This is a genomic window from Streptomyces sp. ISL-10 (assembly GCF_018614575.1).
GTDB lineage: Bacteria > Actinomycetota > Actinomycetes > Streptomycetales > Streptomycetaceae > Streptomyces.
The window spans coordinates 56844-98954 of the sequence record NZ_JAGGOJ010000048.1; the positions used below are offsets into that span (position 1 = coordinate 56844).

The 42111-nt window shown below is 69.6% G+C and carries 40 protein-coding genes, 4 pseudogenes and 1 riboswitch (1 of these 45 cut by a window edge); of the genes and pseudogenes, 18 read left to right on the forward strand and 26 right to left on the reverse strand.

Going from position 1 to position 42111, the window contains the following annotated elements:
- The 5 genes from J7E88_RS34570 to J7E88_RS34590 form a co-directional block, all read right to left on the reverse strand.
- Positions 1-43, reverse strand: partial view of a magnesium and cobalt transport protein CorA gene (locus J7E88_RS34570; protein ID WP_215187494.1) — the 5' end (the start) only. Its footprint begins 1055 nt before the window's first position; the window shows 43 of its 1098 coding nt (coding positions 1-43); the start codon lies at positions 41-43; its stop codon lies off the left edge, out of view.
- 503 nt (positions 44-546) lie between these two features.
- A complete protein-coding gene (locus J7E88_RS34575) occupies positions 547-1725 on the reverse strand; it encodes a GTP-binding protein (RefSeq protein WP_215187458.1) in 1179 nt (392 codons plus the stop codon).
- A gap of 5 nt (positions 1726-1730) precedes the next feature.
- The gene (gene rpmF, locus J7E88_RS34580; protein WP_215187459.1) at positions 1731-1901 is read right to left on the reverse strand and encodes a 50S ribosomal protein L32; all 171 of its coding nucleotides are present in this window, start codon (positions 1899-1901) and stop codon (positions 1731-1733) included.
- 715 nt (positions 1902-2616) lie between these two features.
- Positions 2617-2982, reverse strand: coding sequence for a helix-turn-helix transcriptional regulator (locus J7E88_RS34585; RefSeq protein WP_215187460.1), 366 nt, complete (start codon positions 2980-2982; stop codon positions 2617-2619).
- Between the two features lie 202 nt (positions 2983-3184).
- A complete protein-coding gene (locus J7E88_RS34590; RefSeq protein ID WP_308307734.1) occupies positions 3185-4282 on the reverse strand; it encodes a serine/threonine-protein kinase in 1098 nt (365 codons plus the stop codon).
- Positions 4283-4726: 444 nt separating this feature from the next.
- Here J7E88_RS34590 and J7E88_RS34595 point away from each other — a divergent pair, with 444 nt between their 5' ends.
- The gene (locus J7E88_RS34595) at positions 4727-6811 is read left to right on the forward strand and encodes a TerD family protein (RefSeq protein WP_215187495.1); all 2085 of its coding nucleotides are present in this window, start codon (positions 4727-4729) and stop codon (positions 6809-6811) included.
- A gap of 66 nt (positions 6812-6877) precedes the next feature.
- Here the strand turns inward: J7E88_RS34595 and J7E88_RS34600 are convergent, their stop codons facing one another.
- Positions 6878-7618, reverse strand: coding sequence for a PP2C family serine/threonine-protein phosphatase (locus J7E88_RS34600; RefSeq protein ID WP_215187496.1), 741 nt, complete (start codon positions 7616-7618; stop codon positions 6878-6880).
- 233 nt (positions 7619-7851) lie between these two features.
- Positions 7852-8808, reverse strand: coding sequence for a carbohydrate kinase (locus J7E88_RS34605; protein WP_215187462.1), 957 nt, complete (start codon positions 8806-8808; stop codon positions 7852-7854).
- 361 nt (positions 8809-9169) lie between these two features.
- Between J7E88_RS34605 and J7E88_RS34610 the strand changes: the two are divergent.
- A pseudogene (locus J7E88_RS34610) lies at positions 9170-9413 on the forward strand (sugar ABC transporter ATP-binding protein); the annotation flags it as partial.
- A 72-nt stretch (positions 9414-9485) separates the two neighbouring features.
- Entirely contained in the window at positions 9486-10520 is a 1035-nt protein-coding gene (locus J7E88_RS34615; protein ID WP_215187463.1) for a LacI family DNA-binding transcriptional regulator, read from the forward strand.
- 242 nt (positions 10521-10762) lie between these two features.
- Here the strand turns inward: J7E88_RS34615 and J7E88_RS34620 are convergent, their stop codons facing one another.
- The 4 genes from J7E88_RS34620 to J7E88_RS34635 form a co-directional block, all read right to left on the reverse strand.
- The gene (locus J7E88_RS34620) at positions 10763-13648 is read right to left on the reverse strand and encodes an AAA family ATPase (RefSeq protein WP_215187464.1); all 2886 of its coding nucleotides are present in this window, start codon (positions 13646-13648) and stop codon (positions 10763-10765) included.
- 201 nt (positions 13649-13849) lie between these two features.
- The gene (locus J7E88_RS34625) at positions 13850-15196 is read right to left on the reverse strand and encodes a cytochrome P450 (protein WP_215187465.1); all 1347 of its coding nucleotides are present in this window, start codon (positions 15194-15196) and stop codon (positions 13850-13852) included.
- Positions 15197-15219: 23 nt separating this feature from the next.
- Complete coding sequence (locus J7E88_RS34630) at positions 15220-16260, reverse strand: terpene synthase family protein (RefSeq protein ID WP_215187466.1); 1041 nt, start codon at positions 16258-16260, stop codon at positions 15220-15222.
- 706 nt (positions 16261-16966) lie between these two features.
- Positions 16967-17575, reverse strand: a complete 609-nt coding sequence (locus tag J7E88_RS34635; RefSeq protein WP_215187467.1) for a hypothetical protein — start codon at positions 17573-17575, stop codon at positions 16967-16969.
- Positions 17576-18126: 551 nt separating this feature from the next.
- Here J7E88_RS34635 and J7E88_RS34640 point away from each other — a divergent pair.
- Entirely contained in the window at positions 18127-18318 is a 192-nt protein-coding gene (locus tag J7E88_RS34640) for a hypothetical protein (protein ID WP_215187468.1), read from the forward strand.
- A gap of 126 nt (positions 18319-18444) precedes the next feature.
- Here the strand turns inward: J7E88_RS34640 and J7E88_RS34645 are convergent, their stop codons facing one another.
- Entirely contained in the window at positions 18445-19014 is a 570-nt protein-coding gene (locus tag J7E88_RS34645; RefSeq protein ID WP_215187469.1) for a histidine phosphatase family protein, read from the reverse strand.
- Between the two features lie 173 nt (positions 19015-19187).
- Positions 19188-19276: riboswitch (cobalamin riboswitch) on the forward strand.
- A gap of 60 nt (positions 19277-19336) precedes the next feature.
- Here J7E88_RS34645 and J7E88_RS34650 point away from each other — a divergent pair.
- Both J7E88_RS34650 and J7E88_RS34655 read left to right on the forward strand, forming a co-directional pair.
- Positions 19337-19564, forward strand: coding sequence for a CbtB-domain containing protein (locus tag J7E88_RS34650; RefSeq protein WP_215187470.1), 228 nt, complete (start codon positions 19337-19339; stop codon positions 19562-19564).
- A gap of 18 nt (positions 19565-19582) precedes the next feature.
- Complete coding sequence (locus J7E88_RS34655; RefSeq protein ID WP_215187471.1) at positions 19583-20350, forward strand: CbtA family protein; 768 nt, start codon at positions 19583-19585, stop codon at positions 20348-20350.
- Positions 20351-20401: 51 nt separating this feature from the next.
- On the opposite strand, the pseudogene J7E88_RS36630 reads toward J7E88_RS34655, so the two are convergent.
- Both J7E88_RS36630 and J7E88_RS34660 read right to left on the reverse strand, forming a co-directional pair.
- A pseudogene (locus tag J7E88_RS36630) lies at positions 20402-20527 on the reverse strand (four-helix bundle copper-binding protein); the annotation flags it as partial.
- 116 nt (positions 20528-20643) lie between these two features.
- On the reverse strand, positions 20644-21222 hold the full coding sequence (locus J7E88_RS34660; protein WP_215187472.1) for a TetR/AcrR family transcriptional regulator: 579 nt from the start codon (positions 21220-21222) through the stop codon (positions 20644-20646).
- A 178-nt stretch (positions 21223-21400) separates the two neighbouring features.
- Between J7E88_RS34660 and J7E88_RS34665 the strand changes: the two genes are divergently transcribed.
- Positions 21401-21607: a hypothetical protein gene (locus J7E88_RS34665; RefSeq protein WP_215187473.1), complete on the forward strand. Its 207-nt coding sequence runs from the start codon at positions 21401-21403 to the stop codon at positions 21605-21607.
- Positions 21604-22140 (forward strand): hypothetical protein, encoded by a 537-nt coding sequence (locus tag J7E88_RS34670; RefSeq protein ID WP_251023639.1) that lies wholly within the window; start codon positions 21604-21606, stop codon positions 22138-22140. Before J7E88_RS34665 ends, J7E88_RS34670 begins: the two co-directional genes overlap by 4 nt.
- A gap of 504 nt (positions 22141-22644) precedes the next feature.
- On the opposite strand, the gene J7E88_RS34675 is transcribed toward J7E88_RS34670, so the two are convergent.
- From J7E88_RS34675 to ribA, 4 genes are all read right to left on the reverse strand, one after another.
- Positions 22645-23187 (reverse strand): DUF4396 domain-containing protein, encoded by a 543-nt coding sequence (locus J7E88_RS34675; RefSeq protein WP_215187474.1) that lies wholly within the window; start codon positions 23185-23187, stop codon positions 22645-22647.
- Between the two features lie 113 nt (positions 23188-23300).
- Positions 23301-23933, reverse strand: coding sequence for a DUF305 domain-containing protein (locus tag J7E88_RS34680; protein ID WP_215187475.1), 633 nt, complete (start codon positions 23931-23933; stop codon positions 23301-23303).
- An 86-nt stretch (positions 23934-24019) separates the two neighbouring features.
- Positions 24020-24457 carry a DUF6153 family protein gene (locus tag J7E88_RS34685; protein WP_215187476.1) on the reverse strand — a complete coding sequence of 146 codons (438 nt, stop codon included), beginning with the start codon at positions 24455-24457 and terminating at the stop codon, positions 24020-24022.
- Positions 24458-24762: 305 nt separating this feature from the next.
- Positions 24763-25419, reverse strand: a complete 657-nt coding sequence (ribA, locus tag J7E88_RS34690; RefSeq protein ID WP_215187477.1) for a GTP cyclohydrolase II — start codon at positions 25417-25419, stop codon at positions 24763-24765.
- A 206-nt stretch (positions 25420-25625) separates the two neighbouring features.
- Between ribA and J7E88_RS34695 the strand changes: the two genes are divergently transcribed.
- Both J7E88_RS34695 and J7E88_RS36635 read left to right on the forward strand, forming a co-directional pair.
- A complete protein-coding gene (locus tag J7E88_RS34695) occupies positions 25626-26456 on the forward strand; it encodes a creatininase family protein (RefSeq protein ID WP_215187478.1) in 831 nt (276 codons plus the stop codon).
- Between the two features lie 29 nt (positions 26457-26485).
- On the forward strand, positions 26486-27469 hold the full coding sequence (locus tag J7E88_RS36635) for a RibD family protein (protein WP_374196357.1): 984 nt from the start codon (positions 26486-26488) through the stop codon (positions 27467-27469).
- Here J7E88_RS36635 and J7E88_RS34700 read toward each other — a convergent pair.
- The 5 genes and pseudogenes from J7E88_RS34700 to J7E88_RS34720 form a co-directional block, all read right to left on the reverse strand.
- Positions 27395-28189: pseudogene (locus J7E88_RS34700) on the reverse strand (lysylphosphatidylglycerol synthase transmembrane domain-containing protein); the annotation flags it as partial. The gene J7E88_RS36635 and the pseudogene J7E88_RS34700 sit on opposite strands and share 75 nt — an antisense overlap.
- A 26-nt stretch (positions 28190-28215) precedes the next feature.
- On the reverse strand, positions 28216-29139 hold the full coding sequence (locus J7E88_RS34705; RefSeq protein WP_215187479.1) for a class I SAM-dependent methyltransferase: 924 nt from the start codon (positions 29137-29139) through the stop codon (positions 28216-28218).
- On the reverse strand, positions 29136-30218 hold the full coding sequence (locus J7E88_RS34710) for a glycosyltransferase family 4 protein (RefSeq protein ID WP_215187498.1): 1083 nt from the start codon (positions 30216-30218) through the stop codon (positions 29136-29138). The genes J7E88_RS34705 and J7E88_RS34710 overlap by 4 nt, the downstream gene beginning before the upstream one ends.
- Positions 30219-30265: 47 nt before the next feature.
- Entirely contained in the window at positions 30266-30664 is a 399-nt protein-coding gene (locus J7E88_RS34715; protein WP_215187480.1) for a 6-carboxytetrahydropterin synthase, read from the reverse strand.
- A 105-nt stretch (positions 30665-30769) separates the two neighbouring features.
- A complete protein-coding gene (locus J7E88_RS34720; RefSeq protein WP_215187481.1) occupies positions 30770-31768 on the reverse strand; it encodes a zinc-binding alcohol dehydrogenase in 999 nt (332 codons plus the stop codon).
- Between the two features lie 111 nt (positions 31769-31879).
- Between J7E88_RS34720 and J7E88_RS34725 the strand changes: the two genes are divergently transcribed.
- A complete protein-coding gene (locus tag J7E88_RS34725) occupies positions 31880-32638 on the forward strand; it encodes a CDP-alcohol phosphatidyltransferase family protein (RefSeq protein ID WP_215187482.1) in 759 nt (252 codons plus the stop codon).
- Between the two features lie 321 nt (positions 32639-32959).
- On the opposite strand, the gene J7E88_RS34730 is transcribed toward J7E88_RS34725, so the two are convergent.
- Positions 32960-34768: a sulfatase gene (locus J7E88_RS34730; protein WP_251023640.1), complete on the reverse strand. Its 1809-nt coding sequence runs from the start codon at positions 34766-34768 to the stop codon at positions 32960-32962.
- Between the two features lie 589 nt (positions 34769-35357).
- Here J7E88_RS34730 and J7E88_RS34735 point away from each other — a divergent pair.
- The 6 genes from J7E88_RS34735 to J7E88_RS34760 all read left to right on the forward strand — a co-directional run bounded on the left by J7E88_RS34735 (position 35358) and on the right by J7E88_RS34760 (position 39798).
- On the forward strand, positions 35358-36947 hold the full coding sequence (locus tag J7E88_RS34735; protein WP_251023641.1) for a sensor histidine kinase KdpD: 1590 nt from the start codon (positions 35358-35360) through the stop codon (positions 36945-36947).
- A 33-nt stretch (positions 36948-36980) separates the two neighbouring features.
- Positions 36981-37376, forward strand: coding sequence for a roadblock/LC7 domain-containing protein (locus J7E88_RS34740; protein ID WP_215187484.1), 396 nt, complete (start codon positions 36981-36983; stop codon positions 37374-37376).
- A gap of 3 nt (positions 37377-37379) precedes the next feature.
- The gene (locus J7E88_RS34745) at positions 37380-37772 is read left to right on the forward strand and encodes a DUF742 domain-containing protein (protein WP_215187485.1); all 393 of its coding nucleotides are present in this window, start codon (positions 37380-37382) and stop codon (positions 37770-37772) included.
- On the forward strand, positions 37750-38343 hold the full coding sequence (locus J7E88_RS34750) for an ATP/GTP-binding protein (RefSeq protein ID WP_215187486.1): 594 nt from the start codon (positions 37750-37752) through the stop codon (positions 38341-38343). Before J7E88_RS34745 ends, J7E88_RS34750 begins: the two co-directional genes overlap by 23 nt.
- Entirely contained in the window at positions 38336-38947 is a 612-nt protein-coding gene (locus J7E88_RS34755) for a GAF domain-containing protein (protein WP_251023642.1), read from the forward strand. The genes J7E88_RS34750 and J7E88_RS34755 overlap by 8 nt, the downstream gene beginning before the upstream one ends.
- 563 nt (positions 38948-39510) lie before the next feature.
- On the forward strand, positions 39511-39798 hold the full coding sequence (locus J7E88_RS34760) for a hypothetical protein (protein ID WP_215187487.1): 288 nt from the start codon (positions 39511-39513) through the stop codon (positions 39796-39798).
- A gap of 789 nt (positions 39799-40587) precedes the next feature.
- Here the strand turns inward: J7E88_RS34760 and J7E88_RS34765 are convergent.
- Positions 40588-41328: pseudogene (locus tag J7E88_RS34765) on the reverse strand (IS3 family transposase); the annotation flags it as partial.
- Complete coding sequence (locus J7E88_RS34770) at positions 41313-41516, reverse strand: transposase (RefSeq protein ID WP_215187489.1); 204 nt, start codon at positions 41514-41516, stop codon at positions 41313-41315. The pseudogene J7E88_RS34765 and the gene J7E88_RS34770, both read right to left, overlap by 16 nt.
- 117 nt (positions 41517-41633) lie before the next feature.
- Between J7E88_RS34770 and J7E88_RS34775 the strand changes: the two genes are divergently transcribed.
- Positions 41634-41960 carry a hypothetical protein gene (locus J7E88_RS34775; protein ID WP_215187490.1) on the forward strand — a complete coding sequence of 109 codons (327 nt, stop codon included), beginning with the start codon at positions 41634-41636 and terminating at the stop codon, positions 41958-41960.
- Positions 41961-42111: the final 151 nt, after the last annotated feature.

Consider the following 42111-nt stretch of genomic DNA (forward strand, 5'->3'; position numbering starts at 1 on the left):
GGCGGTAGGCGCGGTGCACCACGCGGCGCAGGCGGCGGATCATCGGCACGACGGGGCCCTTCTCAGCGGCGACGGGTCAGTCTGCCATTCGCGGCCCGCGCAGCCGTGCCCGGGGCCAGCCCGGGGCCGGGACGCCGTGCGGTCGCCGACCGTCCGTAGTCTCATGGTGGTGATCACCGCTGTCCCGGGTATGCAGGAGCTCTTGTGAACGCTCGTGCAGCCGCTCTCGTCACCGCCCTGACGGCTCTCGCCGCCGTCGCCCCGGTAGCGGCTTCGGCGTCGGGTCACAGTCGGCGTCGACGGCGGATCCGGGGTCGGCGGCGGACCCGCCGTGACGGCCCGCGCCGACACGCCCACGCTCCACGACGACGAGGCGGGCGGCAACGCCGACGCCGACGATCTGGCGATCTGGCGCAACGCGGCCGATCGCGGGCGGAGCCTGTTCGTGGACCTCGGCGAGGCGGCGGGACGCCCTCGACGACTGAGTACAACGAAAGGTCCGGGCCGGGCGGTGCCGTGGCTGCGACCACCGCCCGGCCCGGAGGTTCAGGACCGGCGCAACTGCTCCGGTTCCGGGCGGTGTTCGTGCTCGCAGGCGTCGTCGATCCCGTACGTGTCCCACGCCGGGAACGGGTCCTCGCGCGGCGCCTGCTCGCCGTCCGCCATCAGGCACACGTCCAGCGCGGCCCGCAGCACGCCGATGCGCAGGCCCGTGCCGATGAAGACCAGTTCCTGGTCCTGCGCGCCGCTCGCTTCGCGCACGCCCGACGGCTCGAAACGGGCCACGGAACCGGCTTGCGACCACAGGCCCGTCACGGCGGGCAGGCTCGCCAGCCGGAAGAACCCCTTGGAGCGCAGGATCTGGCCGTATGCCCCGCTGTCCATGCCCTCGGTGACGAAGTCCCACAAGCGGCCCGGGTGGAAGGGGCGTTCGGCACGGAAGACGGTGGAGGAGATGCCGTACTCCTCGGTCTCGGGCACATGGTCGCCGTTGAGCTCGCGCACCCAGCCCGGCGCCTGCTGCGCGCGCTCCAGGTCGAACAGCCCCGTCCCCAGCACATCGCCGACCCCGACGCGGCCGTGGTCGGCGGGGACGATGCGCGCGACGGGATTGAGGCGGCTGAGCGCGGCGTGCAGCCGAGCGGCGTCCTCGGCGCCGACCAGGTCGAGCTTGTTGAGCACGATGACGTCGGCGAACTCGATCTGGTCCATCAGCAGGTCGCTGACGGTGCGTTCGTCGTCCTCGTACTGGTCGAGTCCGCGCTCGGCGAGGCCGTCCCCGCCCGTCAGCTCGGGCAGGAAGTTCGCGGCGTCGACGATCGTGACCATGGTGTCCAGGCGGGCGATGTCCCCGAGGGTCGCGCCGTCGTCGCGGGGGAAGGCGAACGTCGCGGCGACGGGCATGGGCTCGGAGATGCCGCTGGACTCGATCAGCAGATGGTCGAAGCGGTCCTCGCGGGCCAGCCGGTCGACCTCCTCCAGCAGATCGTCCCGCAAGGTGCAGCAGATGCACCCGTTGGTCATCTCGACCAGGCGCTCCTCGGTCCGCGACAGCGCGGCCTCGCCGCCGCGCACGAGCGCGGCGTCGATGTTGATCTCGCTCATGTCGTTGACGATGACCGCGACGCGCAGGCCCTCGCGATTGCCGAGGACATGGTTGAGCAGGGTGGTCTTGCCCGCCCCGAGGAAGCCCGACAGGACGGTCACGGGCAGTCGGCCGGTCATGCGGGTCAGCCCTCGGGGTGGAGGAGACCGCGCTCGTAGGCCTTCACCAGCCGCTGCGGCACCAGATGAGTGGAGCCGTCGACCGTGACCGGCACGAGCTGCGTCGTCGTCGCCTTCCACTGCGCGCGGCGGTGACGGGTGTTGCTGCGGGACATCTTCCGCTTGGGGACGGCCATGAGAATCCTCCTGGTGAGCGATCGCCCCGGACAGTATCTGAAAATGGTTCCCATAATCAAATGCGTGGGCAGAGACGGGCCAGGTCGCCGACGCGGACGGGCACTCCCTCGACCGTCCGGTGTGCGTCGAGCGTGGCGCGCAGGGCGCCGGTGCGGTCCGCCGGCCGGTGTCGTCCAGTCCTCCGAGCATCCGGTCGAGCGGTGCGCGCACCGTCATGCCTCCGGTGTGTCCGCGCCGACGTGCACCGGCTCCGACAGCCCTGGCCGGAGGACGGCCCCGGCCGCGGGCAGCTCGTCTCGCCCCCCGTCCTCGCCTGCGCGACCAGGGCGGCTCGCCTGGTCCTGGTGGCGGCCCCCGGCCCCGGCCGCGGGCAGCGCGTCCGCCCGCCCGGCCCTCGCCCGGGCGGCGGCTCGCCTGGCCCTGGTGGCGGCCCCCGGCCCCGGCCGCGGGCAGCGCGCCCGCCCGTCCGGCCCTCGCCCGGGCGGCGGCTCGCCTGGCCCTGGTGGGAACGGTCCGGAGGACGGCCCGTGCCCGCGGGCCCGGCCCCGCGCTCGCCGGCCCCGGCCGGATGCGGCGACTGGACCCGCCCGACTCCGCTACCTGGACCCGGCTCTTCTCCGCCACGCCGATCGGCGTCGGCCGCACCGCTCGGGACGCGGCACGGCAGATCGCCGACCTTGTGCACCGGCGCGGGGGCCTGTGGCGCGGCCGTGGTCAGGCCGCGGCGGCCGTGGTCAGCAGTTGGCCCATGGCGGCGAGCACCGCCGGTTCGACCCGGTAGTACACCCAGGTGCCGCGCCGCTCGGAGGCCAGCAGTCCGGCCTCCTTGAGCTTCTTCAGGTGGTGGGAGACCGTCGGCTGTGAGACGCCGACGTCGGAGATGTCGCACACGCACGCCTCGCCGCCCTCGTGCGAGGCGACCGCCGAGAACAGGCGCAGGCGAACGGGGTCACCGAGCGCCTTGAACATCTTCGCGGTGCGCTCCGCCTCGTCCGCGTTCAGCGGCCGTTCGGTCAGCGGCGGGCAGCACGGCACCACGGACTCCGGTTCCAGCAGCGGCAGCACCTTGGTATTCGACATGCATTTATGTTGACACATGTCGAACCAGTGGGGCTGGGAGCCGGCATCCCGTACGTGCGGCGGGGTCAGGCGTCCTCGCCGTCGACCTCGTCCCCTGTCCGGTCGGCGTTCGGTGCTGCGGTCGGCAGCCGGGTGCTCGGGGGAGTGACCGGTGACCGAGGCCGCGGGCTCCTCGGTGAGCGGTGTGCGCGCGGGGCTCTCGTCAGGGCGAGAACACCGCCAGCCCGACCAGCAGAGCGGTGGCGAAGGCAAGCGCCCCCGCCACCAGGACGGTCACCCGGGGGCGGCGTCTGGCGAGCGTCCGCAGGGCGGGGCGTGCGCCGGACGCCGGGACGGCTCCGGGCAGCATGTAGGTGGTGGCGGGGCCGGGTGCGGAGCCGATCGGACCGGTGGCGGCAGCCGCGGCGGATCGCGGTGTCGGCGGGGGTGTGGGCACGCGTTGCGGTGTCGGCGTGGGTGTCGGCACGGGTTGCGGTGTCGGCATGGGCCGGGAGCGTCCCTGCCAGGCGTCGGAGGCGAACCATGCGGCGACCTCGTCCGCGGTCGGCCGGTCCTCCGGCTGCTTCGCCAGCATGACGAGCAGATAGTTCTGGAACGCGGGCGAGAGCCCGACGCCGAGCTGAAGCGGCGGGACCGGCGCGGCGTCGATGTGCTGGTAGAGCGTGGCTGTCGGGGTGTCGGCCTGGAACGGTGGTCGCCCGGTGAGGAGTTGGTACAGCACGCAGCCGAGCGAGTACACGTCCGAGGCGGGCCCTGCGGTGCGGCCCAGCGCCCGTTCAGGTGCCAGATAAAGGCTCGTGCCGACGATCTGGCCCGTGCCGGTGAGCGCGGCCGAAGGATCGTCGACGAAGCGTGCGATCCCGAAGTCGCCGATTTTGACGGCTCCTTCGCTGTCCGCGAGCAGATTTCCCGGCTTGATGTCCCGGTGGACGATCCCCTGCCGGTGTGCCGACACGAGCCCGGCGGCCGCCTGGGCCGCCACCGCCGCGACGCGCTCCGGCGACAGGGGTCCGTCGGTGGCGAGTTCCTCGGCCAGGCTCCTGCCCTCGACCAGTTCCATCACCAGGTAGAAGCGGCCGTCCCACGTCCCGAAGTCGAACACCGCGACGACGCCCGGGTGGTTCAGCCGCGCCGCGGTCTGCGCCTCCATGCGGAACCGGGCCGCCGCCTGTGGGTCGGCGTTCTGCCCGAGGAGCAACTTGACGGCCACGGGCCGGCCGAGCACCTCGTCGGAACCCCGCCAGACCTCCCCCATGCCGCCCTGCCCGATGCGGGCATCCAACCGGTATCGATCAGCCACCAGCACCTGCTGCACCCAACCTCGTTCCGGATCCATCGCGAGCCGCCCGCGGCCTCCGCAAGGAGAAAAGGTGAAGGAGTCGGGGCGACCGTAAGCCTAGCCAGCCCGAGGCGATGCCTCGGACGCCTGTCCACCACGACCGCTTGCGATGGCTGGGTCCACGCACACAAGAACGCGTCTCCCCGGCGCAGCCGGGGAGTTGGACGATGAGCATGCGCACCGCCCGTGCGTCGCCTGCCGGTTGGCACTTCTTCGAGCCGCCTGCGCCGTGCGGTACGGCTTCCGTGGCACCAAGTGGAGTGTCACTTACCGCAGTTCTCCACGGATCGTTCACGCTGCCCGCTAGGGTTCTCCGCACATGGTGTGACGCACCGCACAAGTCACGCTACGGCTGCCGGGGTGCGTCCCGGCGCGGCTGTGCATCTGGGGGGCCACGTGCACAAGATGGTCAAAGGCGCCAACATCGGCTTGGCGGCGCTGAGCGAGGATGTCGGCTCCGTCATGGTGAGCCTCGGCTGGAGCAGCGCGACGGGGGAGGGCGACGCGGACGTCTCCGTGCTCCTGCTGGACGGCAGGGGCAAAGTACGCAGCGACGCCGATTTCTGCTTCTACAACAACCCGGTCGCCGGTGACGGGAGTGTGCAGCTCCTGGGCAAGACACCCACCGCCGACGGTGACGAGGACCGGATCAGCTTCGACCTGGACGCGGTACCTCCGGCCGTCGATCGGGTCGTCATAGCGGCGAGCCGGTACGGCGGAGCCCGATTCGGGGATCTGAACGGCCTCGCTCTCACTCTCGCCGACCGTTCCGGCGAGCGCCTCGTCGAGTTCTCCGTCGAAGACGCGGGTGCGGTGAGCGCCTTCATCTTCGGCGAGCTCTACCGGCGCTCCGGGGAATGGAAGTTCCGGGCCGTCGGGCAGGGGTACGCATCCGGACTCGCGGCCCTGGCCACGGATTTCGGCGTGGACATCGACGACGACGCCGCTGAGGAGGAGGTGCCCGGGGAGCCGGAGCCGGATCACCAGACTGCCGATTCCCCGATGCCGGCCGCCGTGTCGCCGACCGCTGTAGTGCCGGCCGCCGTGCTGCCCACCGTCACGGTGCCGGTCCAGTCAGCACCCGCGACCGAGCGGCGGGAAGACGCCACCGAGGCTCCGCAGACCGGAAGGAAGTCGCCGTCACGTCCGCGTACGGCCAAGAAGAAGGTCACCCTCCCCAAGGCCGCGCGGAAGTCCCTCGCCGAGAACGACTCCTGGAGAACGGCCAGGCTGTTCCCCGTTTCTGCGCTCAAGAGCGACCGCGAACGTGAAATGCGCGCCACATCGATCCTGCTCTCCGTCATGGCTCAGGTGCCGGAATTAGGCCGCCGTCTCACTGCCGGGTTCGGGGCGCCGGCCGGGCGGATGGAGACCTTCACCGAGGTCTCGTTGCCGCACGGCGACTCCCCGAGACGTCCCGACGGCGTCGTCCGGGTCGAGCGGGCGGGAAAGCTGTGGACCGCACTGGTCGAGACGAAGACGAACGGCAACCCGCTCAAGCAGGAACAGGTGCAGGCGTACGTCGACATCGCCGCGCGGCGGGGCTACGAGTCCGTGATCACGCTGTCCAATGACGTCGCCCTCGAAGGCAGCCCCTTGGTGGACATCAGAATCGACGGCCGTCGCAAGCACAAGGTCGCCCTGTGGCACCTGTCCTGGGCAGAAGTGGCTCACCAGGCACAGATGTTGATCCGCCACGAAGGCGTCGGCAATGTCTCCCACGCATGGTTGCTCCAGGAGCTTCTGCACTACCTCCAGCACGAGAACTCCGGCTGCCACGGATTCCAGAACATGGGCCCGGCATGGGTTCCGGTACGCAACGGAATCGACGACGAGACCCTGTGCCAGGGGGACCCACGCGCCCTGGACGTCATCGAGAGCTGGGAACGGCTCGTCAGACAGGTCTGCTTGCGGCTGGGCGGCGAACTCGGTCAGAAGGTTCTGCCCGTCCAGCGGACCAGGCGCGGTGCCGAACCCCGCGCCCGGCGCGCAGCGCTGGCCGACCGGCTCTGCTCGGAAGGACGTCTGCAGGCCGAACTGCGCCTGGAGGACACACCAGGGATTCTTGCCATCACCGCCGATCTGCGCACCGGGAAACTGCGCACCTCCATCGAGGTCCCGGCACCCGAACAGGGTTACCCGCTCACCTGGGCGAAGCGACTGATTCGGCAACTGGCCGCCGCGCCCGCGGATCTGCACATCGAAACGCTCGTCGAGAACGAGGGGACCGGTCCGCGGGGCACACTGGAACGGCTGCGTCCCGAACCGGCCGACATCCTTCCGAAGGACGGCGCTCAGATCACGGGGTTCCGCCTGTCTCTCTTCAAGGGCATGGGCAGTGGCCGCGGCAATGCCGAGACCGGGTTCATCCGAAGCGTCGACGAGGCCGTGGACCGATTCCACGCAAACGTGGTGGCTCACCTGGACCGTCCGACCCCACGCCCTGCCCAGGGCCGCGAGCTGACAACCGAGCTGACAACCGCGAGCTGACGACCGCGAGGGGCGGCCGGCCGCTCAGCGACCGTGCGGACGGGTGCCGTGACGGCCCGGACGGCCTCAGGAGCTGACGCGTACCAGCGCCAGCGTGATGTTGTCGGGGCCTCCCGCCTCGATGGCCGCCTTCCACAGCTCGAAGGCGGCCCGGCCGTCGTCGTGCACGCGCAGCAGGTCGTCGATCGTCCCGTCCGGCACCGGGTCGGTGAGCCCGTCGCTGCACACCAGATAGCGATCGCCCTCGGTCAGCGCGGATGCCGTGACATGGGGCGTGACGGCACGGAAGTCGGGAGTGCCGCCCAGTGTCTGTGTCACGACCGACGTGGTGCGCTGCCCGGGCTCCGGCGGCGGGCTGTCGTCCACGCTCACCTGGCGCAGCCCGTCGGCCCCCGCGTCGTACACCTTGCTGTCGCCGACGTTGAACGTCAGCTGCGACGTGGGCAGCAGCACCGTACCGGCGACGGTGGTCCCCATGGTCATCAGCTCCGGTGTCCCCTCCGCGGCCGAGTACACCTCGTGATTGCAGAGCTCCAGTACATCGCGGACGGTCTCCGCGTCGTCCAGCGACGGACCGAGCGCGGAGAGCCGGCGGACGACTAGGGCGCTCGCCACCTCACCGGCAGGGTGCCCGCCGAGCCCGTCGGCGACCGCGACGACGAGCGGCCTGCCGAGGGGGAACAGAAAGGTCTGCGGATTCTCGGTCACGGTCCCGCACAGCGTCCACGGGCCGATGACCAGGCTGTCCTCGTTGTGATCGCGGATCAGCCCGGCATGGCTCAAGGCCGTCACGGCTATGTACGGCACGTCGGTGTCCCGCCTCTCCACGGCAGAAGGCGTGTCCCTCCTCCCATTGTCACGCTGCGGGCGGCCGACGACGACGGACGTGCGTGCGAAAGACGCGTTCTCCCGGGCGCGTCAACGGGGCGGACGGAATTGATCCCGGCGCGCACGTCGACGTGTTCTCGTCCGCCCGCGCGTGCACTTGCGCGTCCGCCGCGCGTGCAGTCGCGTGTCCGCCCGCGCGTTCGGCCGGGCGTTCACTCGGTGGCGGCGGCCGACGTCAGCTGGTGGCCCCACGGAGGGTTGGGACCCGCCACCGCGCAGGTCAGAGCCGCCACCCTCGCGGCGAACGCGCACGCCTCCGCGACGTCCTCGATCCGCAGCCCGGTGAGCCGTCCGCCGAGGAGGCCGCGGGAGCCGAGATGGTGCAGCAGCCCCGCCGTGAACGAGTCGCCGGCGCCCACGGTGTCGACCACCCGCGCGGGTGGCGCGGGCACCGTGATCCGCTCCCCGTCGAGCGACGCCAGTGCTCCCCGGGCGCCGCGGGTCACGACGACCACCCGCGCCCCGGCCGCGTGCCATGCGTCGCACGCGCGCTCGGGAGCCGCGCCCGGCAGCAGCAGCTCCAGATCCTCCTCGCTCAGCCGGAGGATGTCGGTGAAGGCGCACCAGCGGGGAAGCCGCTGCCGGTACACGTCCGGACGGACCAGGAGGGGGCGCACGTTGGGGTCGACGGAGACGGTCGCTGTCGCGGCGGCCCGCGCCAGGAACTCCTCGACCGCGGACGCGCCGGGGTCGCGTACCAGCGCCAGCGAGCCGGAGTGCAGACAGGCGGTGTCGCCCAGGTCGGCCGCCGCCAGCTCGGTGCGCGTCCATTGCCAGTCGGCGGTGCCCTCGGCGTGGAAGGAGTACGCCGCCTGCCCCTGGTCGTCCAGTTCGGCCACCGCCAGGGTGCTGGGCTCCGCCGCCCGTACCGCCCCGGACAGATCCACGCCGGACGCCTCCAGGTGGTCGCGGAAGAGGCGGCCGAAGACGTCCTGCGAGAGCCGGGTGAGGAAGCGGGCCGGTGTGCCCAGGCGCGCGAGGGCGGCCGCGGTGTTCGCGGGACCGCCGCCGGGAAGGACGCGCAGGGCGAGTTCGGCCGGGGTGTGCCGGGGCGAGGTGAAGGCGTCGGCGACGCATTCACCCAGGACAGTGACCTGCTGCGGGTGCATGGCTGCTTCTCTCTTCGGGAGGGGGAAGGGCGGGGGCGGATACGGGACCCGCCGGGTACGACCGTTTTCGTACGCTGCCGATTCGTGACGGTGCCAAGGCATTGACGTTGCCGGGAAGCGGAGTCCATCATCCTCGACAGGTGGTGTCAACGATGACATAAGTCGACGATGGCTCCGCCGCCAAGCACACCCCTCATCTCCTTCCGGAGCCCCCGGGCTCCGTAGCACCGCAGCTCGCCGCGCCACCGTCGCCAGGCGGCCACGCCTGCCCGACCCGAGGCGGCCGCGCTCGCCCGAAGCCACAGGGAGTCGCCTGTCCCGCAGCACTCGCACCTGATCCGCCGGGTCCCCGACAAGATGCCGGGTCCGCGACAAGGGCATGCCGGTGGCCCTGATCAGCCACAACATGCCGCATGTCGTCGAGATCGCCGACCGTATCCGACGTCCACCGGCTCGGCCGGCGTGAGGCCCTCATCGAGCCGTCCGACTATTCGATGGCCGAGGTCGTCGCCATCATGACGGGGGCGCTGAGCGTGCGGGAGGGCGACGGTACTGTCGTGGCGGACACCGACGCCGCCCAGGCCGCCGGAGTCTCCGCCGGCTGATGCAGCATCCCCGCCGGGAGTCCCGGCCGGACCCCGGCCGGGCCCGGGCGGCAGACACAGGAACGGTGACACATGGCCGCTACACGACGCCCGACCCTGGCCGATGTGGCCCGCGAGGTGGGCGTCAGCGCCAAAACGGTCTCACGGGTGCTCAACGAGGACGGGCCCAGCTCGCCGCAGACCAGGGAGCGGGTGCTCGCCGCCGTCGCGAAGCTCGGCTTCCAGCCGAACCTGATGGCCCGCAACATCCGCGTGGGCGGTCCCGACACCACCATCGGTCTGATCGTCCCGGACCTCGGCAACCCGTTCTTCGGCACGGTCGCGGGCGGGATCGAGGACGCGGTACGGGACCGGGGACTGACGCTCCTGATGGGCTCGTCCGCCGAGGACCCCGACCGCGAACGGACCCTGATCCAGACGTTCCTGGCCCGGCGCGTCAGCATGCTGATGGTCGTGCCGGCCTTCGGGGCCGACCACAGCTACCTCAAGGCCCAGCGCGCGGCCGGACTGCCCGTCGTCTTCCTCGACCGCCCGGGGGTCGGCCTGTCCGCCGACTGTGTGGTCAGCTCCAACCGGGCCGGCGCGCAGGAAGGCGTGGCCCACCTCGTCGAGCGCGGCCACCGGCGTATCGGATTCGTCGGTGATCTGCCCGTGAAGCTGTACACCCGGCGCGAGCGGCTCGCCGGATACCGCGCCGCCCTGGAGGAGGCGGGCATCGCCTACGACCGCGCGCTGGTGACCGGTGCACACGACCAGGGCACGGCAGCGGCGGGCACGACGCGCCTGCTGGCGCTGCCGGAGCCGCCCACCGCCCTTTTCGCCGCGAACAACATCGTGGCGCTCGGTGTCGTGGCGGAACTCGCCCGTACCGGCCGCAGGGACATCGCGCTGGTCTCCTTCGACGACCTGCCGCTCGCCGAGGTGCTGGAACCGGCCCTGACGGTGGTGGCCCAGAACCCGGCCGAACTGGGTACGACCGCGGCGGCGACGGCCCTGACCCGCCTGGACGGCGACCGCACCCGCGCCCGCACGGTCACGATCCCGACCCGCCTGGTCGCGCGCGGCTCGGGCGAACTGCCCGTGCCGGAAGGAGCACCGGCGGGCTAGGCGTATGGCCTGGTGACGTCGGGGCGCTCTCGATCGGGCCGACGCACCACTCCGTCCCCGGGGAGGCCCTCCCCAGGGACGGCGATGGCGCCCAGGGCTTCTCGTCCGGATCTTGCCGGTCTCGTCCCCACAGCCTTCGGCGTGAGAGGGATCCCCACCCCCGTAGCCCTTCGGGCACGGGAGGGTGCCCCGGCACCGGACCCTCCCGGTGGCGAGGTGCCGTCCCGGGCCCGGCGGCCCGATCACATGCCGAGCGTGCGGCGCAGGCCCACTCGGTCGGTTCCCAGTTTGGTGAAGACCGCGGACAGCAACTTCGCCACGGCATGCTCGCCGGTGCCGAGCTCGGCGGCGATCGCCGCGTTGTCGAGTCCGAGCGCGGCGTGGCGGGCTGCCACGCTCTCCGCTTCGGAGAGGGTGGCCTGTTCCGTGACACGGCGGCGGCGCGGGCCCAGTCCGGCGGCGGCGAGCTCGGTTCGGGCGCGGGTTGCGAGGGCTTCGGCGCCGCAGCCGGTCGCGGCTTCCATGCCGGAGTAGAGCTGGTGGGCGGCGCGCTCCAGGTTGCCGAGGGCGTGCAGGGCGGTGCCGTGGTCGACGAGCGCGTGGGCGAGTTCGTACGCGGCAGGGGACTTCTCGAGGTGCTCGACGGCTTCCTGGAGGAGGACGACCGCCTCGGCCGGGTCGGTGGTCGCCGCCTGGACGCGCAGTGCGTGACCGATGATGCTGCCGGTGCCGAAGGCGCGGGCGCGCGCAACGGCGTCTTGCGCGGTGGCACGGGCCTTCTCGGGTTGATGCTTGATCTGTGCCAGGGTGAGGTCGAACTGCCAGGGGCTCCACGCGGGGTTGCGTGTGCCTCGGCTGTCGAGGCGTTGGCCGGCTTCAGCGAGCTGCCGCTCGGCCTCGTCACTCATGCCGCGGGCCAGGAGGAGCTTTCCCCAGACGGCTTGGGGGTCGGGGTAGATGACCGAGTTGGGGAAGTCCTTTCCGAAGTCGTACGCCTCGGCGATGCCCTGGGCCCCGGTGGTGTCTCCGTGGGCGAGCTGGGTCTCGATGAGGGTGCCGACCGCCTGCCGCTGAGCGGGGATTCCGTGCCCGACCCGGTCGGCGATCTCGAGTCCCTGGCGTACGAAGTCCTCTGCTTCGGTCAGCCGTCCGCGCCGGAAGCGGACGTAGCCGAGCAGGGTGTAGGCGAAGGACAGGTGCGCCCCGCGCCATCCTCGTGCTTCGAACTCGGTGATGGCATCGCTGAACAGTTCTTCGGCCCTGCCCGGCTGATCGCAGTACATGAGGGTGAGAGCAATGACGGCCGGCACCTCGAACCCGAAGTCCTGGTCGGTCCATCTCAGGCCGCCGTCCAGAGCCCGTTCCGCGTACTGCAGCGCCCTGGCAGAGGGTTCGCCGCGCATCACGCAGTCCCAGCCCCGCAGCCCCAGGATGTGGCGTTCGGCCAGGCTGCGGCCGGTGAGGCGCTTGGCGAACTGGGCCAGCAGCCGGGAGCGGGCCGGCGAGTCCTGCTCGTCGACGCGGACGGCATTCCATTTGAACTGCTCGGCCTGCATACGCAGTTTGGCACGGGCGCTGGAGGTGCGGCGGGCCTCGTCCGCGAGGAGTTCGGTCGCCTGCACCAACTGGCCGGTGTGGGCGAGGGCTTGGGCGAGCCGGTAGGCGACGGCTTCCCGCAGACCCTGTTCGATCTCGGGCTCCTCCAGTGCGGCCCGCAGGTGGTTGACGGTGGTGGTGGGTTCGTGGAGGAGACTGGCTGAGCCGAGTTCGAACAGCACTTGGGCCCGGTCCTCGGGAATCGGCGGTTCACGCAGAGCGCGGGCCAGATAGCGGCGGGCGGCGTCTGGGGCGCCGGCGGAAAAGTTCTCGCGGGCGGCCTGGCGCAGTTGCTGCACGACCCAGGTGTCGCCTTCCGGGTGCATCTCCAGCATGTGGCGGGCGGCGGTCCCGGCGCCGAGGCCGGCGTCGATCACGGCCTTCGCCGCCATGCCGTGCATCGCGACGCGTACGCCCGGAGGGATGGACCGGTACACGGCGGTGGCGATCAGCGGGTGGAAGAACTCCACGACCTCGTCGCGTTTCACCGTGGTCAGGACCGTCAGGATGCGCGCGGCGTGCAGCTGGTCGATGGCCTCGTTGATCTGCGCCTCGCCGAGCGCGGCGACACTCGCCGCAATCCTTGTGGAAATACCGGTGCCCAGCACCGCGGCGGCCCATGCGAGCCGGACGGTGGAGGGACCGAGCTGTTCGAGCCGTTCAATGAGCCCGCTGCCCTTGACGGCCGAGGCGAGATCACGGAGGTGGGGAATGTTGCCCCGTGCCGGCTCCAGGCCACGGTCGCGGGCCTTCGCGGCGAGCTCGACGACCTCGAACGGATTTCCGCCGGTGATCGCCCAGCATTCCCGGCAGAACAGGTCGTCGGCCCCCTCGCCGAGGGCGCTGCGCACTATGCGCGCCACCGCACTCGCTGTGAGGGGCTCCAGCTGGTGCGGGCGCGCCCCGTGGCGCGAGGCCAGGGTGTGCAACACGGTGGCGTCGGGAGGGAGCTCATCCGGCCTGCAGGCCACGACGATCAGCATCCCCAGTTCCTGGGCCCGTGTGGCGAAGGCGGTGAGCCACGCGAGGGATTCCGCGTCGGCCCAGTGCGCGTCGTCGAGGATCAGCACGACGGGCGTGGAGCGGACCGACAGCCGGGTGACGACCCAGTCGAGCCCGTCGCGCACACCCTGGGGATCGGGTGCGGCGCCGTCCTGCGGGGCGGTCAGACCGATCGCCGGTGCGACGATGCCGTACCAGTGCCCCAGCATCTCGCGGTGCTCGCCCTCGCTCATGGCGGCCACCGTGGGCTGGATGAGCTGGCGCACCACATGGAAGGGCACCTGCTTCTCCTGCTCGCCGCCGCGCGCGGACAGCACCGTGCAGCCGCGTTCGGTCGCGTTTCGGCGGGCTTCGGCGAGCAGGGTGGTCTTGCCCAGTCCTGCCGGTGCCGCGAAGACGAGCACGCCGCCCCGCCGCGCACCCGAGCCGTTGACCGAGGCTCCGTACAACTCGTCCAACGCACGCTGGATTGCGTGGACTTCGGATTCACGTTCGAGGAGGGGCTGATGAGCCCACCCTTGCTGCTCCACGGCCTGTGTCACCTTTTGCCCCCTCAAGCGCGTGCGGTTGAGTCTACGGTCAGGGGGAGGGGATGACGCTCCTTGCGACCATTTTCAGGGAAGACGGCCACTCATTCGTGGGTGGACCTGTACCCTCTGCTGACGCGGCCTCAGGCGCGGAGTCGCGAGTCCGGCCGAAGACCGCCTCGAAGGTGTCCAGGTCATTTTCCGTCAGTGTCGCGCGAGGGGAATCATGGCCAGCGCATCCGGCTGCGGGATACCTGCGGGGACTTCGCGCACAGCGGTGCCCGGCGCGTGGACCAACCTCCACCGGGACGCCACGGTCGCCACGGCGATCACTATCTCTGACGCCGCGAAGGAATCGCCGATGCACTTGTGCTGACCGGCCCCGAACGGAATGAACCTGTGAGGGCGTGGCCGATCCGCCGAGTCGGTGTTCCAGCGATCCGGATCAAATTTCCTGGGCTCGTGGAACAGCGCGGGGTCCCGATGGAGCGCGTAGGGGCTGTAGCCCAATTCGGCTCCAGCCGGGATCGAGACGCCACCGAGCGTCACCGGAACCCGAGCACGCCTGGTGAACAGAAGCGGCGAATGCAGGCGAAGCGCCTCGTGGAAAACACTGTTCGCGTACGGGAGACCGGCGACGTCGGAGGGACGCACGGGCCGCGTGCCGATCACTTCGTCGACTTCGGCGTGCAGGCGCTTCTCCACCTCTGGGTGACGGGCGAGTTCATGGAAGATCCAGGACAGCACCGTGGCCGAGGTTTCCGTCGCGGCGAAGAAGATGGAGATCACTTCGTCCCGCACCTGCTCGTCGCTCATGGTCTGGCCCGTCTCGGCGTCCACGGTGGACAACAGCAGAGACAGAAAGTCGTCACGCCCCGACGCTTCGGTGCCGTACTGCACGATCACCTCGTCGATGATCCGGCGCAGCCGTGCGGCGGCGGCGTCGAACCGCCGGTTCGTCGGGATCGGCAACCGGTCCAGCGCCTTCGGCACGATCGCTCGCCTGAGGATGCCCTCCACGAGGATCGGGAACGAGCGGTGCACTTCCTCGACAGCCGACCGCGCGAGGTCGCCACGGAAGATCATCGCCGCGACCGAGGAGAGTGCGAACCGGCGCATTTCCGTCGTCACCGAGATCTCTCGACCGGCGGTCCACGACGTGGACATCTCCTCCGCCTGTCGGCACATCATTTCCGCATAGGCGGTGATGTGATCCCGGTGGAACGCCGGTTGCAGCAGACGGCGCTGCTTGCGGTGGAACTCACCGTCAGTCAACGGAAGACCGTTGCCGAACAGCGGGCGCAGCCGGTCGAAGACCCTGCCGCGCCCGAAGTTCTTCGCGTCACCGACCAGTACGGTCTGGATCAGGTCCGGGCTGGTGAGCACGTGGACGGGCCAAGTGGCCACATCGACCCTCACGACGTCGCCGTGCGTCCGCAGCGACTCCAGGAACGCTATCGGCCTGCGCCACAGCTGTAGTGCGTGGCCGAGGACGGGAAGACTCCCCGGAGCCACCGCCGCGTCCCGTGACGGGTTGACCTGCGCGGCCATGGGCCACCTCTCCGTCGTACCGCTCATATCGCCGAGACCAGATCCAGGCGGGTGTATGTGGACTCCAGGCCCGCCACCCACCGTTCATCGCTGTAACGGGTGCACTCGTACCGCTGCCAGAAATCCGCGCCGATCATCCAGTCCTCGTAGCTCTTCACACAGCGCGCGACTCCGGCCCGCGCCGACGGGTCTGTCACCCCGAGCGTGTCCAGCACGTGGGGCAGCTGATGTGCCGCGGTCAGGAAGTCCTGGACGCGGGAGTGGGTGAGCTCCTGGACGGCGAGCACGGCCTCGGGCAGTGACCACTCGTTCCACCAGGCAAGGAGGGAGACGAGGTTGTTGTTGTCCCCGCAGGAGAACTCCTTGCGCAGGGAGAAGACGTCATTGCCCCATGAGATGACGTCCAGGGCACTGCTCATGAGGTCCTGGAACGCCGGGCTGCTGTACACCTCCGGGGGCACTTCGACGCCCAGTCCGGCCTCCACCATGTCCATCATCGGCAGCAGTTGGGAGCTGTGCCGGCGCATGCGGACGTAGTCGTCGATCGCCGGCTGCTCGGCGGCATTCCGGTTGGCCGCCTCTTGGTCGAGGGAGTGCAGCATGAGGGGGATGTGCCTGCGGTAGCGCTCCTGTATGCCCGGCGGCATCTCGGCCAGGATGCGGTCGCACAAGTCGATGAATCCGGCCACCAGCGGATTGCGGCGCAGCTGCGGCGCGCTGTCGATCTTCCCCGTGGCGAGGTACCCGGTGATCGCATCGGTGAGGGGACGCCACGCCTCCAACCGATCCTCCCTGATCAGGTGGTCGTGCTGGTCATCGAGTACGAACGACCAGGCCATCCACTCGGCAAGCAGCACGACGTGCCGGTAGGGCGCCTCGTGACACACCCGCCCGGACAGGTGCCCGAAACCGATGCCGGCGAACTGCTCCGCCGCGTCGGTGATCAGCCCATGGCGAAGTGCCCAGGAGGTCGCCTCGCCGTTGGCCTGACCTGACTGTGGATGTTTCGAGGATTCGAAGGGGAGATGGAAGTCTGGAATGGTGAAGGAGTCGAGAAGGGCCATAAATCTCTCCACAGGGAATCCGGATTCGACACTTCCCGCCGAAATGCTCCTCGCGTCGACGGGCAGGCGATAACACCTCAACTGCGGCATGGCCCCCGTACGTTCCTACGATCAGGCTGGTGGCAGAATTGGTCGATTTATGCATCTGTGCGAGAACATTCGGCACCTCAGGTGGTCAATTAACGCGTGGAACCGGGCAGAGTGTCAATATAATCCGGCCGCGAAATCCCGGGGCGCATTGGTCAATTGCCAGACGGTTATTCGGAGAGTCATATGCGAATGCCATAGTTATGGCGTCAGAGAGTCGGACAAATCGTCCCCACGCGCGCGGGGCGCACGGCGTCCACCGCAGAACCGCCAGGTCAGAGGCGTGTGATCGCCATTGCTTCAGTATCGGGCGCAGAGGGACGTGTCGACGCGAGGAGACGAGAGGGGCGGGGCCGGCCGGGAGGAAGCTCGCCAGGCGCGCGGGACCCCGTGAAGCGCCCGTGTCCGTCCTCGCGCGCCGACGTTTCGCCCTACGCGCCGCCCGGCCTCAATTCCAGGATGCCGCCCGATCTGTCGTTGCGCGGACAGAGCAAGGGTGTGCCCCTCGGCGATGTCCCTCGCCGAGGGGCACACCGATCCGGTCCGCAAGGAAGGCCGCGCTCACCGCTGACGTTTCCCTCCCGCCGGTGGAGGTGCAGGCGGCTCACCTCCCATGCGCTCAATGGTCATGGCCGTCCTCGTGCCCGGATTCCTCGCCGTGGTGGGTGTCCGCGGGTGCCGTGGGCTCGGGGGCGGAACCGGTGGGCTCGTCCCCGGGAGGTACGTCGCGGTCGGTGGTGCCGCTGTCGCCGTCACGTCCTTCCTCGTCACTCTTGTCCTTCACGGCGTTGCCGTGACTGTGTCCGCCCCCGGCCTCACCCATGGTGGGGGCGATATGGCGCAGGCCCGCGAAGCTGAGAGCCGCGACGACGAGGACTGCCAGCCCCATGAGACCGAAGATGCGTCGCCAGGGTGCCTTGTCCTCCTTCAGGAAGTAGGCGACGAAGGCGAGCACGAGACCCACGGGGATGAGAACGGCGCAGCGGTCGGGGAGGTCGGCGAAGTGCTGCATGCCGCCGCTGAGCATGCCGAGGCCGAAGGACAGCATCGTGGAGGCGCCGAGCACCCGCAGGGTCTTCACCAGGGCGGGCTTCTCGGACGCGAGGACGACCTCGTTGAGGAAGGTGGCGACGAGGAAGACCAGCACACCGGCGCCCGCGATCAGCGAATAGCGGGTCGGGTCCATGGGGTGGTGGACGACCGCACCGCTGATGAGTCCGGCGCCCACGTAATAGCCGACGTAGCCGAGGAAGCGCCATGGCAGTGAGGCGCCTTGCCGCCTCCTGGAGGATCGGCCGTGGCTCGGGGCAGGGGGCGCGGTGAGAGTGGATGACGAGGACAAAAGCTGGCCTTTCAACGGGCAGGGGCGATGGGGAATGGGTGCTGGACGCCTGTGCGAGACGCCGAATGGAGAACTCGGGGCCGAAGGCCGGATCCCGGGTACGGCGGGACCCTGAGGCGGACCGAGCGCTTCAACGCCGCTTCATGGCCGACGGGTGGCATTCAGAGGTGCAGCGAGACATGGCTGAGCCGCCGCCGACGGGCGGGTGGAGAACATGAAGGGCGTCGAACCAGTCGTCGTTCGGTTCGAACGCGCGAGAACTAGATCCGCAGGACCGTTGACTCCGGCGGAGCAGGAGGCCGCCACGCGACAGGGGCCGACCGAGTGGCGATCAGCGCAGACGTGTGCGGGAGCAGCTCGACGGTCAGCGGAGCCTCGCACGGGGTGGGAAGTGCGGGCCCCTGCTCGGGTTGGCCGGAGACGCAATGGTGAGCCGCATGATCGGGCGCCGGGGCGTCGTGATGGCCGGCGTTCCGTTCACCGTGGTCCGGGACGGTCTCGTCGTGGGTGTGACCGGCCGGGGTGGCCTCGTGGACAACGGCGGTCACCGCGGTGGGCGCCCCGGGGTGTACATGGCCTGTGGCGCTCTCCCCGCTGACACCGTGCGTGTACCCCAGCGCGAGGAGTAGCGCGGCCAGCACCCACGTCCGCAACGGGCCCGCCGCACGAGAGCGGGACCACATGCTGGGAATCGGCCGGGCCGTAACCATGCGGGGGAGCATAGCCGCACCCCGGAGACGGGCCGCTGCCGCCCCTCAGCGCTCGGTGTCCGATGGACTCAGTCGCATGTTCCAGCGGCCCGACCGCCGGGTGAGGCTGATGGTGGCAAGCGGCGGCACGTCGATCCGCCAGAACGCCGACACGGGGGCGGCGAGGGCGTGAACGACCGCGGCGCGTACGACGGCCGGTTCCGTGAGGGCGAGCACCCTGCCCGCGTCCTGAGGGAGACCGTCCATCCAGAGGCCGGCACGAAGACAGAGCTGCCGCACGGACTCGCCCCCGTGCGGCGCGGCCTCGGGGTCCGTCGTCCAGCAGGCGAGCGCCTCGGGCTCATCGGCGGCCACCTCGGCGAGCGTGCGCCCGCGCCATGTGCCCACGTCCAGGTCGCGCACGGCTTTCTCCGCCACGGCTGTCAGGCCGAGTGCCTCGGCGGTCTGCTGACACCGCAGGGAAGGCGCCCGTACGCAGACCGAGGCCGCTGGGATCCGGTCCGCCGCCGCACGTGCCTCCCGCACCCCCCGTTCGTCGAGCGGCCCGTCATCGAACCGCGCCGCACGGACAGTTGGGCCGGCCCCGCCGCACAGCAGCGTCAGGCGGATGGACATGACCGAAACCCCCTGTGCGTGTGCCCGGTCGGATTGCGGGCTCTGGCGGGATCGTACGGGCGGGAGCAGGGCGCACGCCGTGCCACCGTGCGCCGGTGGTCGCCGCGCACACGCGCTCTTGGCGGCCCCGGCGGTGGCCGGTACTCTTCCCCCGCTAGGACGACGGCGCTCACGGAAGTCCGGTGTAAACCCGGCACGGTCGCGCCACTGTGTGCCGAGCGGTGAATCCCGAACCCAGGGTGGACCGCGCGGTGAGTCAGACCCGTAGCCGTCGTCGCGTGCTCCACACAATGCGGGACGCGTGTTCCCGAGGAGGTACCCCGTGGCTCAGTCAGCCATCACGCCCGTCGCAGTCCCTGTCTCCCCGCCCGCCGTGGCCAAGCTCCCGATCAGGGCCGTCGCTCCGTGGGCCGCCTTCTTCGGCGTCCTGATGCTCGTCCTGCTCTACTTCGTCGGCACCGAGCAGGGCGCGTTCTCCGTCTTCTCCGGCGAGTCCGTGCACGAGTGGGTGCACGACGGCCGTCACCTGCTCGGCTTCCCCTGCCACTGAGACGGGCGGAGCCCATCCATGAATTCTGCAATCGTCCGCGGCCTGCTGGTGCGCGGCATGCTCGCCGGTGTCCTGGCGGGTCTGCTCGCCTTCGGGCTCGCGTATCTGATCGGTGAGTCCCCGGTGGACGCCGCGATCGCCTTCGAATCGGCCCACTCACATGAAGAGGGAGGGGAGGAGCTGGTCAGCCGGGCGATGCAGTCGACCGCCGGCCTGGCCACGGCCGTCCTCGTCTACGGCACTGCGCTCGGCGGCATCACCGCGCTGGCGTTCTGCTTCGCGCTGGGCCGCATCGGCCGCTTCGGCGCCCGCGCCACGGCCGCGCTCGTCGGCCTCGGCGGATTCGTCACCGTGGCTCTCGTGCCGTTCCTGAAGTACCCGGCGAACCCGCCGGCGGTCGGCGACCCGGCCACTCTGAATCAGCGCACCGCGCTGTTCTTCCTGATGATCGTCCTCAGCGTGCTCCTGGCAGTCGGCGCCATGCTGCTGGGCCGGGCGCTCGCACCTCGTTGGGGCTCCTGGAACGCCTCGATCGCCGCCGGAGCCGCGTTCGCGGCGGTGGTGGCGATCGCCATGGCCTTCCTGCCTGCGGCCGGCGGGCTCCCCCAGGGGTTCCCGGCCGATGTCCTGTGGGAGTTCCGCCTGGCGTCACTCGGCGTCCAGGCACTGCTGTGGGCGTCCCTGGGCCTGATCCTCGGCTTCCTCGCCGAACGGGTCCTGGAACCTCGCGCCGCGGCGGCGACCGGGACGGGCCCGGCGCCACAGGCTTCGGCGCCGGCCCACTGACGCCTTCTCTGCGAGAGACCGTCGGGGGCGCGCCCGACGGACTCTCCTTCGGCCGAGGGCGGCGAGCAGGTCGTTGCACACCTGCTCGCACCGTCGGCACGCTTCGGCGCACGCCAAGCAGTGTTCGTGCGGGTCGGCGCGGCTCGCGCACTCGTCCGCACACGCCGTGCAGACGGTGTGGAGCCACCAGCGGCAAGATGACGGGTGTCACCGGCGTGCCCCGGGCAAACAGCCATGCGTCCGTGGGCAAGACCGACGCCCGTCCAGGGCATCTGGTCAGTGCGGTGGTGATGTCAGCCGGGAGGCCGCAGCCCCGTCAGGGTCACCGCGACCAGGCGCCGGACGGCGTCTTCGGACGGCAAGTCGCCGGCTGCGGCGAGGGCGTGCAGGCAGTAACCCGCGAGCTCGTCCGGGGCGACATCGTCCCTGAGGCCGCCGGTCGCCGCCACCTCGTTCAAGAGCTCCCGGAACAGGGCGAGTAGCTGCTGCTGGGCGTGGTCGACATGCTCGCCGCGGTGCAGGAGCGCCGCCAGTTCTTCGGTGCCGTGGCGGCGGCGGTGATAGCAGATGAGTGCATACTGCTCCAGTACCGCTTCGAGTCGCTCGCCGGGGTCGCCGGGTCGGCTGCGGAGTCCGGTGAGGTGCGCGAGGTGGCCGGCGACGTGTCGCTCGTGGTGGGCGGCCAGGATCGCCGCGACATCGGGGAAGTACTTGTACAGCGTCGCCCGGCCGATACCGGTCTTCTCGGCGATCTGCGTCATGGTCACCGACATCAGTCCGTGCTCCGTCACCAGCGCCCAGGTGTTCTCCAGGATCGCTTCACGGACGGCGTTGCGGTGCGTCTCGATGGTCTCGTTCCACAGCTTCGGCACTCCGACAGTATACGGGCTGACCGGGTAATGACACTTTGACCTGTGGTAGACACTGTGTCTCGTAAACTGGTGTCGCCCCGCAGACATCGCTGATCACGCCCACCGGAGGAATGTCATGGCCGACTCGCCTCGCCACCCCGACACCGGGGTAGGGCCTGACCACGGTATGCCCCCTGGTATGCCGCGCTGGGTGAAGTGGCCCGCGATCATCATCGGCATCGTGGTCCTGCTGTTCGTCGTCCTGAAGCTGACCGGTCATGGTGGGGAGCACGGCCCTGGGCGGCACTTGTCCGCAGGTGCTGCGCTCAGCGGCGTCACGCAGGAGTACGCGCGGTTCGCGGACGGCGTCGGGAGCCATGATCCATCCCGCTGGAGCCTCCGATGATCATGTCTCCGCGCCTTCGCAAGGTCGTCCTCACCGCGCACGTCACGACCTCGCTCGGCTGGCTCGGCGCGGTCGCCGCCTACGTAGCTCTCGATGTCGCGGCCGTGGCCGGCCAGGACGTCCGGATGGTGCGGAGCGCCTACGTGGCGATGGAGCTGATCGCCTGGTACGTCATCGTCCCGTTGGCCCTCGGGTCGGTGCTCATCGGGCTGATCAACGCACTGGGCACCTCCTGGGGGCTGTTCCGGCACTACTGGGTGCTGGTCAAGTTCCTGCTCACCCTCCTCGCCACCGCCGTCCTGCTCGTGGAGACGCGGACCATCAGCGTCATGGCGGATGTGGCAGCCTCCGGCGGCGACCCCCGGGGACTGCCGGGCTCGCTGCCGCATTCCGTCGGCGGCCTGGTGGTCCTGGTCGTCATCACGATCCTCTCGGTGTTCAAGCCACGGGGCCTGACCAGGTACGGATGGCGCAAGCAGGAGCAACAGCGGCGCGAGGAGCGCGCGCAGCGTCCGGTTTCCGTGGAGGAGTAGGGACGGGGTCCCGGCGGGCCGCGGGAGTCGGGGCGGCCGCACGTGCGCCGACGGCGGCGATCGCCTCGCCACCGCCCTGATCGGCTTCGGCCTCGACTCAGTCTTCGAGGTTCCTCCGCCGCCGCGGTCGCCTGGCAGTTCTCCGCCCGCGAGCATGCCTACGCGAGGCGCGGGAGAAGACGACCCCGCGGATCAGGCCGCCTTGACGAACGGCGGCTCCACCTCGGTGCCCGGTACGGGCCGCTGTTCGTGGCCGAGACCGCGGCGGGCTTGTCCCCGCCGTGATGCGGCGTGCTCCTGCCGCAGCGTGCGAGCAGGCCGGCGCCCGGCGGCCGGCTGCTGGAACGCCCGATGCGTGGTCGTAAGTCGGCGCCAGCGGCTGCTGCCGAGGAGCCGGCGCCAGGTCGAGCGAGCGCGTGGGCTCCTGACCCATGGGTTGCCGTCCGGTATCCAGCAGGGGGCCCACCCGACTCCGAACGGTGCCGGGGGCCCTCTTTTTGCGTGTCAGTGGTAGGCGTGGGCGACTGCGTGGCCCTTGCCGCGGCCGATCATCCACTTGTTCACCGGGGTGGTGACGAAGAAGGCGACGGCGAAGCCGCCCAGCAGCGCCGACCAGAACAGGCCGTCGGAGAGATGGGCGTCCATGGCGCCGGGAGTCAGCGCGAGGATGAGGTTGTCCACGAACTCCATGATCGCGATGGACACGGTGTCGGCGGCGAGGGCGACGCGGACAGCGGCCTTCAGGCTCAGGCCCGCTTTGATCACGGCGTACAGGGTGAACGAGTAGCCGAACAGGAACGCCAGGGCGATGGCCAGGACCATGGTGGGGACGTTGCTCCAGAGCAGCGCGGTGCCGATCACCATGCCCAGGATCTCGCCGATCGCGCAGCCGGTCAGGCAGTGCGCCGTCGCTTTCGCCGCGGTACCCCAGGAGGCGCTGCCGACGCCGTGACCATGGTGATCGCCCTCATGCGCTGGGTGCTCCTGCGCCTTCTCCCGAGCAGCGGAGGGATCGGCCTGATGAGCGGTGTGGTCCCTGTCGTCCATGACGTCCTCCCTCTCACTCTTCCAGTGTGTGTCGGGTCCGAGGGCCCGGCACCGCAGGGAGGAGGACGTGGCGGGGGCGGCCAGTGGCTGCCCCCGCCGTGCGGCTTCTAGGCTCAGCTCTTGCCGAGCAGCTTGTTCATCCGCGTGATCTCGGCACTCTGCGACGCGATGATGGTGCCGGCCATGTCCTTGGCGGGCTGGTAGACGCCTTCGGACTGCTCGGTCCTGGCCATCCCGACCGCGCCCTGATGGTGCTTGACCATCATCTCCAGGAAGGCGGTGTCGAACGCCTTGCCGGAGGACTTCTCGAGCTTGTCCATCTCCTCGGGCGTCATCATGCCGGCCATGGAGTGGCCGGCGTGCTCTCCACCGTCTCCCTCCTCGGGGACTTCCTCGCCCCATGAGGTGAGCCATCCGGACAAGGTCTTGATCTCCGGGTCCTGTGCCTTCTTGATCTCTTCGGCCAGCTTCTCGACCTCGGCGGACGCGGCCCGGGTCTCCGTCAGCCCGGCCATCTCCACGGCCTGTCGGTGGTGGGGGATCATCCCCTGCGCGAAGGAGACGTCGGCGGCGTTGTGCTCACCCTGCTGGGTGGCGGCGGACGCGCTGGGCGAGGCGCTCCTGTCGTGACCGTCGTGCCCGGCCGGGCTGTCGTCTCCACCGCCGCAGGCGGCGAGCACGACAGCGGCGGTTGCCGCGGCCGCAACAGCGGCGGCACGGCGGATCATGGAACGGTGTGCGGTCATGGTGGTGCGACTCCTGTGTGTCCTGAATGGGGCGTGGCTCTCAACGGCGGCACCGGGCAAAGGGGTTCGGGTCCGCCGGGGTACGCCTATATGCGCAGGAGTTGCAGTTCGCTCAGTGTCGGCGGGGCACGTTCGCCGACACTCGCGGTCAGGGCGAAGGAGGCGATGTCCGCGGTCGCGCAGGTGGCCACTCCGGCCGGGGCCAGGGCGGGAAGCGCGGGCGCCGTACTCGTGCCGCCTGCCGCGCAGGTGGCATCGGCGTGCTCGGCGTGCCCGCCCGTGCCTGAGTCACCGTGGTCGGCGTGGAGGCAGTCTTCGCAGGCCGTCATAGCGGTGTGGGACGCGGCCGGGGTCGCGGTGCCATGGTGTGAATGGGCCGCAGCCGCGGAGTGGGACGGTGCAGGGGAGGCAAAAGCAGGGCCCAAGCCGTGCATGGCAAGGACCCCAGCGAGCACGGCCAGCACAAGCAGCAGGTATGCCCGCGCCCCATGGGGCTGGGCCGCATGCCATCCCTGCCGACTCATACCCGCATCGTAATCCGGCGCCTTCCCCTGCCGCGGTCGAGCACCGTGCCCGGCAACAGCGGAACCGCTGCTGCACGACCTTGCCGGTGCCTTGCCGCCAGGCTGCTTTGCCGGCGCGTACACGCCGGCAAAGCAGCCCAGTGGTGCGGGTCACAGGTTACGTCTCGCAATGCGGGACCCTGGGGGCGTGCGGGCGGCCGAAGGGCTTCTCCCGCTCCAACTGGCAGCCGCTTGAACCTGTCCGTGGCCCTGAGCCGCAGCGCAGCACCAACCCCATACGGATGATCAGGTGAGTCGGCCATGTTTCAGGACGGTTCGGGCGCGCGGTCCAGGTGTGGAAGGTAGTGACCGAGGCGTTCCCGCTTGGTCCGCAGGTAGAAGATGTTCTCTTCACGCGGTGGTGTCAGAAGCGAAACCTGTTCGGTGATCTCGATGCCGTGCTGCAGCAGCGCCGCGCTCTTACGTGGGTTGTTCGACAGCAGCCGTACGGATCGCACGCCGAGGTCGTGCAGGATGTCCGCCGCGACCCTGTAGTCGCGAGCGTCGGCCGGGAGCCCGAGCGCGAGATTCGCCTCGACGGTGTCCAGCCCCTCCGCCTGGAGCTGCATCGCCTGAAGTTTGGCCAACAGGCCGATGCCGCGCCCCTCGTGACCCTGGAGATAGACAAGAACGCCGCGTCCTTCGCTCACGATGGCTCGCAGTGCCGCGGACAACTGATCCCCGCACTCGCAGTGCTTGGATCCGAAGGTGTCCCCGGTCAGACACTCCGAATGCAGACGGGTAAGCGCTCCAGCGCCCTCAACATCGCCGTATATCAACGCTATTTGTTCTTCTCCGCGATTGCGGTCCAGGTAGCCGACAGCGAGGAAATCACCATGCTCGGTGGACAGTCGGACATTTGCCACGCGTTCGACGCATGATGAACGAGCGCCGCCTTGGTATGCGTCATCCGTATCTATCATGGCCAGATCCTATCGGGTAATCTCTGGTGCTGGGATCCGCTGCGAGGGTCAACTGGCCTGATTTTTTATCGCGTTCGACCGACAGATGCGCCATGCTTGCGCGGCGTGCTCTCGTAGCGTGTGCCAAACGTCCGCCCGTACGCTTTCTCAATTCAGGTCGCCCGGCGGCCGCATGTCCTAGAGCGAAGAAAGGGAGGTCGGGAAACATGAGTGGCCCGTACGTGCGGCTGCCGGCATTGGGTCTGTTGCCGCTGGAAACAACGACGGAGGATGTAAGGACCGGCCGAGCTGATGTGGCTGTCCTTCCCATCGGCAGCTTCGAGCAACATGGGCCGTTTCTCCCCCTGATGACCGACACTGTCATAGCCTGCGCCATCGCCAGGGAGGTCGCCTCCGCGTATCCGGTCCACTGTCTCCCTCCCGTGACGATCTCCTGCTCGCATGAGCACGCCGCCTGGCCGGGAACCGTCAGCATTTCTGCGACGACGCTCTCTGCCGTCGTGCGGGACATCGCCGAATCGCTCCGCCGTTCCGGTATCAACAACCTGGTTCTGATCAACGGCCACGGTGGAAACTACGTACTGCGCAACGTGGTTCAGGAGTCCGCCGGCAGTGGAATTCGCATGGCGCTTTTCCCCGGCCCGGCCGACTGGAATGCGGCGCGGGACAGGGCCGGTGTGCAGACGTCGCCCCACAGCGATATGCATGCGGGCGAAGTGGAGACGTCCATCCTGCTGCATGACCATCCAGAACTCGTCCGCCCCGGTTACCAGACCTCCGATTTTCGCGCCGACGATCGGCAGCATTTGCTCACTCTCGGTATGCGGGCATACACGGACTCCGGCGTGGTCGGTTGCCCGTCGATGGCTTCGTCCGGGAAGGGTAAGGAATTGTTGGCCGGCCTTGTCGATTCCTTCGCCGAATACTTCTCACTCCTGGCACCGGCAGAGCCGTCGGCGGGGTCGGAGTCCCGGCCTCGGCCGTCCGTCACCGCAGACACCCGGCAGCCCGCAGAAAACCGAAGGGGGACGCGGTGACCAGCCGCGCCGCAGGACACCGTGTCGGCATGCTCGATGTATCGGCAGCCTGGGAGCGGCTGCGCGGCATCCGATCCGAGGCGGACGCCGAGGCCGCCGGGCTGTTCCGGGGCCCGGACGGCCGACGCCAGTGGCGAAACGCTTCGCCCGAGGCGGATGTCCTCGCCGACCGCTACCTGTCGCTGTGCCTGGCCGGCCCCCGCTTCACGTTCGCGCAGCTGGGGCAGAGTCTGGACGGTTTCATCGCGAGCCGTACGGGCGACGCCGACTACGTCACCGGCGAGGAGGACCGCGAGCACCTGCACCGCCTGCGCGCGCTCGCCGACGCGGTGATCGTCGGGGCCGGCACCGCCGTTGCGGACGATCCCCAACTGACGGTCCGCTCCTGTACGGGGGCCAACCCGGTGCGCGTCGTCCTCGATCCGCACGGCCGAGTGCCGCTGCGGCGCAGGGTGTTCACCGACGGGGCAGCACCGACCCTGTGGGTGGTCGGCGCCGGCAGCGAGCGCGGGAAGGCCCCTGCGGACATCGAGGGCGTTGACGTACTGCCTCTGCTCGACAGCGCCGCGTTCGCCCCTCGACGCTTGGTGCGGGAGCTCGCGCGACGCGGCCTGGGGCGCGTGCTGGTCGAGGGCGGCGGCGTCACCGTGTCGCGCTTCCTCCACGCGCGGGCGCTGCACCGGCTCTATGTCACCGTGGCACCGGTCCTGCTCGGCGACGGCGTCCCGGGGTTCGGTTTCCCCGGTCCGGAGTTGATGCGGGACGCGCTCCGTCCGCCGACGCGGCGCGCTGCCCTTGGCGAGGACACTCTCTTCGAACTCGACCTGCGGACGGCTCATCCCGGTGAACCACTGGGTGACGAGCACGCAGATACCGGGCAGGCTCGCGGCGAAGGCCAACAGTCCGTACACCACGGCGACGGTCAGCCCTTGGGCAGCGCCCAGGCCCGCGGTTCCGAAGGCCCAGGCGGTGACCCCTTCCCTGGGCCCCCAGCCGCCGATGTTCAGCGGTAGCGCCATGGCGAGCAGCGCCAGCACCATCAGGGGCAGCAACTCGGCCGTGGGCGCGGTTGATCCCGCGGCCCGGGCGGCGAGAAGGAACATGGCGAGATGGCCCGCGAGCACCGCGACGGACGAGATCAACACCCCTGGCCAGGTCCCACGGGTGAGCAGTCCGAGGCGCGCCTCGGCGAGCGTGGCGCGGACCGCGCGGTGCCATCGCGAGGTGCCCGGCTTCCTGCAAAACCGGACGCCACCCACGATCGCCAGCCCGAACACCACGGACACGGTCGCCGCGGCGCCCGGGGTCGCGACGAGACGGCCGGTTTCCGCCAGGGCCAGGGAGGGTTGCGTGATCAGGAGCGTCACGCCGACGGTGACAAGGACCACTTGGCCCGCGATCCGTTCGAGGACGACCGCGCGGACGCTCCGCCCGACGTCCCCGGCGCTTCGCCCGTGCCGTACCGCGCGGTGCACGTCGCCGAGGACACCGCCGGGCAGCGCCGCGTTCAGGAACAGAGCGCGGTAGTAGTCGGCGACGGCCCGGACCAGTGGAATCCGGATCCTCAGGCCCCGGGCCACCAGGCACCAGCGCCACGCGCTGAACACGGTGGTGAAGAAGCCGAGGCCGAGAGCGGCCAGCAGGGTCGGGCCGTCGATCCCGCGCAGACCGTCGAGGAAGGCGCCGCCCTGCCAACACACCATCGCCGCGAGGATGGCTGCTCCGGCGAGCATGCCCAGCCGCGCCTGGACCGCCCTGATCACGATGCGTCGCCCGTCGGGCAGGGCAGGGCCAGGATATCGCTGTGATGCACCACGACCCGCAACTCACCCTCCTCGCACGCCGCAAGGCGCCGCCGCAGATACGCATGGGCACGCGGTGCAAGCTCCGGAGACTGTTCGACGGCGGCGTCGACCCAGCCGTGCAGCCACTCCGCCATCAGCGCGGACCCGTCGTCGCCAGGGGCCGGCCGGTCCTGGCCGCCCGGGGGGACCGGGGGACCGTGACCGAGCCGCCACGGGCTGTTGTGCGCCCGTACAGTCATGCCATGGCGGGCGAAGCTCACGGAGGCCGCCGCGACGGCATCGGGTCCGAGGAGCCTGCGGCCCTGATCCTCTCGCCGCTGGTGGGAGTTGAACGCCTCGGCGATCTCGGCGTCCAGCGGGTCGTCCGGGGTGAGGTCGACCCGCCCCACGACGGAGAGCGCCAGCAGTGCCGGGCAGCCGGCCCCGGCGCAGGCCGCGGCGAGAGCGTCCAACTCGTCGCGGGTGAGCAGGTCCAGTAGAGCGGACGCCGTCACCAGCGAGGTTCCACAGAGCCCGTCCGCGGTCAGGTGGGTGATGTCACCGCGTTCCGACGTGACCGTGACGCGGCTGCCACCGGCGGCCGTACGGGGCATCCGCGCTGCGGCCAGCTCGAGCAGATCGGGGTCGCGGTCGTGCAGGATCCAGTGCTGGGGACCGTTCAAACGGGGGGCGAGCCAGCGCCCCATGGCACCGGTGCCGCAGCCGAGGTCGCGGATCACCAACGCCTCGCCCCGTTCCGGCGGATCGGTCGCCCTCGCTGAGAGGGCCAGCTGTCGCCGTAGCGGGGCGAGGAGTTCGGGTGAGCGGGCGGCGGCATCGGCGCCCTCCCGCAGGGCCAGCCACTCCGGGGCGTAGCGAGCTGCGTCGGTGCCACTCATGTGGTCCTCCGGGAGTCCTGCTGGAGTTGTTCCAGCACCTTGGCCAGGCTCCGCGAGGTCGTCTCCCAGCCGGCCAGCGCGGTGCGCCGCCGTCGCGCGGCCGCCTTCGAGCGATGCCGTTCGCCGGGCTCGCGGAGCCAGTGGCGCAACGCCGAAGCGAGAGCCGCCGTGTCCTTGGGCGGCACGAGAACCCCCGGGACGCTGCCGTCGGGCGCGTGCCCGACCGCTTCCGGGAGGCCGCCGACGGCCGTTGCCAGTACGGGAACCCCGCGCGCGAGCGCTTCGGTCACGACCATGCCGTACGTCTCGGCGTGCGAGGCGAGTACCAGGAGGTCGGCGGCGGCGTAGCTCGCGTTCAACTCGGGGCCGGTCCGAGGGCCGGCGAGGTGTACCCGGTTGCCGAGGCCGTGCTCCTCGATCAGCTCCCTTAGCCGGGTTGCATACACAGGATCCCGGTCCAGCCCGCCGACGCAGACGCAGCTCCACGGCAGGTCGGCGACGGTCGCGAGGGCCTTGACCAGCTCGTGCTGCCCTTTGCGCGGGATCACCGCGGCGACGCACAGCAGGCGCGGGGCGCTGTCGGCGCCGGATGAGGTGCCGGTCGACAGAGGCGCGATGTCGGCTCCGGGGGCGGCGACGTGGACCCGGCCGGGGTCGAGCCCATGGTGGTCCACGAGCCTGCCGGCCGCCCAGGCGCTGGTTGCCACGACCACAGCCACGGCCCGCAGCGTCCTGCGTTCTTTGGCGTCCAGAGCCGCTGCCACGGCTGGGGCGAGTCCGGTCTCGTCGCCCAGCGGCAGGTGCACCAGTACCGCGAGGCGCAGCCGGTCGGCCTCGGGCACGATGATGTCGGGGACCGTACACGCGACGAGTCCGTCGAGGAGGACGAGGGTGCCGTCCGCCGACTCCCTCAGTATCCGGGTGAGTTCCGCACGAGCGGCGGCTCGGGGATGGGGCCAGTCGCCCGCGACGGCGTGCTCATGAACCTGCCAGCCGAGCCGGGACAGGTCCCGGCACACCCTGCGGTCGTAGGTGTTGCCGCCACTCGGCGCGGCCGGATCGTCGACACCGCCGGGCATCACGACCCGGACCGAGCGCTCGGGAGTGGCGGTGGCGGCTGAGTGGTTCACAGAGCGCGCTCGTAGCTCGCCCACGCGATGTGTGATTCGTGCAGGGTGACCGTGATGCCGGCCAGACCGCGTGCACCCTCGCCCAGCGCCCCGGCGTGCACCCGGTCGGCCAGACGGTCTGCGATGACCTTGGCCAGGAACTCCGTCGAGGTGTTGATGCCGGCGAACTCGGATTCGTCATCGAGATTGCGGTAATGGAACTCACCGACCACGGTGGCCAGTTCCTTGGCGGCCAAGCCGATGTCGACGACGATGTTGTCGGCGTCGAGCTCGGGACGGCGGAAGGTGGCGTCTACAAGGAACGTCGCTCCGTGCAGACGCTGTGCGGGTCCGAAGACCTCCCCGCGGAAGCTGTGGGCGATCATGAGGTGCTCGCGGACGGTGATGCTGAACAACGGCTGCGACCTCCAGGCCTCCGACGCATTCGGGCCGCTGACGGCCCCTGTACTTCAGTACGGCCGGAGCGTACTGCGCGTTCAAAGACCCAGGTCGCTCGATGCTCAGGCGGAACCGGCGGCAGCGGCCGTGTCGTACATCACGCGGTGGCAGAGCCCGGGCAGGGCACCGGAGGCGATCCCGGCCAGCGCCGACGGGAGTTCCTCGAAGGCGCATTCACCGGTGATCAGTGCGTCGAAGGCGGGGTCGGCGAGCAGCTCGAGCGAGAGCGCGAGCCGGTCGGCGTACGTCCGGCTGGAGCGCCGCGCCGGTGACACCCTCCCCACCTGGCTGCCGCGCAGCACCAGCCGGCCGGAGTGGAAGGCCTCCCCGAGCGGCAGGCTGACCTGCCGGTCGCCGTACCAGCTCAGCTCCAGGAGCGTTCCCTCCGGGGCCAGGAGCTCCAGCGAGCGCGCGAGTCCGGCTCCGGTGGCGCTCGCGTGGAACGCGAGATCGCAGTCGCCCAAGGCGTCCTCGGGGAGAGCGAAGTCGACGCCCAGCGCCCCGGCGACGGCGACACGGGCGGGCTCGGCGTCGACCAACTGGACGCGGACGCCGGGGTACCGGGCGAGAAGCGCGGCGACAGAGCAGCCGATCATGCCTGCTCCCACGACGGCGATCCGGTCGCCGATCAGCGGTGCGGCGTCCCACAGGGCGTTCACCGCGGTCTCCACCGCCCCGGCCAGCACGGCCCGACCTGCGGGGACGGTATCCGGCACCGGGGTCACGGCACTTGCCGGGACGACGTACCGGCTCTGGTGCGGGTAGAGGCAGAAGACCGTGCGGCTGACGAGGTGCAGCGGTCCTTCCTCGACAAGGCCGACGTTGAGATAGCCGTACTTCACGGGCCCGGGGAACTCACCGTCCTGGAACGGTGCCCGCATCGCGGTGTGCTGGCTCTCCGGTACGCCGCCGCGAAAGACGAGGCTCTCCGTGCCACGGCTCACGCCGGAGAACAGCGTGCGCACCACGACGTCGTCGTCGGCCGGTTCCGGCAGGGAAACATCGCGAATCTCGCCGTGGCCCGGGGAGCGGAGCCAGAAGGCGCGTGCGGCGCGCTCCATCGGCGTCCTCCTGCTGAACGCTCGGGTGACGGTTCACGTTCTGATAATCACGAGGCCGCAACGGTACGCGGCACTCATCGACTCTGTCACACGGCCGGAGGGTGGTGCACGGTGGCCCTGAGCGGCACCTATGACGCGAGGTTGTGGCGGCCGGAGGCGGCCGCGGGGGCGGGCGCGCAGACGCTCCTGCTCGCCCTTCTCGCCACGGTGGTCGGGCTGGGGCCCGCGGGATGGCTGACAGGCCTGGCGTTCACGCTCGCCACCTGGGCTGTGCTCACCCGTGCCCTGCGCCGGCGGTGGCCCAGGCCCTTCGGTCCGGCCAACGGTGTCACCCTGGCCCGGACGACGCTCGTCGGAGGTGTGACCGCACTGATCGCGGATTCCTTTTTGAGCCGGCCGCCGGTCGCGGTCATGGTCGCCCTCGCCGCGGTGGCGCTGATCCTTGACGCGGTCGACGGCCAAGTAGCCCGGCGCACGGGGACGGAGTCCCCCTTGGGGGCACGCTTCGACATGGAGGTCGACGCCTTCCTCATCCTGGTGCTCAGCGTCTACGTCGCCATGTCGCTGGGCGCATGGGTGCTGTTGACAGGCGCCATGCGCTACGCCTTCGTCGTGGCGGCCCGGGTACTGCCGTGGCTGCACGGGCCACTTCCTCCGAGCACGGCCCGCAAGGCGGTGGCCGCGCTGCAGGGGATCGTCCTTCTCGTGGTCGGCGCCGGAATCATCCCGCGCCTGCCCGCATACGCGGCAGTCCTCGTGGCGCTGGCGCTGCTCGTCTGGTCCTTCGGGCGTGACATCAGGTGGCTGTGGCGCGTCAGAGTCCGCGAGAGCGCAGCGGTGGTCCGGGACCCGAGCCACGAGAGGGCTTGACCTGCCCCGCGCCGGCGGGCGGGGGGATGCCGAACGTTCGGGGACTACGAAGACTGGAAGCGCCTCCTTGTCGCCCTGTTGATGGCGTGGGCCCGTCTCTGTGGCGTGCTCGGTCCGGAGCTGCTTGTCACGGCCCGGTAGACACATTGACGACCTCCGTCCTGCCGTCCCGTTGTCCACAGGCCTCCGCGAAGGCCTTCGCTGTCGCCTGTATGGCCCTGACGCGACAGCGGCCCGACGCGCGGCGACGGGACGGCAGGCCGGCGCCAGAGGCCGGCATGTGTGACGACTCGTTCGGCGCCTCCCGTTGTGAATCGGCGGTCACCGAGTTGGCGGATGCGGGATGGGGCCGGGCTTCGGGCCGTAGGCGGTGAGGAACCGATCGCGGAAGGTGTCCATCCGCCAGACCGGAGCTTTCGGCCCTGGCTTGAGACCGTCCTGCCAGCCCCAGCCGGAGATCCGGTCCATCACGGCCGGGTCGCGGGCGACGATCGATATCGGCACGTCCCGGCCGAGGTCGCCGCGGGTGACGGCCGGGACGGGCTGGTGGTCGCCGAGGAAGACGAGCACGGTGTCGTCGTCGCCGTACTTCTCCATGTAGGAGATGAGGCTGTTCAGCGAGTACTCGATGGCATGCCGGTACTCGGTGCGCACCTTGGTGGCGTCTTTCCACACCTCTTCGGGGTTCTTGCCCGCCTTTTCGATGGCGTGGTAGACCGTGCCGTCACCGACCTTGTCCCAGCCGATCATCCTGGGTATGGGCGCCCAGGGCTGGTGGCTGGAGGTGAGGATGATCGACGCCATCAGCGGCTCGCGGTCCGGCTTGCCGTGCTCCAGGCGTTCGAACGCCAACAGGCTGTACTGATCGGGTACGGGCGCCCAGCTGAACTTCGGTCCCTGGTATCCGAGTTGCCGGGAGTCGTAGATTTTGTCGAGGCCGTAGAGCCGTCCCTCCGGCCAGGCCCGGGTGACGCCCGGCATGATGCCGACTGTCCGCCACCGGCCCGCGTGCTGGAAGGCACCGGTGAGGGTCATCCGGTCGCTCGAGGTGACGCTGCGGTAGCGCTCCTCGTTCTCGATCCACAGGCCTGACGCGAAGGTGGAGTGGGCCAGCCAACTGCCTCCGCCCGTCGTCGGTGAGGTGAGGAAGGCGCTCTGGGAGGAGAACCCGGCCGCGCGCAGCCGGTTGGTCCCATCCGCGAGCACCGCGCCGACCTGCGACGCCATGTCCGGGTCCTGGACCGCGCTGCGCCCGTAGCTCTCTATGAAGGCAAAGATGACGTCCTTGCCGCGCAGCCTGGTCAGCAGCCGGTCGGCCGGAGTGTCGCGGAAGGCGTCGACCTCGGCCTCCTTGGCGAACGCCTGCTCGTCCTCCAAGCCCACACGCACCTGCTGCACATGGTCCTCCACGAGCGTGGCGGTGCTCCTGGAAGCGACCGGTACGCCCCCGACCTGTACGCCGAGCGCCGCGCAGGTGATCCAGGCGGTCCCGAGTACAAGGGTGGCAGGGGCCGCCGCGGCGCTGTGCCGGACGACGAGATGGCTCAGCCGGACGACTGCGAGTGTCATGAGGACCAGCAGAGCGAGGACGACGACCACGACCCCGACCACGGCGCCGATCGCGCCGGCCCGGCCGACGGAGTCCCCGAGGAACGCCTCGGCGTCGTCGAACAGGATCCAGTCGAGCATCGGGTCGAACGGCCGGTCGAGAACCGAGTAGAAGCCCATGTCGAGGAGCTTCAGGAGGGTCAGCACGCCCAGACCGGCTCCGGCGAACACCGCTGCCACCCGTCTCGCCCTCGGGCGCAGGGTGAGCAGCACGGCGGTGCCGAAGATCCCCTCCACCGGGATGCGGGCGAACGCGCCGGGCGTGAGGCCAGTGAGCTCGTTCGGCAGGAGGAGAGCGAAGAGCACCAGCAGGGCGGCCAGGACAGCGGTCACCCGCGCAGCGGCCGGGGGCTTTTCCCGGCGGCTGCGCGCGAACGTTTCGCCCGAGTCGCCACGGCCGGGGCCCCCTGCGGTGGCGTTCCCACCAACGTCGGCGCCGTCAGATGCGGCGGCGTCCTGAACCACGGCGGAGTTGTCCGGCGTGTGCTCCGGGGGCCCGCCCGGCATCAGGCCCTTCTCCATGATTGCGTTGTCCTTATGCGGCAGTTGGCGAGAGCGCGTCCAGAGCGACACCGAAGTCCTTCCGTGCGAAGCCGGCGGTGGCCGGCCGATCAGGCCGGGAGGTCCCGGCCCGCCCTTGTCTGTACGCATCGCCGGCGGCTCCAGTTCAAGCAACAGGCCGCCGGCGCCGGGGCGTACGCGGGTGAGGCCGAACTGGCTGGCAGGGGCTGCCCTGCAGCCGGGCGCTCGCCCGCACCCGGCAGTACGGCGAGAGGTCTTGATGCCGAGGGTGCCGACTTTGTATCGAACTCCAGCAGCCGCAGGTAGCGCGCATACGCTCCGCGCAGCTTGCGTCACCGCCTTTGAGTTGTCGGCAATGCCCGTGAGTGCCCGCTCGTTCTGGCACGTTCTGGAATGGATCGGCACGGATCGGCACGTTCAACCAGGAGTGCGTCACGGCACTGGGCCAGTTCAGGGACGTGGGACTGTCGAATCAATCCCCACGACCTCACCACCCGTGACGTGAGGTGCTGTTAGAGGTAACGTGCGCCGTACACTTTTCAGCCTGCTGGCCGATACGCAACCAGGGACTGTGATGCAGGAACGTTTGATGTTGCCCGCTCATGCCCACCAGGAGATAGCGTCCGCCGACTCCCAGGCGTGGCATGTCCCTGACGTCATGGGCGGGCGTGACAAGGCAGTTGAGCGCCACATGGTGCTTCTGGCGGTGTTGCCAGCCGTGCTGGTCACGATCATCGGAACCGCAGCCGCTGCTCTCCTGTTCACCGCAGGCGTGGGCCATGTCGACAAGACCGCCTTCTGGGGTCTGCTCAATGGCACGCTGCTGCTCGTCTGCGTGATCCTCTCGGGCGCAGCGTTCATCGCCGCCGGGAAGGCGCGGGCCGTGGCACGCCGGCATATCGAGTTGAGCGCTTCGGCGGCACGCGGCCAGGCCGAACTCGCGAAGCTGCGACAGCAGATGGAGCCCGGCTGGCAGCCGGCAGGAAACCAGCGGCATCAGCCGGGCCCGTTGCCTGAGTGGACGGGTGACGCGGTGGATCGGCCGGGGCAAGGGACCGTATCCGCCCAGCGAGTCACCGAGGCGACTGTGGTGGAGCTCGGGGCACGAGAGCGTGGCGGCGAGCACTTCGAGGTCTTCGCCAATCTGGCCCGAAGGCTGGAGTCCCTCGTGCACCGCGAGATCGGGCTGCTGGACGACCTGGAGAACGAGGTCGAGAACCCGGACCTGCTCAAAGGCTTGTTCCATGTGGACCACCTGGCCACCCGTGTCCGGCGATACGCCGAGAATCTCGCCGTGCTCGGCGGCGCCGTCTCCTATCGCCAGTGGACCCGACCGGTCAGCATGGCTGATGTGATGCGTTCCGCGACTGCCGAGATCGAGCAGTACTCGCGGGTCAAGATGGTGCCTCCCGTGGACGGGACGGTGAGCGGGCACGCGGTCGTCGACGTGGTCCACCTGCTGGCGGAGCTGGTGGAGAACGCCACGGTGTTCTCCCGTCCCCAGACCCAGGTGCTGCTGCGTGCCGAGCACGTCACCGCCGGGCTGGCGATCGAGGTCGAGGACCGCGGTCTGGGCATGACCTCCACTGAGCGGGACCAGATGAACGCCCTGCTGGCCTCCCCTGAGGGCATCGCCTTGGGCGAGCTGCTCCAGGACGGTCGCATCGGCCTGTATGTGGTCTCCGTGCTGGCCCGGCGGCACGGCATCGTCGTACAACTCCAGAGCAACGTCTATGGCGGTACACAGGCCGTGGTGGTGCTGCCGCACGAGCTGCTGGGCCGGGGCCCGGACGCGGTGGAATCACAGCAACAACAGCCGGACATCACTCCCGCCGCCCCTCATGGACCCGCCGACGACTCGACGGAGCGAGCACTTGCGCCGGCCACGCCCGTCGCTCCGGACCCGGTACCCGCACCGGTGGCCGAACCACCACTCGCCCCCGTGGCGGCCCCCACGCCGGGAGATGCTCCCCCCGTGCTGCCCCAGCGGCGCCGTCAGGAACACCTCGCCCCGGAATTGCGGCAGTCCCCCCACGCTGCCGTGGCACTCCAGGAAGACGATCACGATCCCGGCCTGATGGCCGCGTTTCAGAGCGGCGTCCGCCTGGCTGAGGACTCCGAGGAGACTGACACCTCCCCGTCCCCCGGTGGGGAGATCCGACGGGACCCGGCCCCCTAGCAGTTTCACGTCATTGAGGAGAAGTGGGCAATTGTGGTGAGTGAAGATCTCTCTTGGCTGTTGAGCGGCCTTGTGCAGCGCGTACCGCATACGCGGAGCGCACTGCTGTTGTCCTCGGACGGTCTGGTGATGTCCTCGGACGGACTGGACAAAGACGCGGCGGATCATCTGGCGGCCCTCGCCAGCGGGCTCTACTCCCTGGCGCGCAGTGCCGGCAAGCGATTCGATGACGGCGGTGACGTGCGGCAGATCGTGACCGAACTCAGCAGCTCGATGCTTTTTGTCTCCTCGGCCGGACAGGGCGCCCTGTTGGCAGTGCTGGCCGGGCGCGAGGCGGATGTGCCGGTGCTGGGCTACGAGATGACCATGATGGTGAAGAGCGTCCGCAGCCACCTCGGGGCCGCTCCCCGCCGGCCGGCGGGACAGTGAGAGATGCCGGATGACCCGGACGATCCGCAAAGGCCGCTGCTCGATGATGCCCTGGGGCGGCTTGTTCGGCCGTACACCGTCAGTGACGGACGCACCAGACCCACCTGCCAATTCGACTTGATGACCATGGTGGTGGCCACGGGTACCGTGCTGCGGACCAGCCTCGGACTGGATCACGGACATGTGCTTGACCTGTGTCGGACGCCGGTCACGGTGGCGGAGATCGCGGGGCACACGCATATGCCGGCAACGGTGATCAAGGTGCTGCTGTCCGACTTGGTGGAGCGTGGGGCGGTCGTCACACGGCGCTTCGACATGGGAACACGAGGGTCACACTCTCCCCCCGATCTAGATCTATTGGAGGCGTTGCGGGATGGGCTCCTCAAACGACTCTGAGGCACCCGGCGCCGATTCCCTTCCGATGGGGATCAAAGTTTTGGTCGCCGGGGGCTTCGGGGTGGGCAAGACCACCTTTGTGGCAGCAGTGAGCGAGATCGAGCCGCTGAGCACGGAAGAACTGCTGACCGAGGTGAGTGCTGCCACGGACAGGCTGGAGGGGGTGGAGAACAAGGCCACCACCACGGTCGCGATGGACTTCGGCCGGATCACCCTCAGCCCCCACCACGTGCTCTATCTGTTCGGCACGCCCGGGCAGGAGCGTTTTTGGTTCATGTGGGACGAGATGTCCGCCGGTGCGCTCGGTGCGGTAGTGCTCGCCGACACCCGTCGGCTGGACCACAGCTTTGCGGCGGTCGACTTCTTCGAAGCGCGTGGCATCAACTTCGTCGTCGCGGTCAATGAGTTCGACGGGGCGCACCGCTATCAGCCGGAACAGGTGCGGGCGGCGCTGGACCTCAAGCCCGAGGTCCCGGTGGTCCTGTGTGACGCTCGCCTGCCCAACTCGGGCATCCGGGTTCTGCTTTCCCTGGTGCAGCATCTGATCACTTCAAGGAGTTCCCATGGCTGAGATGGTGTACAAGTCTCCCTTCGGAGGGGAGATAGCGATCGCCGTGCGTCATCTGCTTCTCCCTCCGGAGGACCCTGAGGCAGAGGCCCGGACACGCAGGCTTCGGGAACTGGGTATCGAGGACAAGCCCGTTCCGGAGTTCGATGACTTCGCGCGTGAACTCGCGCAGCGCACTGGGGGGTGTTACGCGGGGGTCAACTTCCTTGTCGACGAGAGCCGTCAGTACTACGCGGGTCTGTACAGCGCGGCAGCCGACACAACCGTGAACCTGGAGTCCCCCCTTCTCGACGATCCCGTGCCCGGCCGGGTCATGCCTCGTGCCTTCGACATTGGTTTCTGCCCGCATGTGGTCAGGCGGCGCAAGGCTCTGGTGCTGGAGGATGTCCGCGACTACCCACGCTTCGCCGGGAACCACGTGGTCGACGCCATCGGGATCCACTCCTACCTGGGCGCTCCGCTGATCGACAACACGGGCATGGTGCTGGGCACGATCTGCGTGGTGGACCAGGATCCGCATCCCTGGGGTCAACAGGGGCTGGAGACCATCAAGACGATGGCGGCCGACCTGGTGGAGCGCATCGAGCGGCGGGCGCACGGCTCGTGAGGAAGCCTGTTTGAGAGTGGGTCTTCGGCCACCGGCAGGAGCGGGCACGTCTTGTCAGCGGCTGTGCCAGGCCGATCCACCCGCAGCGCTGAGAAGACCAGGTGACGCGCGTACGGGGGACGTGTGAACCATGGTCGCGGTTGGTCGCGGTTGGCCGCCCGATCAGGTGCGAACCGGGTGCAGCACTCGTCGTCTGGCGGGGTGTCACACTGCTCAACGTCGGGTGGCTCAACCGTGGCAGGGCGTAGGGAAGGGGTCCTCCACCGCCAGGCCTGGCAGAGACGCTGAAGGGTATGACCGCCACCACCGAGCGCAGCAGACCTCAGGCTTCCGCGGCATCCGTGTGGACCGCTGTTGACTGCCCTGGAGGGCACGGACGGGGCACGAGCCCCGGCCTACCGGGGGCCAGGACACCGTCGGATCGCGCAACGAGGCATCACCGTGGAGCGCAGCCTGCGGCAGGAGCCGCGAGACGAGCCGCCATCGCGCGCTTCAGCCGCGTTCTTCCGCCTCTTCCATTGCATCTGGTGCTCATCCGGTGCGGCTGCTGGTAGACAACCGCCATGACGCACTACGCAGACCTGACGCCGTACACGTATGACAGGGACAACTGGGATCCGACGGCGTCGGGCGTCTGGCAGGGCGTCACATTGCTCAACATCGGCTGGCTCGACCGTGGCAAGACGTATGCGAAGGGTGCTCCACCGCCCGGTCTCGTGGAGGCGCTGAAGGGTATGACCCGCACTCACCGAGCACAGCAGACCGCGGCTTTCACCACTGCCCATGGTGCACCTCGCTCCTCACCGCCAGGCGCCTCGACGGCCCTCGGGGAAGCGCCGAGATACGAGTGATGGGCGACGGCGTCGCCTACGCCGCCCCTGAGCTGGTCACCCACTACGTCGAAGCGCATGGCTACCAGCCGCCTCCCGACTTCATAGAGGCGGTGCTGTTGTCGGACGAAGCTGTCTGAGCGTGCGAGTTGACGTGCTTGTCTCACCGATCTGTCGGGCACGGATCGAAACGCTGTGAGCACCGCTTTAGGAGCGAGGTCGGGTTGCCGCTGTGGTGACCTGCGAGTTCCCCTCCTTGGCTGGAGGCTGGCCTCATACCTGCCGCGCACCCTGATTCCCCGTGGCTCCCCGTCCGATGTGGCACGGTAGTGGTGCGGCGTAGTTGTCAGTGGCTAGGCCTACTCTGCTGAGCGTTGGGTCGGTCTGCTGTCTCAGTACGACGACAGCGCGGCCAAGGGGGGTGGCTCAAAAGAGGTCCCCGAGCCCGGTTGGTCCGGGACCTCGTGCAGCTCCGGCACCACCCCCCTCCAACTCCTTCTCATCCCACCAAGGGGCGTCTTCTTGCCCTGGGTCTTGCCAGGGACCTTGGCAGCCTGGCTTTTTGCAGGTCCGGGGGCTGGTCAATGGTTGCCCGCTGGTCGTCATTGTTCATCCTTGGCCGGGCTACCGAGCAGCCTCGGACGGCCCAGAGGCGGCCCAGCCCCTCGTCATGTGCCTCATATGCCTTGCAAGCCAAAGGGTTCACTGGTGTGCTCGTTTCCCGGTTGACTGTGGCTGTCTGCGGAACCGGTTTCTCTGGAGCAGCGTCCTGAGCTTGTTCCGCTTTGACAGACACCATCAGTGTGGTGGTCAGGCTGCGAGTGCGGTCTCGTATTCGGCGGGACTGCGGTAGCCGAGGCTGCTGTGCAGTCGGTGCAAGTTGTACCAGCCCTCGATGAAGTCGAAGATCGCGGTGCGGGCGGCGGCCCGGCTGGGCCAGGAGCTCGTGTCGAGCAACTCCCGTTTGATCGTGGCGAAAAACGACTCGGCGAGCGCGTTGTCCCAGCACTGCCCGGTGCGGCCGACCGACAGACGGACGCCGAACTGCGTTGCCAGGGCGGCGAATTGCTGACTGGTGTACTGACAGCCACGATCCGAGTGAAAGATCACCGGCCGGGCGGGACGACGCCGGCGGCAGGCGGACCTGAGAGCGTCCGCGACCAGTTCGGTCCGCAGGTGGTCGGCGGTGGACCAGCCGACCACGCGGCGGGAGGCGATGTCGATGACGGTAGCCAGATAGAGCCAGCCCTCTTCGGTGGGGACGTAGGTGATGTCACCGCACCAGCGGCTGTCGAGGCCGTCCGGGTCGGGAGCGAAGTCCCGGACGACGAGGTCGGGCCGGGCGGCGGCCAGCGGGTCGGGGATCGTCGTCAGCTGCCGTCGCCTGCGGTGCCGGCCCTGAAGTCCTGCGTTGCGCATCAGTCTGGCGATGCGGCGCCGTCCGCAGTCCTCCCCCTGCCGCTGCAGGACGGCGTGGACTCGCGGGACCCCGTAGGTTCCGCGGGAGTTCTCGTGGACTTCGGCGATCTTCTCGGTCAGCTCGGCATCGCGGACCGCCCGCGGACCGGGCCTGCCACTGCGGCGGGCATAGAAGGCGGCTCGGGAGACCTCAGGTCGAAGTCCTTGGCGACCTGACCGACCGAGCGGTCACCGCGCCGGCACAGCTCGACGATCTCGGACTTGAACTCCGGCGTGAACGAACGGCGAGGCCGAGGCTTCTTCTTTCCCATGCTCTCCATGATGGACATCCTTCCGGGGCACCTGATCTCAGATGTCCGTCAAAGCGGATCAAGCCCAGTCCAGCGCCAGGAAAGGGGGGCGGTGTGAAAGGTCAAAGTAGAGCTCATCGTCTCGGTGTGACGGCTGTTTCGGTCCGTGTGCGGCTCGTTGTGGTATCGGCCATGTCCTTGCTGGCTGCGGGGTGCGGGGTGCTGAACGATTCGGTCGACCCAGCCAAGGAACGATGGGAGTCCAGAACCGAGTTTTCCAGTTGTGGCAAGGTGAGCCTGGATCAAGGTGAGGAGCTGCAGAAGCAGCCGGTGCACGAAATCGTCTGCCTTCGGAGAGCCCTCAAGAGCGGCGAGAGCACAGAACTGAAGGTGACCTATCCCACTGTGGAGGGTGACCCGATTCGCGAGTATTACCGCTTGACGCCACAAGGCAGGCTTGAGGTGTACACGTAAGCTCAGGCGACCGCTACTCGGGCCAGAAGTGGTCTTTCGCGGAGTGCTACACCCCGGAATGGTTGGCTGAGATTTCATGCGATTAACGACTAGGCCGTGGTTGACCGTGGCTGTCCGCCCCGAGTGGTGCTACTGAGGTTGAACTCGTGAT

What these genes read in the sequence shown, in the direction of transcription:
- J7E88_RS34720 (WP_215187481.1), bottom strand. Translation starts at nt 31,768, where the DNA reads ATGGAGCGCGCCGCACGCGCCTTCTGGCTCCGCTCCCCGGGCCACGGC.
- J7E88_RS34605 (WP_215187462.1), bottom strand. Translation starts at nt 8,808, where the DNA reads ATGCACCCGCAGCAGGTCACTGTCCTGGGTGAATGCGTCGCCGACGCC.
- J7E88_RS34675 (WP_215187474.1), bottom strand. Translation starts at nt 23,187, where the DNA reads ATGGACGACAGGGACCACACCGCTCATCAGGCCGATCCCTCCGCTGCT.
- J7E88_RS36635 (WP_374196357.1), top strand. Translation starts at nt 26,486, where the DNA reads ATGCTCGATGTATCGGCAGCCTGGGAGCGGCTGCGCGGCATCCGATCC.
- J7E88_RS34745 (WP_215187485.1), top strand. Translation starts at nt 37,380, where the DNA reads ATGCCGGATGACCCGGACGATCCGCAAAGGCCGCTGCTCGATGATGCC.
- J7E88_RS34685 (WP_215187476.1), bottom strand. Translation starts at nt 24,457, where the DNA reads ATGAGTCGGCAGGGATGGCATGCGGCCCAGCCCCATGGGGCGCGGGCA.
- J7E88_RS34630 (WP_215187466.1), bottom strand. Translation starts at nt 16,260, where the DNA reads ATGGCCCTTCTCGACTCCTTCACCATTCCAGACTTCCATCTCCCCTTC.
- J7E88_RS34760 (WP_215187487.1), top strand. Translation starts at nt 39,511, where the DNA reads ATGACGCACTACGCAGACCTGACGCCGTACACGTATGACAGGGACAAC.
- J7E88_RS34750 (WP_215187486.1), top strand. Translation starts at nt 37,750, where the DNA reads ATGGGCTCCTCAAACGACTCTGAGGCACCCGGCGCCGATTCCCTTCCG.
- J7E88_RS34680 (WP_215187475.1), bottom strand. Translation starts at nt 23,933, where the DNA reads ATGACCGCACACCGTTCCATGATCCGCCGTGCCGCCGCTGTTGCGGCC.
- J7E88_RS34705 (WP_215187479.1), bottom strand. Translation starts at nt 29,139, where the DNA reads ATGAGTGGCACCGACGCAGCTCGCTACGCCCCGGAGTGGCTGGCCCTG.
- J7E88_RS34730 (WP_251023640.1), bottom strand. Translation starts at nt 34,768, where the DNA reads ATGGAGAAGGGCCTGATGCCGGGCGGGCCCCCGGAGCACACGCCGGAC.
- J7E88_RS34695 (WP_215187478.1), top strand. Translation starts at nt 25,626, where the DNA reads ATGAGTGGCCCGTACGTGCGGCTGCCGGCATTGGGTCTGTTGCCGCTG.
- J7E88_RS34575 (WP_215187458.1), bottom strand. Translation starts at nt 1,725, where the DNA reads ATGACCGGCCGACTGCCCGTGACCGTCCTGTCGGGCTTCCTCGGGGCG.
- J7E88_RS34735 (WP_251023641.1), top strand. Translation starts at nt 35,358, where the DNA reads ATGTTGCCCGCTCATGCCCACCAGGAGATAGCGTCCGCCGACTCCCAG.
- J7E88_RS34625 (WP_215187465.1), bottom strand. Translation starts at nt 15,196, where the DNA reads ATGGCCGCGCAGGTCAACCCGTCACGGGACGCGGCGGTGGCTCCGGGG.
- J7E88_RS34755 (WP_251023642.1), top strand. Translation starts at nt 38,336, where the DNA reads ATGGCTGAGATGGTGTACAAGTCTCCCTTCGGAGGGGAGATAGCGATC.
- J7E88_RS34615 (WP_215187463.1), top strand. Translation starts at nt 9,486, where the DNA reads ATGGCCGCTACACGACGCCCGACCCTGGCCGATGTGGCCCGCGAGGTG.
- J7E88_RS34665 (WP_215187473.1), top strand. Translation starts at nt 21,401, where the DNA reads ATGCCGCGCTGGGTGAAGTGGCCCGCGATCATCATCGGCATCGTGGTC.
- J7E88_RS34655 (WP_215187471.1), top strand. Translation starts at nt 19,583, where the DNA reads ATGAATTCTGCAATCGTCCGCGGCCTGCTGGTGCGCGGCATGCTCGCC.
- J7E88_RS34640 (WP_215187468.1), top strand. Translation starts at nt 18,127, where the DNA reads ATGATCGGGCGCCGGGGCGTCGTGATGGCCGGCGTTCCGTTCACCGTG.
- J7E88_RS34670 (WP_251023639.1), top strand. Translation starts at nt 21,604, where the DNA reads ATGATCATGTCTCCGCGCCTTCGCAAGGTCGTCCTCACCGCGCACGTC.
- J7E88_RS34710 (WP_215187498.1), bottom strand. Translation starts at nt 30,218, where the DNA reads ATGCCCGGCGGTGTCGACGATCCGGCCGCGCCGAGTGGCGGCAACACC.
- J7E88_RS34585 (WP_215187460.1), bottom strand. Translation starts at nt 2,982, where the DNA reads ATGTCGAATACCAAGGTGCTGCCGCTGCTGGAACCGGAGTCCGTGGTG.
- J7E88_RS34595 (WP_215187495.1), top strand. Translation starts at nt 4,727, where the DNA reads ATGGTCAAAGGCGCCAACATCGGCTTGGCGGCGCTGAGCGAGGATGTC.
- J7E88_RS34645 (WP_215187469.1), bottom strand. Translation starts at nt 19,014, where the DNA reads ATGTCCATCCGCCTGACGCTGCTGTGCGGCGGGGCCGGCCCAACTGTC.
- ribA (WP_215187477.1), bottom strand. Translation starts at nt 25,419, where the DNA reads ATGATAGATACGGATGACGCATACCAAGGCGGCGCTCGTTCATCATGC.
- J7E88_RS34770 (WP_215187489.1), bottom strand. Translation starts at nt 41,516, where the DNA reads ATGGAGAGCATGGGAAAGAAGAAGCCTCGGCCTCGCCGTTCGTTCACG.
- rpmF (WP_215187459.1), bottom strand. Translation starts at nt 1,901, where the DNA reads ATGGCCGTCCCCAAGCGGAAGATGTCCCGCAGCAACACCCGTCACCGC.